The following is a 57,671-nucleotide window of genomic DNA, read 5'->3' on the forward strand; positions in this document are numbered from 1 at the left end:
GCCGCCGCCGGCTCCGGCGGGATGCTCAGCCCGCGGCTCGGTGCGGCGATGGGCGGACTTCTCAAGAATATTGCCCGCCGCCGCCTGCTGAGTGGCAGCCCGGACAGCGAGTTCGACATGGAATTCGGCGAGACCGACCGCCGCCGCCGCGCATTGGCCGAAAGCCGCCGTTTCGTACGGCTAGCAGGCGAGGCCGCCCGCCACGCGATTGAGGAATTCGGTGGACAGGGCGGCCACCGCGAAGCGCTCGGCGCCCTTGCGGCGGCGGCGGAGCTCTATGCGCCGGCCCTTGCAGCGGAACTCGAATCTGAAGGCGAATGGGAAAACGGACGGATGCCCTCGTTCGACCCTTTCGAATATGATCCGCAGATGGAGTACTTCCTTGGCGGCCTGGTGCGCAGCGTCGGCAAAGTGGTCAAGAAGGTATCCAACGTCGCCAGCGGCGTAGCCAAAACTGTCGGCCGCATCCCCGTGGTCGGCGATATCGCCCGCATGGGCGCCAATGCGGTCCGGCTCACGGCCGGCCCGGCAGCCATTGCGCTTGACGCCGGTGTGAGGCTGGCGAAGGGTCAGCGCCTCGACCGTGCCCTGACTGCAGCGGTCAAGGGCCAGATCAATGCGGCACGCGATCAGCTTAGACTCGCCGAGATGGTTGCCCCCTTCGTGCCAGGCATCGGCACCGGCGTTGCGGCCGCTCTTGGTGCTGCCAACGCACTTGCCGCCGGCAAGCCTATAACGCAGGTAGTATTAGCCGCGGCGCGCAGCGCTGTTCCCGGAGGGGCCATCGCCCAGGCCGCCTTCGACGTCGCGCTCAACCTCGCTGGCGGCAAGAACATTGAACAATCACTGCTGGCCGCAGCACGCGAGCGCCTGCCCGGCGGCCCCGCGGCAAAGGCTGCGTTTGACGGAGCCTTGGCTCTCGCGCAAGGCAAGAAGCTGCAGGACGCGGCTTTCGTTGCCGCCGGCCGCGTTTTGCCGCCATCGCCATATGCGGCCGATGCCCTTGCTTTCGTCAAGGGCGTTGCCAATGGCCAGAATATTCAGAACGCCGCCCTTTCGGTTGTTGGAAAGCGCGCGCTTGGCAGCATTCGGAGTCAGGCAGCACGTGTCAATCCCACTCTGAGACGCTTTGGCTAGATGGTCTGTTCGAATTGAGACAGTGGCGCGTCGAGGAAGCGTTGATCCTGCGGAAACTCTCTAAGCCGTGCGGTGCTAAACGCTTCTACGATTTCTTTCGCGCTGGTTGTCTTTACTGACGGTATATTGTGTTGGGCACTGTAAACTTAACGCTCTGAAAACAAGATCTGGGAGTGAGGCTTTGGTCATGCGGTGTGAAGACGTGTGATTTGGCACCAAGTATCCAAGGCTGCTGCTCGCAGTTCGCAATGGTGAGCGGATGGAATATCGTGGCGGGGAACGTGAAAGAGGTTGGCAATCGAGTCGTGGATGGAAACGAAACGCTGAAGCTGTCGCGCTGACTTGAAGCGCTTCATGATCCTCTCCTGTCGTCGGACGGGTTGATGAGAATTCTCCGCCCGATTGTTCAGGCCCTTGTGCGAGCGATGCTCGACACCTGGCATGATCTCCCGCTTCGCTGCGCCATAAGACCGGAGCTTGTCGGTGATCATCACACGCGGCGTGTGGCCTTGCCCTTTCAGAAGCTTTCGCATCAAGCGCTTGGCCGCCTTGGCATTGCGACGGCTTTGCACCAACACGTCGAGAACTAAGCCGTCCTGATCAACGGCGCGCCAAAGCCAGTGTTTCTTCCCACCGATGGTGATGCCGACCTCATCAAGGTGCCATTTGTCACCGAGCCTGCCGGCCGATCGCTTCCGAATATCGTTGGCAAAGTGTCTGCCGAATTTCTCAGCCCACAATCACACGGTCTGGTGAGAGACGATGACGCCACGAGCTGCCAGCATATCCTCGACCATCCGCAGGCTGAGCGGAAACCGGAAATAGAGCCAAACAGCATGGGCAATCACCTCCGCCGGAAATCGGTGGCGACGATAAAGAGGATCACGGGTAAATCTGGTCATCCCACCAGATCCCATATTTTGATCGATGCTCGGTTAACGTTACGGTGCCCTTGGACCTGCTGAGAGGCGTCCAACTGGACACGCTCGAAAGCCGTCGAGTGACAGATCATCTATTCCCGTGAACCGGCATGCGGTTAGGGTTGCGATCCATATTATAAGCCATTGAAATTTCAGTGGTGGTCACATAGCAACACCGATTTTTGCTTGGCTACCGCTGCCAAAATCGGGTCACAAAAATGGAGCCCGCTTCGTGCTTCAGCATCGAAACCCTCGGGTGACGGTCAGTCAGTTTTGCTTTGCGACAGCGATATCGGGCGCTGCCGGACAAACCACGGTATGATCTTAGAACGAGTCTTCACATACTCAGCGTAGTCTGGCCCCCACAGCTTGATGAGATTGCGCTCCAGGAAATAGATCCCGATCATGATGTAGATCGTGAGGCCGATGGCGAACACGAGATGTCCGACGGTCATGGCGGGCGTCACCCAGAAGGCGACGATGAAGCCGAGGAAATCGGGGTGACGGGAATAATACCAGAGCCCCTTGATGGTGATTGGCCAACCAACCTTGTAGTATTCCGGCGTCGTCTGAGGTGCCTTGGTATAGGGTCGGTCTTCGAGGAAATCGATCACCTGGTCGACTCCAAAAACCTTCCAATGGCCGACGAGGATCGTCGCATAGAGGACCGTCAACCAACCGCCAAACGAAATCCACGCCAGAGCGGGTCGCCAGAAGGGGTCCTCAACATTCCAGATAACGTTCGGTATCGGCCGCCATTGCCATTGCAGCAATGCGAGGGCGGCGATTGCGACGACGATGTAAGTGGATCTTTCCAGATGTTTCGGGACGATTTTCGTCCACCAGTTCTTGAACGTGGGCCTGGCCATTCCCGAATGCTGCAAACCGAGAATGAACAATAGGCCGACGTTGATCGCCAACGCGGTCCAGAAAGGCTCGACCGTTCCCATGTCGATCGATTTCCAGGGAAAGACATTCCCGAACCTGCTGTTGATAATCGGTCCGAAGTAGTTGCCAACGAAGCCGACAGTGTAAAGCAGGATACCCCAGACGCCGATGATGTAGATGAAGCTTCCATAGAGGAAGGCAAAAATCTTTCGGCGCCTAAGCTTGATGTCATCTACGCTTGGTTCCAGAAGCTGGCTCATTTCCCATTTCCCCCTGTGCGGTGAGACTAAAACTCCACAAATTGCAGGCCGACTCAAAACGCCGCGGCCTCAAGCCTCGAAGATCGCCCTGCCGGCGCTTTGGCCGAGCGATCGGTAACTTTCCCATTGATCGTCGTCGAAGAACTGGTCGATGGTCCCCTGGTTGGGAAAGCTTGGATGCGTCGCGGCGTAGTTCTGGACATCGGCAGGGATTGCCGGCGCCAGATTGGCCTTGATCAGCAGGACCCAGGTGTTCCTGTCAGGCTCGTCGCGATAGCGGATGCATGCCAGCGCCCCACAGGCCGGGCCATTTCTCTTGAGCTGATCGAGGCTGCCAAGCCTTTCCGGATGGGCAACAAGGCTTTTGATCCAGGCAGGGATGACCGTCGGCGCGGCGGCATCGTCCAAGCCTTGCCAGGGATTTGCCACAGATGCGCCAGCACCGGGATCGAGCCAGACAAGCTCGGCATCAAAGTCGAGGCGCACCTGCCGCATCAGAATGGCGAGCTCACCCATCTCATACTGCGCGTCTTCAGATGCATCGACGGCGATGATGAACGGCAGCCGTCGCCTGATGAGCTCATAAAGGCCTGTCGTATCAAAATGTCCGCCGTCGCTGAGGTACCAGCGTCTGGCGGACGGACCTTCGAAATAGGCGCGCCATTCGTTGAGCAGCATGGCCTGGACGGCGAGGATGGTTGATGGCAGCGACTTTATTCTTTGCCACAGATTGGGAGGATATCGCCCGGGACGCCCGCCGGCATTGATGCCGCTATTCCACCAGTATCCGAGGCGCACATTGAGCAATCCGAGCAGGAGCGACATCGACAGGCTGCTGCTGCGCCCGGCGCCGGTCGAGACTGCGGCAGCCGAGATCGCCAGCCAGCGCCCGAGCGTCAGCTGCTCGACGGTCGCCGTATCGGCAGACCATTGGCCAAGCACATGGAACTTGTGCGGATCCGGCGCCACGGGCAGTGCCCGGACAATGGCCTTGTTGGCTGCGAGACGATCGCCGCGGGCCTCCCAGACGGCATGGTATTGCTGGCCGACGCTGATGCCGCCCGGACCGAGGCACATGGGCAGGCCCTTGTTCTGACGGAGCTGTCGGCCCGAGATGTGATCGACCGTCTGATTGATACAGACATTGATGAGATGCAGCGGCCCGCCATTGTCCTCCGGGTGGTAATCATCAAGTGACAGGTCGTCATTGTCGTCGGACACCTGGATCGGAACCGGCGCATCCGTGCCAGTCGGGTGGACACGCCAGCCGTTCGATGCGCCGAGAAAGGTGCGTGTCAGCTTCTGCGTCAGCGACTGCTGCAGGGACGACAGATTGAGGAAATTGATCGCCCGTCCGGCCGCAACGGAAACGGCAAGCGCCGCAAGCGTCATCCATATGCCGGTCGAAAGCCCCGGCTTGAAGGCACTATGCGCCAGGATATCCGCCCCAAGAAACAACAAGGCCGCAAAGGAAAACGCCAGAACCCCGATCAGAAGCTTGCTGCCGGTCTTCCCCCCCAGTTGGGCATCATCGCGCGGAATGAGGCCGATGACGATCTTGCGCAGCAAGAGAAGCAGCGGCGAGGCGGCCAGCATCGATCCCGCCATGATCGGACTGTAGTCCTTCGCCGCAAGGCTGCGGGCAATGCTGTCGATGAATACGAAGCCCACCGTTGCAACGAATATCAAGAGAGCGCTGCCGAGCGCGCGCGACAACCTGTTGCGGTAGAGCGTGGCAAAGCCGCCGCCAGGCAGAACATTCCAGCGCACGCCTTCTTGCCAGAACCAAGCCAGCATCAGGACAGCCGTCGCGATGAGGGCTATGCCGCTAAGAGTGCCAACGTCGATCGCTGTGATCGCGCAGCCGAGAAGTACCGCCCAGCCGAGGACGCCGAATCGCGAATAGGGTCGTCTCGAGCCTTCATTGGGGGTTAGCCAGTAGCCGATGGATATCGGCAGTACGGCGAGAAGCAGCACTGCCGCCGACGCCAGCCACCAGGGCGAGACGGGGACGCCGGCGATGCGCCAGCCGCTGGCTGCGACGACCGGCGCCGCCACTTCCGATATCCATCTGAGCGCGCCAAGACCGCCGAGCAGCAGCACGCCGACGCAGAAGAGCACCGCCGCCAGGTTTCTGGCGATGATCGCAAGGTCCGTTTCAACGTCGGAACGGCCGCCACCGATGAGATAGTCGGCATGGCGGCGCAGCCACCAGATTTCCGAGGAATTGGGATCGGTCAGCGTCGCCTCGATGCGATCGACCTTGTCGGGAGTATCGTCAGTCATCCGCGTATAGAGCCGCCCGAGGAAACCGCCGATATAACCGCCGCCCGATGCCGAGGACATGAAATCGACGCGTCGCAGGATTTTCGCGGCAGCCAGCGCCTGCAGAACGCCAAGCGCATAGGTGGCGCTGCGGATACCGCCACCGGACAGAGCCAAGCCGATGGTGTCTTTCGGGAGCGAGGTCGGCGCCAGCACGTTTCGATCTCTTGTCTCATCGAGCTGGCCGCGGCGCCGATGGATTGCGGCAGCTTCACGCTGCTCCATTTCGCTGGGATAGGCCGAAGAGTCCGCCACAATCACGTCGGCGGCCTTCTCAGCGATCATGAATACCGGCGTGACGAGAAAATAGCCCGGAATTCGCGGAAACACCGACGCGTCGACAACGCGCAGGTTGCGAACACCATGAACCCGAAAGCTGCTGTCGAGCACCGCGCCCTTGTCACGCAGGGCCTTGACGCTCGGTTGCCAACGGTCCGAACCCATCCGGCAGGTGCCGCAGGCGTGATGTCCCCAGGCCTCGTCTTGCACCCATTGCCTAAGCGCCGATGGACTATCCGCCACCCCCCTGCCCGGCTGGATCTCTGCCTTCATGCCGGTAATCTTGCCGTTGATCTCGCGCACACGCCCCACGGTCTCGCTGACCGCATCGAGGTCTAAGCGATATCCGGAAGGTCCTTCGGAAAAGGAATGGAAATTGATGTCGGGCACGTCGAAGGCATTGCGCGTGCGAAGGCTGACCGTGCCGCCATTGTTGTTGGTATAGGCCTTCAAGATCACCCATGTCCAAAGATTGCGCTGGTCCCGCGGTGCGCCCTTGGTAGGCCGCAGGAGCTCCCTGGACCAATTCCAGTAGTAGCCACGGAAGGCGACCGGAACGCCGAAGACGAAAAAATCGGGGTCATCTCTGCTCTTGTTGACCGACGACGACATCATCATGGCAAGGGCGCCGCCATTGGTGCCGTAAAGTCCCGTCTTGTCGGCCAGCCATTGAGCCCGCAGCGGATCCTTGGCATCGCCGGGCCGAAAGGTCGCTCCCTTCAGCGTCGCAAATTCCCTGCGCATTTCGGAAACGACGCTCACCTCGTAGCGATCCTGAAGGTTCGATCCGACACCCGGCAGATTGATCACCGGGGCAACCGCGGCCCCGCCTTTGTCGCACGGTCCAGTGATGTCGAGCGCTTTGAGCCTCCTCGCATCGCCGATGCCGCTCAGCATCAGGAGTTGCGGGGTATTGAATGATCCTCCGCAGACGATGACTTCCCGGTTGGCGAAATATTGTACGGTTTCGCCGGCTGCCGCCTCGTTGTTGCGCTTGCTCGCCCGATAGAGATATTTGCCGAGCACCACCTCGACGCCAATAGCACGCGGGGTCGCACTGCTTGCGTCTTTTTCAAAAATGAGGCGCGTCGCATGGGCTCCGGTTTTCAGGATGAGCCGATCCGGATATCTGGAAGCGACATCAAGCAGCCATTCGCGCAAGCCATAGCGCGTCTTGCCATTGGTTCCGATTGAAATCAGCGAGAGGCGGGCGCGACTGTCAATGTCGGCCGCCCGCACGTTGGGGTCGAGGAATTGGATGATCTGCAAATGCGCGAGCGCACGCCTGAAGATCGATCGTTCGCCTTTGCCCGCAAGCGCGGACCATATGACATTGAAGATGAGACAGAGGAACGTGCGATCGCGGCGGGCGACGCCGGCAATCACCAGGGGATCGATGAAGCTCGTGGGTTGCCAGCCCCTGAAGCCGTGGCCGTTCGGATCGAGGTGGCGACGCGGATTGACGAAGGAGGCGAGTGCCTGCACCAGGCTTAGAAGACCGCCCAGAATGTTGCCGAGAAAGCCCTTGTAGACCTTGTAGTACAGACACTGCTCGATCTTCGGAAAATAACCCTGCATGTTTTCAGAGCGCCAGCTATCGTCGCCGGTCAGCCGCGCAATGTCGTCCCAGTCGGAATCGTTGGGACGAATGATGATCATGGCATGATGTGAAGTACAGCCGCCGAGCGCGGCGGCACGCGGATAGAAGATGCCGCCCTTGCCGGTCTCACCATGCTGCGAGGGATCCATGGCCGGATCGTATTTGCTATCGGCCCGCTGCTTGGCATCGCTGGCATAGTGGCGGACCGAAAAATCCCAGCTCGTCGCCTCGTCTTCCGTCGCCGCGCCGTTATAGGCGGGAACCTCGTAGACTTCTCTCGGCTTGCCGCTGTCGTCGATGGCGGAATCGGTGCCGGCTTCGATCACCAATACGCGCCGGCCGCTGAGCGCCAGGCGCGCGGCCAATGGGCCGCCGCCCGCTCCGGATCCGATAATGATGTAGTCGAACGGTGTGGCCGTGGCGTCGCTTGCTGCGGCGACGATTGTATCTCTTGCGGCTTGCTGCGATTCCGTTGCCATGGTCTGGATCGGTCTCCGCTTTTAAGGACATCAGAGTGTTTTCAGGAACGCCTTGAGCTGCTGCTTGTTTTCATCCGGCAATGCGTCGGCGAACCAGTGCCCACGATCGACCACGAAGTCCGGGCATTTGCTGACCCGCATCAAAGGCGCGGCGGCCTCTGTCCTGAAGGCGTCCCACGCGGGTCCGTCGGCAAGGGAATCCTTACGGATGCGCAGAATGCCGCGAGACAAGCCGAAGACCGCTTGCAGTAGATCGCCCGTCGAAGCCTCAGGGTTTATATTCATAAGGAGACTGACGGGCGTGCCGGTCGGGATCGGACCGATCCGTAGATCGCCCTTTCCACCGCTGACAAACGCGGTCGCTTGCTCGCTCGCAAACAGGCTGATCAGCGCAAGCGCGACGAAGATCGCTCTTGCGATCCAAAGGCGCCGCGTGACAAACCACAGGAGCGCGGCGATTGCGGCCGATACGGCCGGCACGAGCCACAGTATCGGATAGATCGTGTCGATGCGGCTCGCGCGCAGTGCTACCGCCACCAATATGGCAATCAGCGCGAAGACGAAACCCGCATGCCTCGGACGCCCGAAAAACGCCAGAACCAGGGCCACGGCCGCGAGCCCGACCCACACATAGGTCGTCAGGAAAGATATCCAGAAGGGGCCGATCACGCCGCTGATGAGCGGCCGGATGAAGCGGGAGGGAAAGTCGATCCATGTCGGCTGCGTCGTCCGGTAGATGAAGCCGCTGTCTCCATCGGCAAGCGCCATCTTGCCGCGCAGATCGCCAAGGTGGCGAACGCCGCTCGTCTGGCGTTTCGCGCTCCAGAGAACCTTGTCGATGCCATCGTCGAAAGCCTTCAGTCGACCTTTGACGGACGGGTCGCCCGTATATTCGCCCAGCGTGTTGTTGTGCAGGAAGGGAGCGGTCGCCCACAGGCTTATGAGCGAAGCCGGCCGGTAGTATCCGGGTCCTCTCGCGGGAGGGGCGTAGGTGTCATTGTTGCCCCAGCGGTCGACCGGCTTGCCTGAGAACGGGTTGAAGAAGTGGACCTCGCCAACGGCCGCAAGCGATTTATAGGTTTCCGAGGAGAAATTGTCCCAGACCTGGCCGCGCATCGCATTGGTGCCGACGGCGCGAGCCGAATTCGTGCCGACGAGCGTTATCGGCACCCGAATATCGGTCGAGAGATAATTGTCCTTCAAAAAAACATCCTGCTGACCCGCAGGCTCCCCGGCGAGAGTGCCGATTTGCTTGACGTATTCGCCATAGTCCTTGCTCTTGATGAAATCCTGCCAATCGGCGAAATCCATCGGTAGGGTCAGGGTCGCCGAGCTGTCGAAACTGGGTATGTCCTTCTTGGACCAGTCGCGCGAGAACTGCAGCGTGAAACCGGCGGGCTGCTTGCTCGAATGACAGACGGCGCAGTTTTCGACGAACACCTTGCGGCCATTGGCGGCATCATTGTGCTCGGCCTCGATAATCGGCTTGCCGTCGGGCGTATCGGCAAGATGCATCGGGCGAGTGACGCTTTCACCGTCCTGTTTGCTGCGATAGGTGAAGAAGGCGGCGAGATAGGGAATGCGATATTTGTCGGCTACCCGCCAATAGACCGAGTTCTTCAGCGCGGTCGCCACTGCAAAGGGGCGTTGAGCGGTAAAGCCGACGATCGTGTTCTGGACCCGTTTCCATTCCTCGGAATAGGCACCGATGTTCAGATAGACGCGCGATAGGGCGCCGAAGATGCCGACGCTATCGGAGCCGTCCAGGAGGACGCGCGGCGTGTGCCTGGGATTGGCGCCAGGTTGTGGGTCTTCGATCTGCGGAATGAGCAGATTAGCCGCATTCTGATTTTCAGGTGGGTTCTTTTGGGCGCGATCAAGCCGCGCCGGCACGTCGAAGATTGCAGTGATCGTATTGGGGTTGTTGATGTGATCGGTGCTGACGAGCGAGGTATCGATCGTGCCGGGCTGCTGACTGACGAGGAACTGATAGAGAAAACTATTCGGCTTCTTCAGGTTGGCAAAGGTCGACACCGGATTCCAGTATTGATCCCCGACTGTCGTGGACAGGTTGGACCATTGCGGCCTTTCGACATCGGCCGGCGGATTGAGCGGATGTGGGGAGATATGACAGAAGCCACAGGACATGCTGACGCGGAAGGGGCGAACCAGCGTCGGATCGGCATTGACCGAGGTATCCGTATAATACGGATCGCCCGGCGCATCTTCGACGCGTGATTTCCAGTATTGCCGGGCCTTCCGCGCGCTGTTGGTCTTGGCGAAGAAATCCGGATTCGGCATGAACCGCAGGCCGACGATACCGCTCGGATAGCCATATACGTTCGGATCGAGCCCGTCGTCGGGAAGCTCGGCCAATACCTTGCGGTACTGATCGCGATCCCACGGCTCGAAGGCTTCGCATTCCGTTCGTGATACGGGACGCGCCACCAGCGCCTGTGTCTTCGGATCGATATCGGTTCCCGGTTGTTTCAGTTTGACCAGGTCGCCATCGGGCTGGTCGATATAGAGACCGAGGAGCCGCTTGGTTCTGTCGGTTTGCGCCTTCATCCCCGGTTGATTGATGAGGCCGAACTTTGCAAATCTTGCGTCGCGATTTCTCGAATCCGTCAGCACGAGAAAATCGGTGAGCCCGTAGCCGTGCTGCTGTATCCAGTTCCAGAACACGTCATTGCCTTCTCCCCAAAGGATCCAGGTGTTCTTTCCCTTGATCGCGCTGCGTGCATCGGGCGTGATGACGCCATTGGCTTGATAGTCGAACGGACGCAGCTTGCCGTCAGCGCCGGCGACCATATCGACATCGCTGAAGAGATCGCGCTGTTCGGTCGCAAAGCATTCTTCGCCACGCTTGTTCACCGGCGTGCCGGCTTCTGTCGCGCCACCCTGCGGCTCATCGGCAGGCGCCGACGGATCGATGCCGTTCGGCGTTGCATCCCATCCCGGCTGCGATCGCGGCGTGAGGGACGCTGCGGGATAATCGCTCGGTTGCGACTGCGCCGCCTGAAGGGGAACCGCGAGCATGGCTGCGGCCAAGGCGACTGTCCGTAGTGTGCTTGCATAGCGTGTGAAATTGGATATCGCCAGACCGCCCACCATCGATCCCCCGTGTGGAAATTGCCTGCTTTGCGAATTATTGATTGGCAATGATGCCCTTCATCGCCGATTTCACGTCATGCTGAATGTGGTCATGTCATGCTGTACGGCAGGGCCATCCATGATCAGGTCCGGTCGCACGAGGGCAAATCTCTTCATACGATATCCGTCAGCCGCTCAATGCGCCGAGATGAATATCTTGCCCTGGAAAATTGCAATGTATGCGATCATTCTAAAGTATTGATTGTCCCCAGCCGTTTGGCAAGGGGATTCTTATTAAACCCCGATTTGATTTCGTGATTTCGTGGAACAATTTAAGGATGATGTTCCATTCTCGACCGGGCTTTATGATTGGGCGATGGAGGAGTGTGGGCTGTGCCTCGATCATTCCATGAGCCACCGCCGGGTCTTCCATTTCTTGCCGCGCTCTTGAGATCCCATCGGGGTGGATAGCTGCCTGTGTCATAGCAGAGTGAGTGCGGCAGCTCCACCGATCAAAGCGGATTTAGATGGTCTGTTCCGTCAGCTCACGTCGCCGATATGACCTTGACTTCCGTCAGATCGTTGCCGCAAAAGTGTGGCGAGTCCTCAATCAATCGCAGGAATCAACATAAGGCCATTGGCTGGACGATCTCGTCACTCTTACGCCGGACCGGAACAATCTTTTAGTTCGGTGGCGGATAGGCAGGAATTGCGGTTACGTGACATGCCTTCTGGTCAGGCTTCTGACAGCACGATCTGATCTGATCCACAGAGGACTTATAGATCGCATTCCAACTGGTCTGCGTGATGCCGATATCCGGCGGCATTGCATGTGAGCCCGGGAAACGGCGCGCCCAATCATCCGCCCCCTCGGGAAAACGCCCAGTCATCTCGTCCGTCAGCTGTCGGCACGTCTCCGCGATACCGATTCGGTGACAGCCGAGGCACGTATTGTCGGTCGGATTGAGTGCTTGGGTCGGCCAACTGCTGAAACCGATGCGATGAGGCGAAGGAAGATCCACGTGATAATATGGGCCGAAGGGGTTCACGGGCATGTGGTTCCAGACCTGGCCCACAAACGGCGAGAACATGAAGGGGTCGTTGTCGTGACAGGTTCCACAGCCGTTACTGAGCGTGGTCTCCGGTGTGTTCCAAAATTCGTTCGAAGGTTGGGATGTCGGGGACGGTACCTTCTCACCGCTCACAGGCTGGTTGGGTTTTCCTTCCGCCTGGAACCAGCAAGTCGCACCCGTCTTCGGGTTGTGAGCCACAATATCGATTTCATCGAACTCCATTTTGTCCGCCGGCCGGATGATCTTTTGCCGACACATGACGGCGATCTGCATGGTCTTCGTCGATAGGGACAAGATGCGGGAGTTCGGTACGCATTGCCCGTCAGACTCCGCGCCGTTTGGAAGCAAGGCGGGCCGATCGCACGTCATGTTCTTCGTTGCCGGTACGCTCTTCCCATCGACGGTAATCGGCACCGGGACCCCATCGCTGCAGGAGAATTCAGGAATGTCGCCCACCTGCTTGCGGCATTCCGCACCATAAAGTTCCCTGGTCGAACCCGCATCGATCTGATCGGCCCGCGCATGGCCTGCCAGCAACTGCCCGGCTGACACCAGCAATAGAAGGGCTAGACATTGGCGATTGAAAGGGTGGCTAGCCATTGTGCGATCCTTCCTTTGCGAACATCGCTTCGGCTGTCTTGCGGATGGCATCGTAGTAGCGGACATAGCCGGTGCAGCGACAGATATGGGAACCGACGGCCTGTTCGATCGCCGCGTCGAGATCGCTTGGCAGACTGCCCAACTGCCGCAGCCCATCCAGAAAGATTTGGGATGCTATGACAAAGCCAGGAGCGCAGTAGCCGCATTGAAACGAGAACTCCTGCAGAAAGGCTTCCTGGATTGGAAGCAATCCTTCGCTTGGCGTGACGCCTTCGATCGTGGTGATCTCCGTGCCATCGACCATCGCCAGTGCGGTGGAGCAGCTGATGACCGGTGCGGCCGTTTCGTTGGGCGAGCGGATGGAGGCGACTGTGCAGGCACGACAGATTCCGATCCCGCAACAGAATTTGGTTCCGGTTAGACCGAGATCATCGTGAAGGAAGTCGATCAGCCGATCGTCCGCGCGAGCAGAATCCACCTCGTGAGCGATGCCGTTGACTTTGAAGGAAATCGTCATGCTCGCAGTCCCTCCAGGATTTTCGCCGGCGTAATCGGCAGGGATGTGTAGCGACGGCCCAATGCATCGTGCAGAGCATTGGAAATCGCTGGCGCAACGGAGCACATCACTGCCTCGGCAATACCGCGGCCTGCCCCACGGTCACCTGCGCTTTCCGGCAATGTCACCAGCTCCTGCGCACGCTTGCCTGGTTGATAGGCGGTGTTCAACGGCACGTCGCTCCAACGGGGCACATGATAGCGGTTCAGGTTCCAGGTTCCGTCAGCGGGTCCCGCCATGCCGTTCGGCATGTCTTCCATCAAGGCATAGCCGATCGCCATCGCGATCCCCCCTTGGCTTTGTCCGGAAACAAGCTGCGGCACAAGCAATCTGCCGGCGTTGAGGATGGAAAGAACATTTTCGATCTTTACCGAGCCATTGCCCTTGTCCACCGTCAGCCCGATGACGTTTGCGCAGGGTGCCCAGACATAACGCGAGTAGCGTTGGGCTATCGCGGGCGGCGGCTTCGTGTTCGTTCGACCGACAAACGTCGGATCCTTGGCGTTTGGCAAATAGAAGGACAAGCCGTCGAGCTGCAAATGCATGTTGCCGTCCGGCCCTGCAAAGTCAGCCTCGACCCAACTTCCCTGAATGAACGCATGGCCGAGCGCTCCTTTCGGCAGTCCTTTGCTGTAGATCACTTTTGCAAGATCAGCCCACGTTATCGGCTCGGTCCCACCATTGACGAAAACCAACCGCCCATCGGTCCATTTGACATCGTCGAGACTAAGGTCCTGCAGCTCCCAGATTGCTGCAGCTGCCGGCAGAATACTGGCCTGCATCAAGGCAAGCGCCGTCTGTTGTACGGTATGAACCTGATGGAGACCCGTGAGACAGGCGGAAGAGGAGCCAACGCCCTTGGCCGTCCAGCGGGGATTATTCCAATCACTTCCATTGCCGCCAGTGGTCAATCCGGTTTGACCGAACAGCAGATAGCCGCCCATATCAACAGCAGACGCATTCGCGCCGAGAATTGGCCCGATGACCACGCCCAATGTAGTTGCCGAACCATTTCCCATGTCGACGGCATCGGACTGGACCGTCAACTTGCCGTCGGGATCGATCAGGACGGCTGCGACCATTCCGTCGCCGGAAGTTCCGTAAGCCTGCATGGACAGCGCTATACCGGTGCCGTAAGTCAACCCGCGAGCCGCATAATCGGCCTTGATTTTCTTCCGATCTGCCCAGAGGGCATGAGCCTCCGCTTGATCGAGTATTTCTCCGAGACGCAATTCCTGATCGATCGGACCGCCGACGACGGTTCGGCCTCCAGTGTCAGTGATATTAGCGCGCCGCAGCGCGATCGGATCCCAGCCTTTGGATGCCGCGATATCGTCGAGTGCCGTCTCGATCGCGAGAAAGGCCTCCGGTCCACCAAATCCGCGCTGAGACCCGCCGGTAATATCCTGAGTGTGCTTCGACTGTGCGAAAACATTTGCCATCGGCAGTTCATAAGATCCACCTACGCAGAGCGCCGCGAGATTAGCAACGTAAGGGGAGAGGTTGCGCAGTCCTCCTCCGTTGAAATTCATTGTCGCTTCGACCAAGCGCAACTTCATGTCGGGTCCGGCAACCAACTCGCCTTTGATCGCAGCGCCGGGGCGCTTCAAGCCGTAGCGAAACTGTTCGAACCGATCATGGGCGAGCTTAACGGGAGCTCCATCGGAAAATGCGGCGGTTAAAGCCAGCAGTTGGGAAAAGGGCGAGCTGTCCCGGCCGCCAAAACCACCGCCAGGGTAGCAACTGTGGAGTACGACCTCCTTGACGACAATGGGCGAGTCAGCGCCGCTGAACATGGATGCCGCGCTTGAGACATCGCCGTCCGGCGACTGTGTCCCGAGGACCAGAGACAGGCTTTGAGACTTGCTGTCATAATAGGCAAGCCCACTTTCCGGCTCCATAAACATCGGATCCATGGCTTGCGTGTCAACGCTAAACGGCTGGCGGATCAGATCCGGATTCTGTGCCAGATATTGGTTGATCTTGTCGCGATAAGAGGGAACGTTCTGCTGATAGGTTGTCGGATCGGCTGTGGCGTAGCTGAAGGCTTCGCTATTCTCGAAGTATTTTACATAGGTTGTTTGAGGCGACCACGGCGCGCCCATGCCCTGTGAGGAAGCATCATCCAACGCATACACCTGAAAGCTGGCGTCGTTGAATTGCATGTAGCGTTTTGCCGCCCGATAAGTCTCCCGCTTGTCGAACATGAGCAAAGCGACAGCCTGCCCGAGGTAATTCGGAACATTGCCGGGCTTAACAATGATATCGAATTCTACCGACGAGGATCCCTTTGAGGCAAAGGCCTGGGCAGACGCCGCAAGCGGCGTTTTGAACAGTTCCACGAACCCCTTTTCGTGTTGTTCGATCGCGTTCGCCTCGACTTCAAGATCGCGATATCGGGCCAACGGAGCAGCCCGGACTGCCGATTTCAGGTGATTGCCGAGCACGACCCGTTTTGGCTTTGCGTCATCAGGCAGGTAACTCAAATCCACATTCAGGAATTTGTGCTCGGTCGTCAGAGCCGGCAGATAGAGCGCGTACCACTGATCCCCACCCCACCCCATATCCGTGGAACTGAAGTCTCGGGCAAACACCTTCTGGCCAGTCACCTTCGCGCGGCCGTCGATCCGCTCAGTCGCCACGCCGGGGACGGGTGCCTGCACGCTTGTCGAATTGCCTGATGACTGGCTCGCGGATGACTGGTTCGCGTTGGCCCTCATTGGCGGCCCAAGGACGGTAACCGCGATCAAGCCTGCCGCACCTTGCAGGAAACAGCGCCGCTTGATGGATGAACTCGTATGAATGTTTTGGAAAGTCGTATCGTTCATCGCGCACCCCTCGCCAATAAAGTGAAGAGACTTTGAGCAACTCAGTCGATTGGAATGCACGAAGACGAGGTATCGAACCTACATATGCAGGCGACGAAGGCCACTCACATATGTCTCCCTTGGAAGCACTCAAACTGTAGGAATTTGTACCCGGCAGGCGTGCAATCGAACTCGCATCAACACCATAGTTGCACTTATTAGTAAGTCAAGATGAATTGCGACATAAGCTTTCAGACGAAACCGCGCACGTCATGCACATGTGAGTCCGCGCGGTACCCCCAGGACACGGGCTGGCTCAGCGCATTGACCGACGCGCCGATAAGCCGCGCACTCGAGGCTATTCGTGACGAGCCGTTCCGGCGTCGCAGCGTTGCCGAGCTCGCTGGCGTAGCGGGGTGTCGCGATCTAGCTTTGCAGAGTGCCTCTCGGCATAGGCATCACGGCGCGCGACGCCCTGTTCTTATCCGCCTGTTTGGAAGACCACTTTTCCAGTCATCCGACGTACGTTTGATGCAAATGCATTTCGCCACATGCCCGAAGACAAGCAGCAAAACGTTGGGCTTTCATCGTCCGGAAGACGCAATTTGCAATTCGGAATTTACCCTTGCCAAATTATCACCAAGATGCAAATTTATCTATAATTCCATCATGGAGCTTTATCATCGTGAAGAAATTGAATGCATCCCACCCATTTCTCGCCAAAGATGAATATAAACAGCCGCCAATTTCAATATTTGAAGCAAAAACTATCTATAATTTGCCATTCAATGATCTGCTCTTCCAGGCCCAGACCGTGCATCGCGCACATTTCGATCCGAACGCCGTGCAGATGAGCCGGCTTCTGTCGATCAAGACAGGCGGATGCGCAGAGGATTGCGGCTACTGCAGCCAGTCCGCACATTATCCGACCGGCCTGAAAGCCTCGAAGCTTATGGAAGTCGAACGCGTTCTGACAGAGGCGCGCAAGGCCAAGGATGCAGGTGCGACGCGCTATTGCATGGGCGCGGCATGGCGCAGCCCGAAAGACCGCGATATGGACACGCTGGTCGCCATGGTCGAGGGTGTAAAGGCGCTCGGCATGGAAACCTGCATGACGCTCGGCATGCTGACCGAGACACAGGCGGACGCGTTCGCGCAAGCTGGCCTCGACTACTACAACCACAATATCGACACGTCCGAGCGCTTCTATTCCGAAATCATCACCACGCGCAGATTCGAAGACCGGCTCGATACGCTGGAGACCGTGCGCATGGCCGGCATCAAGGTGTGCGCCGGCGGAATCCTCGGCATGGGTGAGACGGTCGATGACCGGATCTCGATGCTGTTGACGCTGGCGAACTTGCCCGTACCCCCGGAAAGCGTGCCGATCAACCAGCTCATCCCCATCCCCGGCTCGAAGCTGGCGGAGGCGGCATCTGTCGATCCGATCGATTTCGTCCGCACGATCGCGCTGGCGCGCATCCTGATGCCGACCTCGCATCTGCGCTTGTCGGCCGGACGCACCGAGATGAGCGACGAGATGCAGGCACTCTGTTTCTTCGCGGGCGCCAACTCCATCTTCGTCGGCGACACGCTGCTGACGGCAGACAATCCCGGTGAGGATCATGATACAACGCTCTTCCGCCGCCTCGGTCTTTCTCCCATGCCGCTGGAGCCGGCGGTGTGACGGCGGTACTTTCGGATTATGCCGCGACGCTTGAGGGCTTGCGGCGCAAAGCGCGGCTGCGCAGCCTTGTGCCGCAGCGTGGTGTAGACTTTACCTCCAACGATTTTCTCGCTCTTGCGGGCGCGCCGCGCATCAAGGCGGCGATCATGGCGGCGATGGAAAGCGGCGTTCCGGCAGGGGCGGGCGGCTCGCGCCTGCTGCGCGGCAACCATCCCGAACATGAGGCGCTGGAGGCGGAAGCCGCTCAATTTTTCGGCGCGGAACGCGTGCTCTATTTCGGTAGCGGCTATGCCGCCAATTCCGCGCTTTTCTCGACCTTGCCACGGCGAGACGATCTGATCGTCTCCGACGCGCTCATCCATGCCAGCGCGCATGAGGGCATTGCAGCCAGCAAGGCAGTGGCCGTCAGCGTCGGCCACAACGACCTGAACGCGTTCGAGGAGGCGATCGGAAACTGGCGCGGGAATGGCGGCAGAGGCCGCCCCTGGATTGCGGTCGAGAGCCTCTATTCCATGGACGGCGATAGAGCGCCGCTTGCCGCCCTCGTCGACATTGCCGACCGTCACGACGGCTTTCTGGTGATTGACGAAGCCCATGCCACCGGCGTTTTCGGCACAGGGGGGAGAGGCTTGGCCGCGGGGTTGGAAGGCCGCGAAAACGTCCTTGCCCTACATACTTGCGGCAAGGCGCTGGGCGTGTCGGGAGCTTTGCTTGCGGCCCCCCGTGTGCTCGCCGATTATCTGGTCAACCGTGCCCGCGCCTTCATCTATTCCACCGCACCTTCTCCTCTTATGGCGGCGGGCGTGCGCGAGGCCTTGCGCATGGTGGATGACGAGCCTGAGCGCCGCGAGGCCCTGGAACGTCTGGTCGCCTTTCTCGGTGACGAATTGAAGAGCCGGTTCGGCCTGGAGCCGAGCGGATCGCAGATCCAGCCGGTTGTCATCGGCAATAATGCCTGTGCGGTCCGAATTGCCGAGGCTCTTCAGGCACAAGGCTTCGATATCCGCGCGATCCGCCCACCGACCGTGCCGGAAGGCACCGCACGCCTACGGCTGTCCATCACACTCAACGTCGATTCAGAACAGATCGCTCGCATGCTGGATTGCCTTGCCGCCGCCATGGAGGAACACAGGAGATGACCGCCCGTTTCGTGGTGTCAGGCACGGATACCGGCATCGGCAAAACCGTATTTGCCGCGGCGCTGGCGGGCGCGCTTAACGCCCGATACTGGAAACCCGTGCAATCCGGATTGGAAGATGAGACAGACGGCGAAGCTGTCGCCCGACTGAGCGGGCTGCCGGCTGAGCATATCCTGCCTGAAGCCTATCGCCTTTCCGCTCCGCTCTCGCCGCATCTTTCGGCACATCTCGATGGCGTGGAAATTGACCCGACCCGGCTTGAACCGCCAGCCTGCGCCGGGCCGCTGGTCATCGAAGGAGCCGGCGGCCTGATGGTTCCGCTTACGAAAAGCATGGTCTTTGCCGATGTCTTCGCACGATGGCGGATTCCCGTCGTTCTCTGTGCCCGAACGTCGCTCGGCACCATCAATCACACGCTGCTGTCCATCGAGGCGCTGCGCCGTCGCGACATTCCCATCTGCGGCGTCGCCTTCATCGGCGCTGAAAATGCCGACACCCAGGCGACCATCGCCGCTATAGGGCGAGTGAAGGTATTGGGGCGGTTGCCCCTGCTGGAAAGCCTGACGAGTGAAACCCTACGCTGCGCCTTCCGCGAAAACTTCGACGCGGCTTCCCTGACGGAGGCACGCGCGTGACGCTCTCACCCGTTTGGCACCCCTTCACACAGCATGCCCTCGAACCGCCGATGAAGCGCATCGTTGCGACCGAAGGCGCATATCTGTTCGACGAGGATGGCAATCGCATCCTCGACGCAATCTCGTCATGGTGGGTAATCACCCATGGCCACCGCCATCCCGGCATCATGGCGGCAATCCGCGGGGCAACGGAGGCCTACGACCAGATCATCTTCGCCGAATTTACCCATGAACCCGCAGAAGTCCTCGCTGAACGCCTGCTCGCCTTTGCGCCCTCCGGACTGAAACACGTCTTCTATTCGGATAGCGGATCGACGGCGGTCGAGGTGGCGATCAAGATGGCGCTCGGCACCTTCCACAATCGCGGTGTCGCTCGTGACCGCATCGTCGTGATGGATCACGGCTATCATGGCGACACGATCGGCGCCATGTCCGTGGGCGCGCGTGGCGTGTTCAACGCGCCCTTCGAGCCGCTGCTCTTCGGCGTCGACCGCCTTCCCTTCCCCGAAACCGGTCGGGAGCAGAAGACACTCGATGTATTCGAAGCCATTTGCCGTTCAGGAAAGGTCGCCGCCATTCTAATCGAACCGCTGGTGCTTGGCGCCGGCGGCATGAAGTTCTACGGCAGCACGGTGCTTTCCGCTCTCAAGGAAATCGCCGGTCGATACGGCTGCCTGTTTATCGCCGATGAGGTGATGACCGGCTGGGGTCGCACCGGAACGCGCTTTGCCTGCGAACAGGCGGGCGTGGTGCCCGATATTCTCTGCACCTCGAAAGGCCTGACCGGGGGCGCCTTGCCGCTGGCGGCAACCCTTTGCACGGCAGAGATTTTCGAGGCCCATCTGTCTCGCGACCGGCGCACGACCTTTTTCCATTCGAGCTCCTATACCGCCAATGCAATGGCCTGCGCGGCGGCCGTCGCCAATCTGCAAATTTGGCAGGACGAACCGGTGGAGAGCCGGATTGCCGAACTTGCAGCGCGGCACACCCAGCATCTCCGGCGCTTCGAGGGCGATGCGAGGTTTGTAAACGTCAGGCAATGCGGGACGATCGCCGCCCTCGATCTTGCCGTGCCCTCCGGCGGCTACCTCGCTGAAGCGGGACCGCGCATGCGCAAGCTGTTTCGCGAACGCGGGCTGCTTGTGCGCCCACTCGGAAATGTCATCTACCTGATGCCACCCTATTGCACGAGCGCCGGGGACATCGCCGCCGCCTATGACGCGATCGACGAAGTTGCCTCACTCGTTCTGGAGGAGACTCCATCTTGACACCCCTCTCCTCCCGTCTCGCCGGTTTCGGTCATGCCGTTCCATCCCGCATCGTCCATAATGCGGAAATCGAAGGCCGGCTCGGCATCGAGGCGGGCTGGATCGAAAGGCGCACCGGCATCCGGTCCCGCCATTGGGCAACCGAGGGGGATACGTTGAGCGGCCTTGCGGCCGAGGCCGGGAAAATGGCCCTTGAGGATGCCGGGATTGCACCAGGCGAGATCGCCATGACATTGCTTGCCACCTCGACGCCGGATCATCTCCTGCCGCCCTCGGCACCGCTTCTGGCGCACAAGCTCGGCTTGCGAAATTCCGGAGCCATCGATCTTGCCGGAGCTTGCTCGGGCTTCCTCTATGCACTGACGCTGGCGGACGGTTTCGTGCGTGCGCATGGCCGATCCGTGCTCGTCGTTGCCGCCAATATTCTCAGCCGCCGCATCAACCCCGCCGAGCGTGCCAGCGCCGTTCTCTTTGCAGACGGCGCAGGCGCGGTCGTGCTTGCACCGTGCGGCGATGGTCAAAGCGGCCTCAAGGCAGCCGTGCTGGCTTCCGATGGGAGTGGCTACGATCTGATTGCCATCCCATCCGGCGGCAGCAATAGACCTTTCTCTCCCGAAACCGCGGCAGAGCAGGTACTGATGACGATGCGAGATGGGCGCGAGGTCTTCTCGCGCGCTGTCGATCTGATGACACGCACCTCGCGTCAGGCGATGGACGAGGCAACCGTAACGGTCTCCGCCATTGACCGCTTCGTTCCGCATCAGGCGAACCTCCGTCTTTGCGACGCGGTTCGCCACAATCTTGAATTGGAGGAAAGCAAGCTTGTCAGCACGATCGCGGAATTTGGCAATTCGTCGGCCGCGACCATTCCGCTGTCTCTTTCCGTCGAAAACCGCCTCAAGCCGTTCAAATCCGGAGAGCGCCTTCTCATGGCCGCAGCCGGTGCGGGGTTGGCGGGCGGGGCTGTCGTCATGACAATCTAAGCTAGTGCGATCGAACAGCTACAATTCTATGAAGAATATGGAGAATCAATGCAGAGGCAGTTAAGCTTAGGGCGTTGAGTCGATGCGCACCCATTCTCAAACCGATGATAATTCAATGAGCGTTGCAAAAGATGATCCTATCGCCGTGCGGATAAGCCGGACACTTGCGGATCGTATTATTTCAGGGGAGATCGACGCCGGCGCCAAGCTTAGGCAGGACCACATTGCCGAGGAGTTTGGCACCAGCCATGTGCCGGTGCGCGAGGCCTTCCGTCGCCTTGAATCCCAGGGACTGGTGATCAGCCAGCCGCGCAAGGGCGTGCGTGTGGCCGGCTTTAGCCTCGAAGAAGTTCGTGAAGTCGCTGAAATGCGTGCCGCCCTCGAGGTGTTGGCGCTCCGCAACGCCGCGCCTCATATGACCACGGCCATTCTAGACCAGGCCGAAGAGGCCACCCACGCCGGCGAGCGCGCGGTTGACGTGCAGGCGTGGGAGGAGGCGAACCGGACATTCCATCGCATCATTCTGTCTCCCTGCAACATGCCCCGCTTGCTGAAAACAATCGATGACCTGCACGCCGTCAGCGCGCGCTTCCTGTTTTCCGGCTGGCGAACCGAATGGGAGGCACCCACCGACCGCGATCATCGCGCGATCCTTGCGGCGTTGCGTGGCGGAAACCTGGAGGTCGCCACAGCTGTCCTTTCGCGCCATGTACAGTGGGTGGGCCAGAAACCCTCGTCACGGCCGGGCTAACGGAACGTTGGTAGAAATCAGGTTGCCGCGAAACTACCCGTCGTGACCCCGCGTAAAGCTAGACGGATGGGCCAGGGATCGCGGCAGAATGCGGCCATTGTCGAGAAATGAACACTGCCAGCCCACGGCCTCGCCAATGAGGCTTCTTTGCTCTTGAAGGGATTGGAACTGTTGCTCCGGTCCAATGAATATCTATAGGTTTCTAAGTATTCGAATTACCAGGAAATATCCAAACGATAGGTCCGATTAGGCCGCATGTTGCGCATAACCACCATTGGCGACGAAAAGTCGGTTTGCGTCATTTGCACGTTGGTTTGGGAGCGTTACCTTTTCAGGCAATAACAATCTCAAAATTTGTTGCGAGAGCAGGAGCGATATCTCCTTGAGAATTGCCCCGCTATTTCTGTTTGAAAGGCAGAACCAATCGTTTCTGCCCGAGCGGGTTAGCTGAGCGTTTCCATATGCCGATCGGCCACCTCAAGCAAAGGATGACTCCTTCAGCCATTTGCAGCGACAGATGCATTCTGGCGTAACGACAGTGACGCGGCCATTGTCTGCGGATCGATACGCACTGAGAAAACTATTTCTACAAATTCCATAGAAATAGACGTTATAGCTTTCACGCGTCACCACCCGATCCGTAGGCTATCCTCATATGTCAATTGGCAATGCCAAAGAGCTGGGGATCGTTATGGGCTTGTTTCGTTCGGCGATGATAGGTGTCGCCGTCGCCTTTGGGGTAGGATTGGCATCGGCCCAGGCGGCCGATCTTTCGGAGATCCGGATCGACTGGGCGACCTATAATCCGGTCGGCCTTCTTCTGAAGAAGGAAGGTCTCCTGGAAAAGGAATTCGCCAAGGATAAGATCGGCATTCGCTGGGTCCAGTCCACCGGCTCGAACAAGGCACTGGAATTTCTGAATGCCGGCTCGATCGATTTCGGCTCGACGGCGGGCGCGGCGGCGCTGATCGCTCGGGTCAACGGCAATCCGGTCAAGTCGATCTACGTTTATTCGCGGCCTGAATGGACGGCTCTGGTCACCCGCGCCGACAGCCCTATTTCCACCGTCCAGGATCTGAAGGGCAAGACGATCGCGGTCACGCGCGGCACCGATCCGCATATCTTTCTCGTCCGCGCACTGGCGGACGCCGGACTGAAACAGTCGGATGTGAAACTGGTTCTGTTGCAGCATGCCGACGGCAAGCTGGCGCTTCTGCGCGGCGATGTCGACGCCTGGGCCGGGCTCGATCCGCTGATGGCGGCGGCGGAAGTGGAAGACAAGGCGAAGCTCTTCTACCGCAAGCCTGAAAACAATACATGGGGCGTGCTCAACACCACCGAGACGTTCGTGACCGAGCATCCCGACATCGTCAAGCGCGTCATCGCTACCTACGAGAAGGCGCGCGCCGATGCGATCGCCAATCCCGCGGCGCTGAAGGCGGCCCTGGTGGACGCGGCCAAGTTGCCGGACGATGTCATCGCCAAGCAGCTGGAGCGCACGGACATCTCCCAACCCACTATCGGCGAGCAGCAGCGCGACACGATTTCCAAAGCAGGCCTTGCGCTGCAAAGCGCCGGCGTCCTGCCTGCCGACATTGATATCCGGAAAGTCACCAACGAGCTGATCGACGATCGTTTTGCGGTTAGCAAAACGCAGTAAGAAAGCACGTATCATCGCCATGACGGACTTGGCCGAGACCGGCATCAAGACGGAAACGGGAACGCCGCGCTCGGTCGCGGCGTCGACCTTTTATGGAGTGGCTGGCAAGGCTGTCGTGGCCATCTTGCTGCCGGCACTCGGACTGCTGTTCTGGGAAATCGCCGTTGCGGCGGGCTGGTTTTCCGGCCGTCTCATGCCGCCGCCATCCAAGGTTGCGGCGACACTTTGGTCGCTCTGGGAATCCGGCGAGTTGCCCAATCATATCGCCATCACCAGCTTGCGGGTCCTGCTCGGGTTTGTCCTCGGCGCCGGCACCGCGACGGTTGCCGGGGCCGTGACCGGATATTTCGGGCTCGCACGACGGCTGGTCGATCCCTCTCTGCAGGCGTTGCGTTCGATCCCGTCGATCGCCTGGGTGCCGCTCTTTATTCTCTGGTTCGGGATTTTCGAGGCTTCGAAAGTGGCTCTGATCGCGGTCGGCGTCTTCTTTCCGGTCTATCTCGGCGTGTCCAGCGCCATCCTGTCGGTCGATCGCAAGATCGTCGAGGTCGGGCGCATCTTCCGCCTGTCCGGCTTCGCGCTGGTGCGACGGGTCATGCTGCCCGCAGTCTTGCCGGCCTATGTGACCGCGTTGCGGTCCGGTCTCGGTCTTGGCTGGATGTTCGTCGTGGCGGCGGAATTCATGGGCGCTTCGGAAGGACTCGGTTATCTTCTTGTGGACGGCCAGCAGCTTGGCAAGCCGGACCAGATCATGGCCGCCATCATCACCTTCGCCGTCATCGGCAAGTTGACGGACAGCCTGCTGCTCGCGGCAACGACCCCTTTCCTGACCTGGCAGGACAGTTATAGGCGCGAGGGATGAGCCGATGCTGACGCTGCGAAACCTGGGAAAGACCTATGCAAACGGCGTGCGCGCGCTAGATGGCTTTTCGCTCGGCCTCGCTCCGGGCGAGATCGTTGCCGTGATCGGCGGGTCGGGCTGTGGCAAGAGCACGCTGCTGCGGCTGATCAGCGGCTTGGAACCGCCCACGCATGGAGCAGTCGAGCTCAACGGCGAGCCGGTCACCAAGCCGCATCCGTTGATCAATCTGATCTTTCAGGAGCCCCGCCTGCTTCCCTGGCTGAGCGTTGCCAACAATGTCGGCTTCGGCCTTGCCGAACTCGAAGGCGATGATCGTAGGCAGCGGGTAGAGGCGGCGCTGGAAAAGGTCGGCCTCGGAAAATTCGGTGGACGGTGGCCGAAGGAGTTGTCAGGAGGCCAGGCCCAGCGGGTAGCAATCGCTCGCGCGCTCGTCACCCGGCCGGCGGTGCTGCTGCTGGATGAACCTTTTTCGGCGCTCGATGCCTTCACGCGCGCCGATCTGCAGGATCACCTCCTCGACATCTGGTCGGAAACGCGTCCGACGCTCGTGCTGGTGACGCATGATATCGAAGAGGCGCTGGTGCTGGCGGACCGGATCGTCGTCATGCGGCCGTGGCCAGGCCGTGTTCTCGAGGAAATCAGGATCGACCTGCCAAGGAGACGTGACCGGGCGTCGGTATCATTCGAAACCGCCAAACGGCAGTTACTGTCGTTGCTCAATCGGTCGCTGCAGCCACCCTGACAGGACAAGGCAGATCGATTGCGGTCCCGGCTGGACCCAATCCGGCGCCGATCTCGACGAGACGATCCGCATCAGGATGGCTTTCCTGGGGATAGCCCGCCTCCAGGAAGTACCGGAATATTCCGAAATCGGTTCAGCATAGGAGTAGGTTGCCCATGGAAAAAGCTTGGTCATGCCCCATTGAAAACGTTCCGCCCCGCGGTCTTGAAGGGGCAAAAGGTTGGCTCACCGGCAATAGCAAGAGCTTAAACCAAATGGCCTCCGGCAAACGGCAACATCAAAGCCAAAGCGACTTACAAAGGCATGCCAAGTCACGCTCCCGCCGATCGCATGATTGATCGGCAGGCCAAACACAGCAATAAATGGCGGCGCGCTGTCTCAATCGAGACGGTGTTAGCTGGCAGCAGCTCTTTCAACATAGCGCAAAATTCTAATCACCGTCGATCGACTGACGCCAGCTTCTCTTGCGATATCATCGGCTGATCTGCCATCAGCCTTTAAACGCATTACGTTTTCGGATTTGTGTCTCGTCGCGACGGCGGATGGATGGTCTAAAGGGATAATACCAAAAGAGCCCGCATGTTTCCCGGCCGCCGTTTCGAAAAGCTCCCCATTAACAGGCATCGTGACACCCTCCTTTAGATCGCTATTGACGAAAAGAATGGCGTTCGCCTTGGAGTAAGTAAATTCCCATATAAGCAGTATGAGAGCTAAGCAATTTTACGACGCCAGACCGCCAATAGGCAGAACCATGCGCCAATTGTCGGCGGTTCTTTCTACGACTGCTTCCCCATTGGCATCTCGCATGCTCCCACGGACCATGACTGCCTGAGTAAACAAGCTCGATCAGGAGCTTTCCACCATTCACGAGATGCGATTCCACAGGCCTGTTCCGAGAACTGTCACCGCCACCTGTCGCCTAATGAAAGCCCGGCGCGCCGCGCAAAATCGTACATTTTTCGGGCATATTTTTGAATTGCTGAATTTTTCATCAACGGGGTTTTGCCTTCTACAAACAAAATCAACGACTTACAAAACTGGCACGCGCCTTGCGTATTAAAATCCGAGTTGGTGGCTAGGGTTCCGGCGCTTGGATAAGCGTGCTGGTCCGAGAGCTGCCGTCGGTGGGGGAGAAATCCCCACCGTATGCACGGCGGGATAAAAGCCCGGGAGACCTCGTAAGCCAAGGGATTGGCGGCGCGATGGTCTATGCCGATCCCTTTTTGAAAAAAGCAAAAGGGGAATTTCTATGCAGACTTTTTCGAAGATCCTTTCCGTAACGGCCCTTTCGGTATCGCTGGCTTTAGGGCTTGGCTCCGCTGCAAGCGCCGCGCCGAAAACCAGTTTCAAGGTCGCCTGGTCCATCTATGTCGGCTGGATGCCCTGGGGCTACGCCGCAGATCACGGCATCGTCAAGAAATGGGCCGACAAATACGGCATCAACATCGAAGTCACCCAGTTCAACGACTACGTCGAGTCGATGAACCAGTACACGGCCGGCGCCTTCGATGCCGTGACGCTCACCAACATGGACGGCCTTTCGATCCCCGCCGCCGGCGGCGTCGACACGACGGCCGTCATCGTCGGTGACTTTTCGAACGGCAATGACGCCGTCATTCTCAAGGACAAGGCGAACCTTGCCGACATCAAGGGCCAGAACGTCAATCTCGTCGAATATTCCGTTTCGCACTACTTGCTTGCCCGCGCGCTCGACAGCATCAAGCTCACCGAACGCGACGTGAAGGTGGTCAACACTTCCGACGCCGACATGGTCGCGGCCTACAAGACGCCCGACGTCTCAGCCGTCGTCACCTGGAATCCGCTGGTCTCGACCGTTCTCGAGGACCCCTCAGCCAAGAAGGTCTTCGACAGTTCGCAGGTGCCGGGCGAGATCATCGACCTGATGGTCGCCAACAGCAATGTGCTGAAGGACAACCCGAATTTCGGCAAGGCGCTGGCCGGCATCTGGTATGAAACAGCGGCACTGATGAAAGCCGATACGCCCGAAGGCAAGGCCGCCCGCGAGGCGATGGGGGCAGCCTCGGGCACGGACCTGAAGGGCTTCGAGGCGCAGCTCGCCGCAACCAAGCTCTTCGACAAGCCCGCCGATGCGGTTGCCTTCACCACCTCGCCGACCCTGCCGAAGACGATGGATCTGGTGCGCAGCTTCCTGTTCCAGAAAGGCCTGCTCGGCAATGGCGCGCCGTCCGCCGATGTCATCGGCATCGAAATGCCCGACGGCAAGGTTCTCGGTGACAGCGCGAACGTCAAGCTGCGCTTCACGGAAACCTACATGAAGGCAGCCGCCGACGCCGCGCTCTGAGCGAGACCTTCACCGGCGGCGCTGGAGCGCCGCCCGTTCCCTTCATCCGCGGAGGTCCCCATGCGTTGGATCAATACCAGGCCCAGCCCCGGCGCGCAGCTTGCCCTGACGCTCTTGCCTTTTGCTCTGCTGATCGTCGCCTATGGCGCCGGTTCGGCGGCGCGACTTGCCGAAAACGCCAATGACAAGCTGCTGCCCAGCCTTGCCGGCTTTGCCGACGCCATCAATCGCATGGCCTTCATCGCCGATCCGCGCACGGGAGAATATCTGCTCTGGTCGGATAGCTGGGCAAGCCTGATCCGGCTTTTTGCCGGCCTCGGCATCTCCACGATGACAGCGCTGCTGATTGGCATGCTGATCGGCATGCTGCCTTATCTGCGGGCGCTGCTCTCTCCCTTCGTCGCCGTTGTCTCGATGGTGCCGCCGCTGGCGCTGTTGCCGATCCTCTTCATCGTCATGGGTCTCGGCGAGACCTCGAAGATTGCTCTCATCGTGATCGGCGTTGCGCCGACAATGATCCGCGACCTGGCGCTGAAGGCGCTGGAATTGCCGCGCGAGCAGATCGTCAAGGCCGAGACGCTCGGCGGTTCCTCCTGGCAGATCGCGCTTCGCGTGGTGCTGCCGCAGATCCTGCCGCGGCTGATCACCTGCCTTCGATTGCAGCTCGGGCCGGCCTGGCTGTTCCTGATCGCGGCGGAAGCGATCTCGTCCGATTCAGGCCTCGGCTACCGCATTTTCCTCGTCCGCCGATATCTGTCGATGGATGTGATCTTTCCCTATGTCGTCTGGATCACGCTGCTTGCCGTGCTCATGAACTATCTTCTCGATCGTCTCCGCATCGCCGTCTTCCCCTGGTCCGAACTGGAGAAGCAGGCATGAGCGATCTCAAAATAGAAAAGGTCTGGAAAGAATACGGCGACCAGATCGTGCTCGAAGACGTCTCCCTGACGGTCGCCTCCCGCGCCTTTGTCGCACTCGTCGGCCCGTCCGGCTGCGGCAAGTCGACCTTCCTGCGCATGCTTTTGGGACAGGAACAGCCCACCAAAGGCACGATCTCTCTCGATGGCGCGGCGCTGCCCGCCGAGCCGGGCGCGGACCGCGGCGTGGTCTTCCAGCGCTATTCTGTCTTTCCGCATCTGACCGCGCTCGGCAACGTGCTGCTCGGCAAGGAACTCGCCGCCTCGCGCTACAAGGCCAAACTCTTCGGTGCGGCGCGCCGCGATGCGATCGAGGAGGCGCGCCAGCTCATCGCCGAAGTCGGCCTTGCCGGCGCCGAGGACAAATATCCGGCCCAGCTTTCCGGCGGCATGCAGCAGCGACTGGCGCTCGCCCAGGCGCTCATCATGCGCCCCAAGGTGCTGCTGCTCGACGAGCCCTTCGGCGCGCTCGACCCCGGCATCCGTGCCGAGATCCACACGCTGATGAAGCGGCTGTGGCATGAAACGCAGATGACCGTCGTCATGGTCACCCACGACATGCGCGAAGCCTTCACGCTCGCCACCCGCGTCGTCGCCTTCGAGCGTCGCCGCGACCGGCCGGAAGAGAAGGAACGCTACGGCGCGACCATCACCAAGGACATTTCCATCTGGCCGCCGCGCATCGCTGGCACGCCATCGATCTTCAGCTCCGACCGGGACGGCCCGGTCACTTCCCTGGGGCATCGCCGGGACGACCTGGCTTCGTCGGGAGAAATCAAGCCATGACACATGTCAGACGTCCGCCGGAAGAAATAGCCGCCAACCGCGCGCGCTACGAAGAGCATCAAAGAAAGGGCCTGGAATTCGCGCCAAAGGCCCTGCCTGGGGCAAGTCCCTTACCTGCGCCCGAAATCGCCTATGACAAGGTCGTCCACCGCGAGGTAATCCCCGGCGGCTGGTACTGGTCGACCCATCTCGGGAAGAACGAAACGTTGCGCATCAGCCTCGATCATGGCTTCTCGACGATCTCCCTCGTCGCCTGGAGCGCCGCCGACACCAGCGAGCGGCTGAACTTGCCCGATACCGTGAAGATGCAGTGGACGACGGCGCTCGGCAAAGGCCGGGTGATCTTCTCCGACATGGGCCGAGTAATGTTTTCCGTCACCGAGGATTCCTCTGGCGCACATGACTGCCTGATGGGCAGCTCAACCGCCGCCTCAAACCTGGCCAAATACGTGGAAGGCAAACGCAACACCCGTGACAACCTCGTCCTGCTCGCTACCAAGGCCGGGCTCGACAAGCGGGATATTCCCTCGGTGCTGGCGCTCTTCGCCCCCGTCCGTGTCGATGAGGACGGCGCGTTCCTATGGAAGCCGGACCTTTTGCGCGACGGCGATTATGTCGAGCTGCGCGCCGAGATGGACCTGATCGTCGGCTTTTCCAACTGCCCGCATCCGCTTAATCCCGATCCCAGCTACCAGCCGAACCCGGTGACTGTCACCCGCATCGCAGCAGTGGGGCCATCGGCCGACGACCTTTGCCGGACCGCGACCGCCGAGGCCATGCGCGGCTTTGAAAACAACACGCTGGCGGCGATCTGAGGAGGAGCGAAACCATGACCGATTTCATCCAGACAGCGCTGGGCCGCACGCTCGAAAACGTCGTGCAGGATCACTTCATTGCCGCGGAAGCTCCGTTCTCGACGGTGGTGCGAAAAGGCCAGACGTTGCGCATCGAGGATAGTTACGGCCAGCAGGCGATCGACACGCTGTTCTACAATGCCGCAGATTTCTCCGAGCGCTATTCCAACCAGGATACGATGCGCGAACAGGGTGCCGCCTATATCTCCACGAATACGAAGATTATCTCGAATGAAGGCCGGGTCATGCTGACCATGACGGCCGACAGTTGCGGTCGTCACGACACGTCGGCCGGCGCCTGCTCCTGCGAAAGCAACACGGTGCGCTTCGGCCACGGCACAAAATATCTCCATGCCTGCCGCGACAATTTCGTTCTGGAAGTCTCCAAGCACGGCATGAGCAAGCGCGATGTCGTTCCCAACATCAATTTCTTCATGAACGTGCCGATCGAGCCCGGCGGCGAGATGACGATCGTCGACGGGATCTCCGCCCCGGGCGATTATGTCGAATTGAGAGCGGAAATGGACGTGCTGCTCGTCATCTCCAATTGCCCGCAGATCAACAATCCCTGCAACGGTTTCGATCCGACACCGATCCGTGTGCTGGTCTGGGACAGCGAGGCCTGACATGTTCAACAAGGTTCTGATCGCAAACCGGGGCGAAATCGCCGTCCGGATTATCAAGACATTGCGGCGCATGGCGATTGCTTCCGTTGCCGTCTATTCCGATGCCGACCGCTTTTCCAAGGCGGTGCGGATGGCCGACGAGGCAATAAGGCTCGGCCCGGCGCCGGCATCCGAAAGCTATCTCGACATCGACGCCGTTATAGCCGCCTGCAAGGCGACCGGCGCCGAGGCCGTGCATCCGGGCTATGGCTTCCTTTCGGAAAATATCGGCTTTGCCGAACGGCTGGCCAGAGAAGGTATCGCCTTCATCGGACCGACGCCCGACAACATCGCCGCCTTCGGGCTGAAGCATAGGGCCCGCGAACTGGCGCGTGAAAGCGGCGTGCCGCTGCTGCCCGGCAGCGGCCTCTTGGAAACGAGTGATGAAGCACTGAAGGCTGCCACCGAGATCGGCTATCCGGTGATGCTGAAATCGACCGCCGGCGGCGGTGGCATCGGCATGCAGCTTTGCCATGACCCGGAAAGCCTGAGTGCTGCCTTCGAGAGCGTCCAGCGCACCGCGCGCGCAAGCTTCGGCGACGCGCGTGTCTACCTGGAGCGTTTCGTCGCCAAGGCCCGCCATGTCGAGGTGCAAATTTTCGGCGACGGCGATGGCTGGGTGATCGCGCTCGGCGAGCGCGACTGTTCCTTGCAGCGCCGGAACCAGAAGGTGATCGAGGAGACCCCGGCGCCGGGATTGTCCGATGCGGTTCGGATCCGCCTGCATGCGGCGGCCGTCGCGCTCGGTATGTCCGTCCGCTACCGATCGGCGGGAACGGTCGAATTCATCTACGACCCGGCACGCGAGGAATTCTATTTCCTCGAGGTCAACACCCGCCTGCAGGTCGAGCATCCCGTGACAGAAGCGGTCTTCGGCATCGATCTCGTCGAATGGATGATCCGTCAAGCGGCCGACGAAGACGTGCTGACCGGAAAGGAAAATCTCGTTCCCAAGGGTGCGGCGATCGAAGCGCGCATCTATGCCGAGATGCCGCATGCCGGGTTCAGGCCGAGCGCCGGGCTGCTGACCGAGGTCATCTTTCCGGACAAGATACGCGTCGACGGCTGGATAGAAACGGGCACGGAGGTCAGCTCCTATTATGATCCCATGCTCGCCAAGGTGATCGTGACGGCCGAGGATCGCGCAAGCGCGATTAAAGCGCTCGGCAAGGCGCTCGAAGACAGCACGATTTCCGGTATCGAGACCAATCTCGATTATCTGAAATCGATCGCGGCCTCCGATCTTCTGGCGAGCGGCCATGTGGCGACGACAGCGCTCAAGGATTTTATCTTCTTGCCCGATGTGGTCGAGGTGGTTTCGCCGGGCGCCCAGTCGAGCCTGCAGGAGCTACCGGGGCGGCTGGGTCTCTGGCATGTCGGCGTGCCGCCAAGCGGGCCGATGGACGAGCGATCCTTTCGCCATGCCAACCGGCTGGTCGGAAATGCCGACGAGACGGCGGCGCTGGAGCTGACCGTCTCCGGGCCGGTGCTGAAATTCTTCTCAGATGTCACGGTCGCGCTGGCCGGCGCGCAAATGCCGATGACGCTGAACGGCATGCCGGCTCAACATGATGCGGCAATCCTCGTCAAGGCGGGTCAGACGCTTTCGATCGGTGCGATCGCGGATGCCGGCCAGCGTGCCTATCTCGCCGTTGCCGGCGGTTTCGCGGCCCCGGAGGTGCTTGGTTCGCGCGCGACCTTTGGTCTCGGCCAGTTTGGAGGCCATGCGACTGGAACACTTCGCGCCGGCCATGTGCTGCGGCTCGCCCGCGCTTCGCAGCCTGCACCGAAGCCGGCCAATGAACCGGCCGAACTCACGCGCAGCTGGGAAGTCGGCGTGCTCTACGGCCCGCACGGCGCTCCCGACTTCTTCCTGGAGGAGGATATCGAAACGCTGTTTTCAACCGAATATGAAGTTCATTTCAACAGCGCCCGCACCGGCGTGCGCCTGATCGGCCCCGCGCCGAAATGGGCGCGCACGGACGGCGGCGAAGCCGGGCTTCATCCTTCCAACCTGCACGACAATGCCTATGCGGTCGGCGCAATCGACTTTACCGGCGACATGCCGATCATTCTCGGTCCAGATGGCCCGAGCCTCGGCGGCTTCGTTTGCCCGGCGGTGATCGCGCGCGACGAGCAGTGGAAGATGGGCCAGTTCAAACCGGGCGACAAGATCCGCTTCCATGCGGTGAAGCGCGCCGAGGACCCGATCGCCGGACCGGTCGTGAAGCGCATCGGCGTTGACGCCGGCGCCTCGATCATCGGAAGCAGTGAGGTGGGACCGGTTCCTGTGGTCTATCGCCGCCAAGGAGACGACAATCTGCTGGTCGAATATGGGCCGATGCAGCTCGACATCGCGCTGCGCCTGCGCGTGCATCTTCTGATGCAGGCGATCAAGGAGGCGAAGCTTCCGGGGCTCATCGACCTTACGCCCGGCATACGGTCGCTGCAGATCCACTATGACGGAACCGGCCTTGCCCGCACGCGCCTTCTCGGCCTCCTGACCGAGATAGAGGCCTCCCTGCCCCCGGCGCAAGCGGTGAAGGTCCCAAGCCGGATCGTGCATCTGCCGCTCTCCTGGAACGATCCCGATGCCGAACTTGCGATGCGCAAATATCAGGAGCTCGTCCGCCCGAATGCGCCCTGGTGCCCGTCGAATATCGAGTTCATCCGCCGCATTAATGGCCTCGCCGACGAACAGGCGGTGCGCGACATCGTCTTTGATGCCAGCTATCTCGTGCTAGGGCTTGGCGACGTCTATCTCGGCGCGCCGGTCGCCACGCCGATGGACCCGCGCCATCGGCTTGTCACGACGAAGTACAATCCCGCCCGGACTTGGACGCCGGAAAACGCCGTCGGCATCGGCGGCGCCTATATGTGCATCTACGGCATGGAAGGCCCCGGCGGCTATCAGCTCTTCGGCCGGACGATCCAGGTCTGGAACACCTGGCGCCAGACGAAGGTCTTTTCCAAAGAAAAGCCATGGCTGCTCGACTTCTTCGACCAGATCCGCTTCTTCCCGGTGAGTCATGAGGAACTGACCGAAGCGCGCGCCGCTTTCCCGCATGGCGGCTATCCGATCCGCATCGAGGAGAGCGAATTCTCCTATGCGGCCTATGAGGCGGAGCTTGCCGCCAATGCGCAGGCGATCGGCGCTTTCAAAGCTCGCCAGCAATCGGCCTTCGAGGCCGAACGGCAGCGCTGGAAAGATCTCGGCCTCGACAGTTTCTCCGTCGACGAGGGCAGCGGTCCCGGGCTCAGCGGCGATATTCCCACAGGCTGCTTCGGCGTCGAAAGTGCCGTGCCCGGCAACGTCTGGAAGGTCCTCGTCGAGGAGGGCCAGCCGGTCGTCGCCGGCGAGACGCTCGCCATCATCGAATCCATGAAAATGGAAATCAACGTCACCGCTCATGCCGCGGGCCGCGTCCGCGATCTGCGCGCAGGTCCCGGCCGCAACGTCAAAGCCGGCGATATCCTCGTCGTGCTGGAGGAAATCTGATGCTCCCCATCATTCTCGATCTCGCTTCGCTCAACTCCGCCTATGCAGCCGGATTATCGCCCGTTGATCTCGTCGAGGAGGTGATCCGCCGCCGCAAGGCGTCCGACGATCCGGCGATCTTCATCACGCCGACCCTGGACGATGACCTGCGCGCCGCCGCCAAGGTGCTGCTGGCCCGCGCGCCGAAACCGAACAGCCTGCCGCTCTGGGGCATTCCCTTCGCGGTCAAGGACAATATCGATGTGGCGGGTCTTCCGACCACGGCCGCCTGCCCAGCCTTCGCCTATCATCCTGACGAGGATGCGACGGTGGTTGCGCGGCTCCAGGCCGCCGGCGCGCTGGTGATCGGCAAGACCAATCTCGACCAGTTCGCGACCGGCCTCAACGGCACGCGCTCGCCGCATGGAGCGCCGCGCTCGGTCTTCGACAGAGATTATGTGTCCGGCGGCTCGAGCTCCGGTTCGGCGGTTGCCGTCGCCTCAGGCCTTGCCAGTTTCGCGCTCGGCACCGACACGGCTGGTTCCGGTCGTGTGCCGGCGGCCTTCAACAATCTCGTCGGCATCAAGCCGACGCCGGGGCTGCTGCCGAATGTCGGCGTGGTGCCGGCCTGCCGCAGCGTCGATGTCGTCACTATTTTTGCCGCGACGGTCGGCGACGGAGTTGCGATCCGCAAGGTAGTGGAGGGCTATGACGCCGCCGACCCCTTCTCGCGCAAGGCTGCATCCGCCAGCCTGCCCGTCTCCGGCCTGCGGATCGGCGTGCTCGACGGGGCGGAGCGGGAATTCTTCGGCAACAGAGATGTGGAGACCCTTTATGACGCTGCGATCGAGAGGGCGCGCACCCTCGGCGCGACCATCGTTCCCTTCGATTACGCCCCCTTCCGGCAGGCGGCCGAGCTGCTCTATAACGGACCCTGGGTCGCCGAGCGGCTGGCGGCGGTGAAAGATTTTCTCGCCAGCAATGCCGCCGATTTCGACCCGACGGTGCGCACCATCATCGAAGGTGCGAAAACCTACGACGCCGTTGCCGCATTCGAGGGCAGATACAAGCTCGAAGCGCTGCGCCAGAAGACCAGGCGGGAATGGGAGAAGGCGGATATCTTGATGCTGCCGACCTCGCCGACCACCTACACGGTTGAGGAGATGATGGCAGACCCGATCGTCAAGAATGGGCATTTCGGCCGATACACCAACTTCGTCAATCTGCTCGATTGCGCGGCGATCGCCATTCCGGCCGGCTTCGACGCCACCGGCCACCTGCCGGCCGGCGTGACCCTGATCGGCCCGGCCTTCACCGACGAGGCGCTGGCCCCCTTCGCCGACGCCATGCACCGGAGCTTGAGCGCAGGGATGGGCAGGGATCGCGCAGCAACAATCCCCGAGGCAAGCCGCGTGCCGCCGGCAAATGACGGCTCTGTGCCGATCGTCGTCGTCGGGGCACATTTGAGCGGCATGCCGCTCAACCACGAGCTCACCTCCGCCGGTGGCTATCGGCTGAAGACCTGCCGGACGGCCGGCGACTACCGTCTCTTCGCGCTGCCGGGAACCGTCCCGCCCAAGCCGGGGCTGGTGCGCGAACCCGGCTTTACAGGCGGCGGTATAGAGGTCGAGGTCTGGGCAGTGTCACCCGAAGCCTTCGGCTGTTTCGTCCAGAAAATCCCAGCACCGCTCGGCATCGGCAAGGTTACCCTCGACGACGGCACGGTGGTTTCTGGCTTTCTCTGCGAGAGCCACGCCACAACGGGAGCCAAAGACATCACCGCGTTTGGCGGCTGGCGAAATTTTATTCGCACCGCGGCTGCCACGGCTTGAATGACGGAGAAACGAGATGAGAAAGCTCCTCCTACGGACAATGCAGATCATTCTCGACGGCCTGATCGCCAGAACCCTTGCGATTGATAGTCGTGATTTAACGCAATCCTCCCGGGGTTTGCGGCGAGGCATCCCGCGAGAGTGATCGATCGTGCTAACCGGAGCCCGGTGAACGGCCTATAATCGCGATCGTGGTCTCGCCATCGCTGTCTCAGAAACGCAAGAAAGCGGTTTTTATGAGCAATGGCCGCAAAAATCGAAGGCACAACCTTCCGCATCTCGCTTTTCAGTCATGGCGCGGCCGGTGTCGAAACGTGCGGAGGGTGGCCGATGCATTTTTACATATGATTGCCGAGAACGCTTTGCTCTGATGGAATACGAACCGCCCAGTCGTCCAGACGGGCAAGTCGACCGACAGAAGAGCTTATTATGGAAACTATTTTTCCATTTGAACTTCTTCGTCGGTCATATCGATGACGGCTGACTTCGCGCTTTCGGATTGCCGGCTTGTTCTCAAATCATTCTCGTCGAAGGCGTATCGGCGCAAGAGAGCGAAAAGTGCTTCGTTCATATGAGCCCCATCCAAGAGCTCGGGATTATCACAGATAACGTTGATGGTCCGCCGCACAACGCGATCTGCCGCAGCCTCCGATTCGACGAATTTTTTTGCCCATTTCAGCAGGATGGGGCGAAGATCACGATTTAGCGACATTTCCGTCGATCTCGAAACGGGCATAGAGTCCCTCGTATTCCTGGGCGACCGGCTCACACATTGTCCTGCGATCACAAGTGCCTGAGGATTGATGGCGGTTGCTCATACTATCCGTTAAAAGGCAGGTGTCCACTTGAGAGCCGCATTTTGTTGCGGCATCCATCTGGCTTGGAATGCTCGACGGAACAATAGAGTTGCAGTCCGTCGACATGGAGGGCAGCCTGATCGGTGAGGCCGTGGAATGCGAGAGCTGAAGCAAGGCAGACAACGGCTTTCGGAACGCGCTTGGCGATCTCTGCCAGACTATGGTTGGCATCGAGCTCGGCATCGGGAAGTTGGTAGAGACCGCAAGCGAGGCGCGCCACCAGCATTCCGAAGCTCCGCCAGACGTGCTACGCCGCGCTCGATGAGCACGGTCCGGGCGATTTGGCGTTGAGTCGCGGAACCAGACATTGATACAAAAGCTCGGAATATAATAACTATTGTCCGAGGATTTGTGCCATCATCACGAGCTTGAGAAAGCCGCTGGTTAGCAAGGGTGGTTTCCACTTGCGCTGAGTCCAGACCGCTACTGGACCTCGTGCACATATCGATGGCTTCTGGTGGTTGCACGATGTTTTGCAACTAGTACCGGAACCGCAGACTGATCATAGGCGACTTCATCGATCGTCAGCACGGCACCGGGCAGATTCAATTGCAGCAAGCGGCCGTCCTCCTCCGTCGCCATGTCGGCCGCGATCTGCTCGCGCACAGCCGAAATACGAATGCTGTAGCGATCGAGCAGATAAAGATAAAGCAGCGCCGGCACATCCCCCTTCTCTTCCGGGAAACCGGGCAATAGATGCGCCGGCAGGGCCATGACTTCGTGCATGACAGGCTTGCCACCGACGCTGCGCAGACGATGGACGGCGATGATTTCCGCCGGGCTTTCTAGCCGCAGGCCCGCGCATTCTTCCTCACTTGCCTGACGCCGCTCCAATGAAAGAACTTCAGAAGTAGAATTCTGCAGCGATCCGTCCAACCCGTGCAGCCGGAAATAATGGAAAAAGAAGCGCAGGCTGTGCTGGGGCGTGCGCCCGGTGACAACTGTGCCGGTTTTGCGACGGCGACTGAGCAGGCCCTCATTGGTCAAATCCATAAGAGCGCGCCTGATCGTACCAACTGCAACGCCAAACATTTGCGACAATGCGATCTCGCTCGGCAACACAGTCCCAGCGGGCCATTTGCCCATCATGATCGCTTCCGTAACCTGCCGCTTCACGACCTCATAGAGAGGCGCGGAAAAATCCGTCGCACGGGACGTATCTGCTGAAAAATTGGGCATTTCACGCAATTAATTGCCTCTTATTTGGAGTTGACTCATGGAAAGCGTGGCAGCATCATTACTATATAGTTTATATGAATGAGAAAGCAGAGTCTTTCTTATTCTGTGCGTCCTTTTGCGGAACTCAACATGGCCGATCAAGACTTATCACTCCGCTCAGTACCGTTGGCAAACGCCATGGGCGCCATCGAGCGCAATGTCGAGATCGCAGTCGCCGATCTGGCGCGGATGATCGCCATTGACACGTCTTTTCCGCCGGGTCTGGGCTATCTCGCTTTCGCTGATCTGATGGAAGACCTGCTGACGCCTCTCGGCTTTCAAACCAGACGCGTGACCGTGCCGGACGCGCTGTGGCGTGTCGCCAATGGCCCGGCTTGCGGAGAGCGCGTCAATCTTGTCGCCGAGCGAGCAGCGAACAAACCGATCTGTGGCCTTTACTACCATGTGGATACCGTTCCCGTGTCACCCGGCTGGCAGCGCGACCCGCTTTGCCTGACGCAAGAAGGAGACCAGCTTTTCGGACTAGGCGCCGCCGACATGAAGGGAACGATCGCCGCAACCCTGCTTGCGCTTTCCGCCGCCCGCGACCATGGCGTCGAGCTTGCGTATGATCCGATGCTGCTCTTGTGCACGGACGAGGAAGGCGGACTTTACCCCGGAATCCGCTATCTCGCCGAACAAGGCATGCTGAAGGGACATATCGTCAATTTCAATGGCTCGGCCGCACCGCGCATATGGGCCGGCTGTTTCGGTGTCTTTAACCTGCAGATCAGCCTTAGAGGGCACGCCGTTCATGCCGGCGAAGGCAACCGCTCCGGCTCGGGCGTCAATGCCATCGAGGGCGCCCTTCCCCTCCTCAATGCGCTTCATGCGCTGAAGCCGAAGATCGCCGCTTTCGAGTCTAAACTGCAGCCGCCGCCGCATGCGAGCGGCCCGCTACGGCCGCAGCTGTCCATATCCGCAGTCAATGGCGGCACGTCGGGCGGGCAGGTCGCGGCCGAGGTCAAGATCCTCATCAGCCGCCGTTACGCTCCCGAGGAAAGCTATGATGCGGCGCGCGCCACACTCGAGGATCTGGTGCGCGTATGCGTGGCGCAAACGCCCGGCCTTGAGTTCGACATCGATCTCGTCGGCCATCTGATCCCGACGACGGACCCCGATGGTCCCCATTGGCCGCGCTGGCAGAGGGCATTGAGCCTCGGCTTCGGCTACCAGCCTTCTGACTTCAGCAAATGGGGTGCCGCGAGCTGCTCGGATTTCGGTTACGTACAACAGGCAGGCGTGATGCAGGAGATATTGCTCGGCGGGCTCGGACGCCCCGAAAGCTGCATCCACAGCCCGGAAGAACACACGACAACGACGGATATCATCGCCCTGGCGAAAAGCATTCTTGCTTATCTCGCGCATGATTTTTCCGCCGATCTCATTCCAGACAATTCCGCGTCAAAATAAGGGGAACACCAGATGCTGAAGTTGAACCGACGTCATTTTCTGGCCGGAACGGCAGCGCTCCTGACAGCGCCATCTTTCGGCCTTGCTCAGACTGCCGCGCCGGCAAAGGGCGGGATATTGCGGATCTCCGTCGATCAGGCGGCGAGCGTAATCCATCCGCTTCTGACCCGCGTCAATCCAGAATACATGGTCACAGAACTGCTCTATAGCAATTTGACGCGGCTGAAGGTCGACATGACAATCGAGCCGGACCTTGCCGAATCCTGGAGCGCCAACGATGCACTGACCGAATGGACGTTCAAGCTTCGCAGCGGCGTGAAATTTCATGACGGCTCGCCTTTCACCGCGACGGATGTCGTCGAGACCTTCAAGGCGATCCTCAATCCGAACAATGCGTCTCCGGCGCGCAACAACGTCGGTCCGATCGCCGATGTCACGGCTGCCGACTCCCTGACCGCCGTCTTCAAGCTCTCCGGCCCCTATGCCGACTTCCCGGTCGCCATGGCTTATACGGTGGCCCGCATTATCCCCGCCTCGATCGCGACCGGCGACTTCAAGAAGCTGTCGACGACGGCAAACGGCACCGGCCCCTTCAAGCTCGTATCCTATGAGCCCGACCGCCTAATCGTCTTCGAACGCAATCCGGACTATTACGATCCGAAGCGCCCTTATCTCGACCGCGTGGAAATCCAGGTTTTCCCGGATATCTCGGCACAAACCTCTGCCCTTCTGGCCGGTGACGTCGACATTGTCTCCACCGTCCAGCCCACCGAATACCTGCGCATGAAGGACGCTCAGGGCGTCAACGCATTGCGCATTCCGTCGGGCCAGTTCTGCAACATCAATTTCGGCTGCGATACCAAGCCGTTCAACGACCCCCGCGTCCGGCGCGCCCTGGCGCTGACCGTCGACCGTCAGGCCATGGTCGATTTCGTGACCGAAGGCTTCGGAACACCGGGGAACGACACGCCGCTGAATTCCTCCTATCACTTCTACACGGACCTGCCGCTGCGCCAGGCCAATATCGAGGAGGCGAAGAAGCTGCTCACCGAAGCGGGCTATCCCGACGGGTTCGAAGCCACTCTGATCGCTTCCGACAAGCCGAGCCAGCGGACACAGCTTGCCGTGGCGCTGCGTGAAATGGCCAAGGAAGCCGGCATCAGGATCAACGTCCAGACCATGCCGCACGCCACCTATCTCGATCAGGTCTGGAAGAAGGGCAGCTTCTATGTCGGCTTCTACAACATGCAGCCGACGGCCGACGCCATCTTCAAGCTTCTCTACACGTCCGACGCAGCCTGGAACGAAACGCGCTGGAACAACACGGCCTTCGACAAGGTCGTCAACGAAGCACGCGGGATCACCGATGAGACCAAGCGGTCGGCGCTCTATGCGGAGGCGCAAAAGCTGATGAACGAGGAAGTCCCCTCGATCATCCCGGTCTTCTTCGATGTCCTAGCGGCCAAGCGCGACTGGGTCTCGGGCTTCGAAGTCCATCCGCGCGCATCTGTCTTCCGTCTCGATTTCACCGCCTTGACCGACAAGGCACCGAAGCGGAGTTGATCTCGCCCAGGCTCGAAGCCGACATAGGCGTTGCGCGTCGCCCTTGAACGCGCAACGCAGCCCAAAGGCCGGTCGCGCGATCCGCAGCCGGCCACAGGAACGCCAGGGAACAAGCCCTTGTCACCGCACTATCTGATCAAGCGACTATTGATGATCGTCTACACGCTCTTCGTTGTGTCGCTCGTTGTCTTCGCCATTACCCAGATCCTGCCGGCCGATGCCGCGGTGATGATGCTGGGCGAAAACGCCACCTCCCAGGCGCTGGACGCCCTGCGCCAGCAGATGGGCCTCAACGACCCGGTCTGGCTGCAATATCTGCATTGGCTAGGCGGGCTCCTGCATGGCGATTTCGGCCAGTCGCTGCGCACCGGCCAGCCCATCGGTCCCGTCATGTTCGAAGCGCTGGGACGGTCCCTGCTGCTTGCCTGCCTGTCGATCGGCCTGATGCTGGTGCTCGCCATTCCGCTCGGTGTCATCGCCGCGATGCGGCGCGGCCGCCTGACCGATATGCTCGTCAGCCTTGTGTCCTACGCGGGCGTTTCCCTGCCTGAATTCGTGACGGCGACGGTTGCGGTACTGGTCGTCTCCGACTGGCTGAAATGGCTGCCCGCGACCGGCTACGTGCCACTCACCGAAAATTTCCTCGATGGCATCGCGCATCTGGCGCTGCCCGTCTGCGTCATCTCCATCATCCTGATTGCGCACGTCTCGCGCATGGTGCGCTCTGAACTCGTCGATGTCCTGCACACCGACTATATCCGCGCGGCGCGGCTGAAGGGCCTTTCCGCTTCGAGGATCCTGTTCGGCCACGCCTTGCGCAACGCGCTGTTGCCGACCATCACCGTCGTTGCGCTGGATGTCGGCTATCTGCTCGGCGGCATCATCGTCGTCGAAGAGATCTTCGCCATTCCCGGTATCGGCCGGCAGTTGATCGTCGCCATCCAGACACGCGACCTGCCCTCTATCCAGGCCGGCGTGCTGCTCATGGCGGCAACCTACTCCATCGTCAATTTCGCAGCCGACCTTCTCTATGCCTGGCTCGACAAGAGGATCCAATATGGTTGAGCTTCTCAAGCGGCTGTTGCGCACGCCGCAAGGCGCCGCTGGCCTGATCCTCATCATTCTGGTGTTCATCGTCGTCGCATTCGGGCCGTGGCTCGCCCCCCGCGATCCCGAAGCCATGTCGATCCTTGCCCGCTACAAGGGGCCGAGCATGACCTTCCTGCTCGGAACGGATCAATATGGCCGCGATATTTTGAGCCGGCTTCTGATCGGCGCCCGTGCGACGGTGATCACGGCGGTCGTCGCCACGCTGGCCGGAACCCTTGCCGGCGCCCTCATCGGTACGGTGTCGGCCTATCTGGGAGGTCGCGCCGATGAGATGATCATGCGAACGATCGATGCCATCATGTCGATCCCGAACCTTCTGTTTGCGCTCTTGATCGTCAATCTGCTCGGCTCCGGCAGCGTCAATGCGCTGGTGGCCGTCGCCGTCGCCTTTGCGCCCGGCATGGCGCGCATTACCCGTAGCGTCGCCCTTTCCATCCGCAAGCAGGACTATGTCAATGCCGCCATCGCCCGCGGCGAAAGCTCGTTCTACATCATCCTGCGCGAAATGCTGCCCAACGTCGTCGCCCCGATCATCGTTGAGACGACTATCCGCATTTCCTTCGCGGTGATGCTGTTTGCGACGCTGAGCTTTCTCGGGCTGGGCGCCCAGCCACCGGCGACGGAATGGGGACTGATGATCTCGGAAGCACGCCAGTACATGCATATCAGCGCCGGCATCCTGATCTGGCCAAGCCTTGCAATCGCGATCGTCGCCGTCGGCTTCAACCTGCTCGGCGACGGTCTGCGCGATGCTCTCAACCCGCGCACAGGAGGATGAGATGAGCGAACCCGTACAAAACAGCGTTCTTCAGATCCGCAATTATTCGCTCGACTATCTCACGACGAACGGCGTCTTCCATGCATTGAAGAATATCGATCTGGAGATCGGCGCCGGGGAAATTCTCGGCCTTGTCGGCGAATCCGGCTCCGGAAAGACGTCGCTTGCCTGGTCGATCATGCGCTACCTGCCGGACAATGCCCGCGAAGTCGGCGGCGCCATCCGGCTGCGGGGCGAAGATCTCGCGGCAAAATCACGGGCCGAAATCGGCCGCATGCGCGGCAAACACATCAGCATGGTCTTCCAGGACCCCGGCACCTCGCTCAACCCCACCCTTTCGCTCGGCACGCAGCTGACGGAGGCGCTGAGCCGTCATCGCGGACTTACGAAGAAGCAGGCATGGAGCGAGGGCGAGGCGATGCTTGCCCGCGTCGGCCTGAAGAGCCCGGCGCAGATGATGCAGCGCATGCCGCATGAGGCTTCGGGCGGCGAGAAACAGCGCGTCGTCATCGCGACGGCCTTTGCCTGTAATCCGCAATGCATCATCTTCGACGAACCGACGACGGCACTGGACGTGATCACCTCACGGCAGATCCTCGACCTGTTTCTCGATCTTCAAGCCGAGACTGGCGTCGCCTCGCTTTATATCTCGCACGATCTGGCGCTGCTCTCCCGCACGGCTAGGCGCGTGGCGGTCATGCGGCGCGGCGAGATCGTCGAGCAGGGCGCCATCGATGATATCTTCAAGGCGCCACGCCAGGATTACACGAGAGAGCTGCTTGCCGCTGTACCTCGGCCGGCCAATCGGCTGATCGAGACGCGCCCGTCCTATGAGAGCAAACCGCTGATGGAGGTCGAGAATGTCAGCGTGCATTATGGCCGCAAGCCGTTTCTCTCGGCGCTGACGGGCCGCGCCGTCAAGCGTTTCACCGGCAATCGCGCCATCAGCCTTAATGTGCAGCCGGGCGAAATCCTCGGCATCGTCGGGGAATCCGGTTCAGGCAAATCGACGCTCGCCAAGGCGATGACCGGACTCAATCCTTTCGAGGGAAGGATGACCTTCGCCGGACGGACGATCACCGGGCTTGCCGATATGAACAGGTCCTATCGCAAGGATGTCCAGCTGATCTTCCAGCATCCCGACGCCTCGCTCAATCCGCGGCAGAAGATCCATGAAATCCTGGCGCGACCATTGAAACTCTATGGCACGGGCGAAGGCGGTTCCCTGTTCCAGCAGATCCGCGATCTGCTGGAACAGGTTCGCCTGCCGCGCAGCCATGCCGATCGCTATCCGCACCAGCTTTCGGGCGGGGAGAAGCAGCGCGTCGCCATCGCCCGCGCCTTCGCGTCGAAACCGAAGCTCGTCATCTGCGACGAGATCACTTCGGCGCTGGACGTTTCAGTGCAGGCCTCAATCGTGCAGCTGCTGCTGGAACTGCACCGCAAGCACGACACGGCCTTTCTCTTCATCACCCATGACCTCAACCTCCTCCGCCAGATCGCTCATCGCATCGCCGTGATGTACCGCGGCGACCTTGTCGAGGTCGTACCGTCAGACGAAATCGTCAGCCCTGCCCGCGCCGACTATACCCGTCAGCTCATCGCGGCAGTTCCCGCGCTCGCGGGCACATCCATTTAGAATTGCAGATCAAGGAGCATACAATGGACCCGAAATCGCTCGTCGGCAAAATCGACGAGAAGAGCTGCCTCGACTTCCTGTCGAACATGGTACGCCAGAAGAGCCATTCCCAGACCGACGGCGAGCGCGAGCTTGCCCGCATCATGGGGCGCGAAATGGAAGCGCTCGGCCTCCAGTCTGAGTTGCAGCCTTTCGAGGACGGTCAGCGCTTCAATGCCATCGGGCGCCTGAAGGGATCGGGCGGCGGCAAGAGCCTGCTGTTCAACGGCCATCTCGATACCAATCCGGTGACCGAAGGCTGGACGGTTGACCCCTGGGGCGGCATCGTCGACGACAAGTTCATTTATGGCATCGGCGTGTCCAACATGAAGGCGGGCGACGCGGCCTATTTCTGCGCCGTCAAGACGCTGCTGGATGCCGGCGTGAAGCTCAAGGGCGATATCATCCTGACCTATGTGGTGGGTGAATTGCAGGGCGGCGTCGGCACGCTCGCGGCGATCCGCAGCGGCGTCAGAGCCGACTATTTCATCAACAGCGAGCCGAGCGATCTCGCGGCCGTGACAATGCACGCGGCGGCGCTGAGCTTCGTCATCGAGCTTACCGGCGATACCCGCCATCTTTCCAAGCGCGAACAATCCGTCGATGCCATCGCCGCCGCCTGCGACATCATCCCGCGCATCAATGCCATGACGTTCAGCGGCGCGAAAAGCGAAGTGCATCGCTCCATAAATCGCGGCCATGTCGGCGTCGTGCATGGCGCGCTCGGGCGCGACCTTGAGGAATGGCGGCCGCCGCAGGTCTCCGATTTCGTCCGCATCCGGGGCTCGGCGCGCTACGCACCCGGCCAGACACAGGAAGGCGTTCTCGCCGATCTCACCACCGAACTCGTCGAACTCGAAAAGCGCTTTCCGGGGCTCAAGGCCAAGCTGGTTCCCGAGATGATCGAGGGGCGTCCGCTGATGCCACCTTTCGAAGTATCGCCCACCTCGCGCATCGTCACATCGATCAATGCGGCCTATGAGGCCGTGCGCGGCGAGAAGCAGCCAACCGGCGCCATCACCCCGACCCGCTTTTACGGAACGGATGCCGGCCACCTCTATCACGAGCTTGGCATGGAAGGCATCGTCTGCGGTCCAGGTGGGCGCTACAACACCATGCCGGACGAGCGTGTCGATATCGTCGATTACCTCGACATGATCCGCGTCTACATGCTCACCATTCTCGACATCTGCGAGATCGCCTGAAGCCACATGTTTCCTCGTGACGAATATGACTGGCGGATTGCCAAGGCACATGCAGCAATGGACGCCGCCGCTGTCGATCTCCTTTTGATCGACAGCGGCGAGCTGCTGGCATGGCTGACGGGCTATACCGTTTCCGAAACCATGTACCGCGCCGCCCTGCTGCCACGCCATGGGCAGCCGTGGTTCATTCTTCGCGAACTCGACGAGGCGCCCTGCCGGGAGAAGACCTGGATCACCGATGTCATCGGCTTTGCCGATACCGACGATCCGCACAGGGTAATCGCGGACAGTATCCGCAACAGAGGCTTTGCCGGTGCTCGCATCGGTGTGGATGTTGCCGCATATAGCTTCAGTGCCGACACAGCGGCAAGGCTTCAAGCGCATTTGCCGAAGGCCCACCTTGTCGCTCTGCCAGGTATCAGCGACCGCTTGCGATGGATAAAGTCGGCGCGTGAAATTGCCGCTCTTGCAGAGGCAGCCGCGATTGCCGACAAGGCCATGCGGGCAATTTTGCAAAACGTCCGCGTCGGCTCTTCGACGCGCGCTGCCGCAGCGACCGCAGCCGCAACCTTCCTGCTTGAGGGCGCCGATACTGGCGAGACCGGCCCGATCGTCAAAGCTAGCGGCAACCATGAGTTTCTGCATGGCGCCTTCAAAGGCGAGCTGCTGGGTGCCGGTGACATTCTGCATGTGGAGCTTATCCCACGCGTTGGTGGCTATGGCGCCCGGCTGATGCGGCCCATCGCCATCGGCGACGCAACTCCAAAGCTTCATGAGATCGCCGCGCGCGTTGTTTCCGTACAAGACGAGCAGATCGAAGCCATGAGGCCCGGTATCGCGGCCCGTGAGGTGGATGCAATCGTCCGCGAAGGCCTCAAATCTTCGGGATTGAGACCAAACTACGACAACGTCACCGCCTATACCCTCGGTCTTTACACACGCACGCCACGCACAAGCGATTTCTCCCGCGTGTTCCTGCCAAATGCGGGTTGGCAGCTGGAAGAAGGTATGGTTTTCCATGTCTATGCGACTGCCGCCCGGCTTGGCTTCAGCGAGACGGTCGTGGTGACGCCGAAGGGTGGTAGGCGGCTGACTACCGCCACCCGTAGGCTTCTCATCGCCGGTAAGTTCTGATTCCCATCGCGAATGAAGCAACGCGACAACATTTTGCGCGGAGTTAGCGGCTTGAGTAATGGTCTTGAAGGGTCTCGAACCACCGACCTGTAAATTATTTGGCTTCTTTACGCGGTCGCGGACAAAAGGATGTTGCCATCGCATCGACAAGATGAAATTCACGACGATGAATTGGCGAGCTGTTTGGGCTAATGCCCACGGGGATACCCGATAAGTTAAAGCAGCATCGAGGCACCACGGTCGAGATAGGTATCGAGGAATTGCTCAAGACGCGAGTTCCTCGGCTTCTTGAAGACCTCCTGCGGCGGCCCGGTGAACTGCACCTTGCCGTGGTCGAGGAAGATGATCTGCTGGCCGACGGTTGCGGCGAAACCTATCTCATGTGAGACAACAACCATGGTCATGCCCTCGGCCGCCAGATCGCGCATGACGTTCAGGACTTCGCCCGTCAGCTCCGGATCGAGTGATGAGGTCGGCTCATCGAACAGCATGATCTTCGGCCTGAGCGCTAACGCGCGGGCGATTGCCACGCGCTGCTGTTGTCCGCCAGATAGCTGCGAGGGATAGTGCCCTGCTCGGGCTTCCAGCCCGACCTTAACGAGTTGCGCCATCGCCGCATCCTCGGCTTCCTTCCGGCTCATCTTGTGAACCATCTTCAGCGCCTCGCTGACATTGCCGAGCGCCGTCATGTGCGGCCAGAGATTGAACTGCTGGAATACCATGCCGATCTGGGCGCGGATCGCACGGTTCGCGGCGGCCGAAATGCGCTCTCGCCGTCCTTGAGAATCCTCGGTGAAGCCAAGCACTTCACCGTTGATGGAGATCGTCCCGCGCGTTGCCTCCTCGAGAGAAGCCATGCAGCGCAAAAGCGTGCTCTTGCCGGAACCCGATGGGCCGATGAGGCAGGAAACCTGCCCGGGCTCGATGGCAAGATCGATGCCATGAAGGACCGTGGTCTCTCCGAAAGACTTGACGAGATTTTTGACTGCGATCGCGGGGACGCTCATGCGTTGAAAAACCTGAATCTGGAAAGTTTCGTTTCGGCAAGATTGCCAAGCCAACCGGTGAGTTCGACGAGCACCCAATAGAAGAGCGCCAGCACGGACAATGCTTCGACGAAGGCATATTGCTGCGATCCGATAGCGCTCAGCGTTGCCGTCAACTCCGGCACGGTGATGATGGATAAGACCGCCGTCTCCTTCATCAGGATGACCACCATGTTCACGGATGGTGGCAGCACCAGCATCGTCATTTCCGGCAACAGAATGCGCCAGACGATCTGCCTCCGCGTCAAGCCGACGCATTCGCCGGCCTCGATATGGCCCTTCGGCACGGCCTGAAAGCCCGAACGGAAGATCTCGCTGAAATAGGCCGCGCCGTAGACCGAAATACCGATCAACCCGGCTGGCAATGGATCGAGATCAAGGCCGACGAAGGGACCGCCGTAATAGACCAGGAAGATCTGGATGAGAAACGGCGTGCCGCGCAGCACGGCCACAATGGCACCCAGCGCCTTATCAACAAGCATGCCGCCATATTGCCTGGCGACCGCCATTAGGAAACCAATGATGGCCGCAGCGATGGTGCCCAGGATCCAGATCATGATCGTCACGCCCGCACCGCTGACGATGGCTGGCCACTGTCCGATGATGACATTGATGTCGAAGGTCATCGCGGCACCCCGGGCAATCTGTTTTCGATCATGCCACCGGCAAGCGCGACCAACCAGTTGATCATCAGATAGATGAGGCCTGCAGATGCGAAAATCTGCAGCGGCAGGAAGGTGCTGCCTGCCAGGTCCTGCGCCATGCGCGTCAATTCGACGATGCCGACGACCGAGACCAGTGATGACGCCTTGAGGATCAGGATCGCCTCGTTGACGAGAGCTGGAAACGTGAGGCGCAGGGCGATCGGAACCTTGATGCGGCGGAAGACCTGGCGCGGCGTCAGACCGACCATTTCAGCCGACTCCACCAGGCCTAGAGGCACGCTGGCAAAGCCGCCGCGCAGATTCTCGGCCTGGTAGGCCGCTGTGCAAAGCGACAGGCCGATGATCGCGGCCACGACGCTCGGCACATTGATGCCGATGACTGGAAGCAGATTGTAGATCAGCAGCAATTGCACCAGCAGCGGCACGCCGCGGAAGAAGCTGATGAAAATCTGAGCAGGTCGCACGAAAAGGCTACGCCCCGATAGCAGCATTCCAGAAAGAAGGATCGCAATCGCAAAGCCGATGAGGATCGACACGACACTGATCGTCACCGTGTAGATCGATGCCTGCAGAAGCAACTCGAAGAGCTTGATGGACATGATTCAGATTTCGCCCGCTTGGCGGTCAGGAGGGTTCCGCTCGCATTCCTCGGCCATGCCCCGGCGCTACCGCAGGCACGGCCGATTTCCGGTCACCAATCAGAATGCCGGGTCCTTGACGGAATCCGGCGTATCGAAGCTCGCGCCGAACCACTTCTTCTGCAGCGTCGCCATACGGCCGTCAGCCTTGATCTTCAGCATGGCGGCATCGATTGCGTCCATCAGCGGCGCATGATCGGCATCCTTCAGGCCGATAAAGCCGAAATAGGATTTCTTGCCGAAGGGCGGCAGAACGACTTCGAACGTGCCTTCGCGCTGCTTGGCGACGAAAGCAATATTCGGAAGCGAGTTGGCAACGCCGGCGATGCGGCCGGCCGCGAGGTCCGCATAGGACTCCGTAAAGGCCGGATATTCGCGAATGTCGACCTTGGTCGGCAAGGTTTCGGAAAACTCCTTGAGCTGATCGAGCTGCGCGGTCGCCTTGCCAACGCCGATCTTCTTGCCGGCGATATCCTCAGGCTTGTTGATCGTCTTGTCGCCGGCCTTTTTCAGGATGGCGATGGTCGCCTCGGCAAGCGGCGGTGTGAAGCGATAGCGCTCCATGCGCTTCTTGGTGATCGTCGCCGGGCCTGCGACGACGTCGAACTTGCCGGCTTCGAGCGCCGGGAAGACACCATCCCAGGGCAGCGTGACCCATTCGATTTTCACGCCGAGTTCCTTGCCGATCTCGTTAAAAAGATCGACGTTCAAGCCGACATGTTCCCCAGCATCGATAAAATCGAACGGCGCGAAAGCCGTCTCGGTGCCGACCTTCAGGGTGCCGGCGGCCTTCACGGCGGCAAGCGTATCGGCCGCATGGGCAGAAATCGTCGCGCCAAACAAAAATACGGCGCCGACCAGCCCCTTCAGAAGCGAATTCTTTTTCATATTTCTCTCCAGTTTTTTGTCCTTCCGATGGAAGGTCCAGGTTCCCCAAGCATTGTCCCACAGAGCGGATTTCTATGACCCGCTTTTGTCTATACAAATAGATACAGGCTGGCCTACACTGTCAAACATTAAACTCGATGAACGCAAGATTTGTGCCGCATAGCGGCAGTGGACCCAGTAAAAGCGGCTTTCGCGGAAATTGAATGTCATCATTGGATCGAGGTGAGTGTTGGTCTCAATTCATCGGAGAATTTTCGAAGACCTCGAAGCCAGGATCGTGAGCGGTGCTTGGCCGCCCGGTTATCGCATCCCCTTCGAACACGAGCTCGTACAAGAGTATCAATGTTCCCGGATGACCGTAAACAAGGCGCTTTCGGCCTTGGCGGGACGCGGCATGATCATACGCCGCCGGAAGGTTGGTTCCTTCGTCGCCTCGCGACAGATCGACCGCACGGTGATGGATATTCAGGACATTTCCACGGAGGCCGAGCTGGCGGGGCATGACCACAGCTACAGGATACTGATGCGAAAGATCGAGACGCTGGATGCCGCAACCGCGGCACAGCTCAGCGAACCAATGGGGGCGGAAATCCTGCGGCTTCACTGCCTGCATGCGGTGGACGGCAAGCCCAATGCGCTGGAACGGCGCATCATCATGCTCGCCATGGTGCCGTCTGCCAGAACCGAAAACTTTGCTTCGGTTCCGCCCGGCAAATGGCTGCTGGACATGGTGCCCTGGTCGAAGGCAAGGCACGTCATTCGCGCCGTTTCGGCCGATGCCGCCACGGCACGCCTGCTTGAGACCGAGCGCGGCGAGGCCTGCCTGACGCTCATCCGCCAGACATGGCAGATGAGCCGCACGGTCACCTATGTCGAGATCATCCATCCCGGCGACCGTTTCCAGTTTGCCGGCGACTTTCACCCGACAGAGAGAAGCATCACGGATCAACTGCCACGGAGAAGCGCCTTTTGACCGAGAAACAGGCTATCAGGACAGTTCCGCTCAAGGGCTTGCAGGTCTTTGAAGCTGTGGGCCGTTGTGGCAGCGTGAGCGCCGCGGCCCTGGAGCTGAATGTTTCCCCCGGCGCGATCAGTCAGCAGATCCGCAAGATCGAGAGCTTTCTCGGCGTCACCTTGCTGGAGCGCAACGGCCGCACCGTGGAGCTCACCCAATGGGGGCGGCTCTATCATCAGGAAATATCGAAGGGCTTCGAGCAATTCGCGCTTGCGGAGCAGATACTGGAACGGGCGCGCAACGATAGCGCCCTCGTCCTGAGTGCCTTGTCTTCCGTCGTCAACAAGTGGATCGGGCGCCGGATCTTCGACTGGCAAGCCCTACATCCGAACGCGTATGTCAGGATCGTCGGCCGCGACAAGGAACCGCGCATGGGCTTTGACGATATCGATTTCCGCATCAGCTACGGATCGGATGTGCTGCAGCATGAACACTATACGGAGCTGTTCCGCGATTGGGTCGTCCCGGCCTGCTCGCCGGCACTGATCAAGGGCAAGGCTCCCTCCGCCGCGCGGCTTCTCGAATATCCACTCCTGCATGTCGAATGGGAGCGGCATTTCACGCCCTATCCGAGCTGGCGCGAATTCGCCGCCAAGACGGGCGCAGCACTTGAAGAGAGCAGCGCCGGTCTTTCCTTCACCCTGTCGAGCAGTGCCATCGATGCGGCCGTCAACAAGCGCGGCATCGTTCTCGCGCAGATGTCGATGATCGCGGATGAACTGGAAGCACAGACGCTCGTCATTCCCATCGATATCCGCATTCCGTTGCAAGAGAGCTATTTCCTCGCCTGGGACAGGGCAGCATTGCAAAAGCCCTTCGGTCCCGCATTTCGCGAGTGGCTTGTTTCGATCTCCCGTCAACAGGGGCGCATATCCGCACCGTCGACCTCGGCATAGACTTTTAGAAAAACTAAAACGGAAGACAGCGCTGCGATATTGATGAAAAAAATCGCAGGACGATAATCTGCGCAGACCTTGGGCTTGGCGAGCAGGAGAACGGCATGGCGCGCACCGACAAAATGAAGCTGGGCACTTTTGTCTACACCTTCGGCTTTCATCCAGCCTCCTGGCTTCATCCGGCCAGCGACGTCAACGGCGCCAATGATTTCAGTCATCTTCTCAGCGTCGCCAAGCGATCCGAAGAAGCCAAATTCGATTTCATGTTCATGGCGGATTCGCCCGCCGCAGCCGTCGGCGACCCGGATGCGCTTGCCCGCATGCCGACCAAGATGAACCGCTTCGAGCCGTTGTCGCTGCTAGCGGCACTGTCCGTCACCACCAGCAATCTCGGCCTCGTCGCCACCGTCTCGACAAGCTACTACGAGCCCTACAACGTTGCTCGCCTCTTCGCGTCGATCGACCACTTGAGCGGCGGCCGCGCCTGCTGGAACGTCGTGACCTCCGATCACGACGAGACCGGCTACAACTTCAACCGCGAAGGGCTGGATCCGCATGCGCTTCGCTATGAGCGCGGCAATGAATTCGTCGATATCGTGTTCGGCCTGTGGGACAGTTTCGAGGAGGATGCCCTACTTCTCGACCGGGAGAGTGGCGTCTACTATGACAGGACGAAGCATCACACGCTGAACCACAAGGGGAAGCACTTCCAGGTGCGCGGGCCGCTCAACATCGCGCGTTCGCCGCAGGGCCGGCCGGTGATCGCGCAAGCCGGCGGATCGGAACCTGGCATGGATATGGCGGCGCGCACTGCGGAGATCGTCTTCAGCCTCGCCTCCAACATCGACCGCAATCGCGACTTCTATGCCAATGTCAAAGGCCGTATGCCCGCCTATGGGCGCGACCCGCAAGATCTGAAAATCATGCCCGGCGTGGTCATCAATGTCGGGGAGACGCAGGCCGAAGCGGAAGCCAAGGTCAACTATCTCATCGACCGGATGCATCCGGATGTCGGCCGGCTGATGCTGTCGGAATTTCTCGAGGCCGATCTGCGCGGCGTACCGCTGGATCAGCCCTTCCCCATGGACAGGCTCCCCTCTGCACCCAAGGGCTCGCGCGCTTTATTCGACGAGCTCGTCGATTTCGTCAAAAGCGGACGCACGGTCGGTGAGCTTGTCCGCCATTATGCGGAAAAGCATACCGGCAACGGCATTACCGGCACACCGACGCAAATTGCCGACTTCATGGAGGAATGGTTCGAGACGCGCGCAGCCGACGGCTTCATCCTGATGTTCCCGACCTTGCCCTCCAGCCTCGACGACTTCGTCAAGCTTGTCCTGCCGGAATTGCGGCGCCGCGGTCTCTTCCGCGAGGAATACGAAGGACGGACACTACGCGAGAACCTCGGCCTTTCCAGGCCCATAAATCGCTTTGCGAAAGGTCCCGTTACCGCATGAAGAAGGAGTTGCTCCGATGATAAACGGATCCTCGATCGATCAGGACAGTTTCAAGCTTTCCATGCGTCATCTTGCGGGCGCGGTCAGCGTCATCACCGTTGGCGAAGGCGAGGAGCGTACCGGTTTCACCGCGACATCCGTCTCGTCGCTTTCGGCAGACGTTCCCTCGGTTATCGTCAGCCTGAACCGAGCATCCTCCTCATGGTCGATTCTCGAACGCCATCGTTGCTTTTGCGTCAACGTATTGGCCGAGGACCAGCAGCATATCGCACGGTCCTTTGCCGGCCTTGGCGGGCGCCGCGGCGCCGAGCGCTACCGCGATGCCGACTGGTATCACCTGAAAACCGGGGCAGCAGCGCTGGAAAACGCTTTGACGGTGTTGGATTGCGAGCTGGAGAAAGCGATACACCATCACTCCCATGTGATCCTGATCGGCCGGGTCTGCGCCATCGACGTGCGACCCCATACCAGTCCGCTCTTATACTGGGACGGTGGCTATCGAAGGCTCGGCGCTGCGGCTGATCTCGTTCATACCAACTAGCTTTGTTTCACCGAAGGCGATTGGACAGGAGCCCAATGGATGCCGCATCGGCATTGGCGAAGGCAAGCCGCAGATAGCGTTCCTGTCCCACGCCGAAATAGCTTCCGGGGATACTGACGATACCCGCCTGCTTTGCCAGCCTCTCGGCCACCTCGGCAGAAGATTGGTGGGCGAAGGGGTGGCGCACGAACGCGAAATAGGCACCGATCGCGGCGATGTCCCAACCAGGCAGATCAGATAGAACGGCTTTCAGCGCCTCCGCTCGGCGGGCGATCTCGAGCCGATTGCCTGCCCGCCAATCTGCAAGCACCGGCAAGGCGGCAGCTACCGCCACCTGGGCGGAGCGCGGGGCGCAAATCTGCATATTGTCCATGATCTTGGCGATCTCGCCCAAAAGCTTGGGCCCCGCCGTCACCGCCCCCAGCCTGTGACCGGGAATACAGAACGACTTCGAGAAACTGTAAAGCAGAACGAGCGTCTCCTCCCAGCCGGGCTCGGACAGAAGCGCATGCGGCCGGCCGTAATCGCCCGGAAGAAAGTCGCGATAGGTCTCGTCCAACACAAGCCAAGCGCCATATCTCCGGCACAGCGCAAAAAGATCATGCAGCAATGACGGCGGATAAACGGCCCCGGTCGGATTGTTCGGCGTCACGACAGCAAGCGCCCGCGCTCCGGCAGCAAGCGCCTGCTCGGCCGACGCAACATCCGGCAGGAAGCCGCTGGCCGCATCACACTCGACCAGCATGCGCTTGATGCCGAGCATGGACAATGTCGTCTCATGATTGAAATAGAAGGGATTTGTGAGTGCGATCGTGTCGCCGGCACCGGCAAGGGCGATGGCCGCACACATGAAGGCCTGATTGCAGCCGGAGGTGATGTGAACATTGGCGGCCTGGATCGACGCACCGTAGATGCCGCTCACATGCCGCGCATAGGCTTCGCGCAGTACCATTTCTCCCTCGATCGACCCATAGCCCGTCATGGCCTGCGATGCCGCGGCCTCGCCAAGGAGCCGCAACATTTCGGGATGGGCAGGATAGCCGGGAACGGCCTGCGACAGGTCGATCAGCGGCCCGTAAGCGCCGGCATAGTCGCGCGCCCACGCAAAGACCGAGGGAATAGGCGGCGGCGAAAGCCGCGTCACGAAAGGATTGGGAATTGCGGATGGCATGACGATGGGTTCCTTGGAGACCGATTGCTACACCGATATCGACAGCAATCTCAACTGCTTTTGTTAGATCATATTGCTCCTCCCAGCGTGGTCCCTCATCCTTCGCTCGATTGACACCAAGAAAAGATCGGCTCAAGGCCGAAGACTTTAGAGAGATAGACTTTTTCAGCGAACCGCCGGGTGATTGTCCCGGCCGCATCGGAGATATTGACGGCAGCGGCAACAGGCTTCTAAAGCTCATTCATAATGAGGCCGTCCGCTCGTGCGGTCTGTCCGGCGGCCGAAATCTAGCTTGGAGCGAATCGTGGCCACGCAAATCCGCCTTCTGCTGACAAACGATCCAGCGCTGCCGGCACTTGCGGCCCTCATGGAAGAAATGCAGGCGCATTATCAGGTGCCCTGTCCCTCGCGAGCCGAAATCATTGCCGGGCTCAAGGCAATGCCTCCGGGCGCCGAGATCCTGGTCGTGGAGGAGAGCGGCGCCATCCTGGGCTTCGCCGCCTTCTCCGGCATCTATCCCGGACCCGGCCTGAAACCGGGCATCTTTCTGAAGGAACTCTTCGTGAGCGTCGCGCAGCGCAGTCGCGGGTTAGGCCGGGAGTTGATGCGCTCGCTCGCGGAGCTGGCACGAGAGCGGGGACTTGCCCGGATCGACTGGACCGCAGACCCTGAAAACGCAAAGCTTCTCGATTTCTACGACGGGCTCGGCGGCGCGCGCAAACCCGATAAGCTGTTCTATCGTCTCGACGGAAAGGCGCTCGAAAAACTGATGCGCTGACAACATCTGTTTCAGTCGCGCGTGCTCTCGGCTTGCCCCATCAGCCACGCTTCGAAAGTCCGCATCGAGGCGCCTGGAGAGATGTCTTCAGGCTTGGCAAACCAGTATCCATATTCGCTTCGATATCCGAAGCCGTTGGGGTTGATCAGTCTGCCTGTCTCCAACTCATCGAGAATGAGCCCGCGCGGTATCAACGCCATTCCCTGCCCGGCAAGGGCCGCGCGGATCACCATGGTGTAATAGCCGAACCGCGTGATGTGATGTACGGTGACATCGGGCTTTCCATGACTTTCGACGAAATGCTGCCAATGCAGCGGCGTCTGCGGATGTTCCAGCATGACGCCATCGGCCAGTTCATCGATTGTGCCCGGAATCCCGTTTTTCTCCCAATAGGATGGCGCACTGACGATCAGGACCTCGTGCCCGAACAGATACTGCGCAGTCTCTCCTTTGTTCGGCGTAATGAGAAAACGGAATATGCCGTCCGCCGTTTCCGATTGCGTGGGTGACACGAAGGTGGTGAACTGCACATCTATCTCCGGATGCTGTTCAGCAAACTGCACGAAACGCGGCAGCAGCCAGCGATCGCCGAAAATCGGAAGCACCTGCAGGCGCAGGACACCGGGGCCGGGTTTGAGACGCGCGACGCGCAATGCAGCATCTTCCATCGCCTTCAGCGCGGTGCGCGCGTGTTCGATGTAAATCAGACCGATCTCCGTGGGGATCATGCCGCGCGGCGTTCGAGTAAAGACCGGACTGCCGATCAGGTCTTCCAATGCAAGCAACTGCTTGCTGACTGCGCTTTGCGACAGGGATGTGCTCTCCGCGGCAGCACTCGTCGAGCCCCTCTCCGCCACCGCAAGCAGAACCTGCAGGGCAGTCATCGAAGGCAAGTGCTGTCGGCCCGATACCATGAGTTCTCCGCACGAGTGCCGATCATTTGAGCCATGAGGACCATCATGGCTACAGTTCGTCGATCAGTTTCAATAGTCCACCGACGAAATTCGAGCTAGTCGGTTTT

44 protein-coding genes, 2 pseudogenes and 1 riboswitch (1 of these 47 cut by a window edge) are annotated in these 57,671 nt (G+C 60.2%); of the genes and pseudogenes, 30 read left to right on the plus strand and 16 right to left on the minus strand.

The window, feature by feature from the left end:
• Positions 1 to 1,137, plus strand: the 3' portion of a protein-coding gene (locus CCGE531_RS25090; protein ID WP_120668805.1) for a hypothetical protein. It extends 171 nt beyond the left edge of the window; 1,137 of the gene's 1,308 nt are visible here — the last part of the coding sequence; its start codon lies beyond the left edge, outside the window; it ends in the stop codon at positions 1,135 to 1,137.
• 185 nt (positions 1,138 to 1,322) lie between these two features.
• Here CCGE531_RS25090 and CCGE531_RS25095 read toward each other — a convergent pair.
• The 7 genes and pseudogenes from CCGE531_RS25095 to CCGE531_RS25125 form a co-directional block, all read right to left on the minus strand.
• A pseudogene (locus CCGE531_RS25095) lies at positions 1,323 to 2,039 on the minus strand (IS6 family transposase).
• Positions 2,040 to 2,320: 281 nt separating this feature from the next.
• Entirely contained in the window at positions 2,321 to 3,205 is an 885-nt protein-coding gene (locus CCGE531_RS25100) for a DUF1295 domain-containing protein (RefSeq protein WP_120668807.1), read from the minus strand.
• A 69-nt stretch (positions 3,206 to 3,274) separates the two neighbouring features.
• Positions 3,275 to 7,888, minus strand: a complete 4,614-nt coding sequence (locus CCGE531_RS25105; protein ID WP_120668809.1) for a GMC oxidoreductase — start codon at positions 7,886 to 7,888, stop codon at positions 3,275 to 3,277.
• Positions 7,889 to 7,918: 30 nt separating this feature from the next.
• The gene (locus CCGE531_RS25110) at positions 7,919 to 10,939 is read right to left on the minus strand and encodes a Yip1 family protein (protein ID WP_162944001.1); all 3,021 of its coding nucleotides are present in this window, start codon (positions 10,937 to 10,939) and stop codon (positions 7,919 to 7,921) included.
• A gap of 725 nt (positions 10,940 to 11,664) precedes the next feature.
• Positions 11,665 to 12,654: a hypothetical protein gene (locus CCGE531_RS25115; RefSeq protein WP_120668813.1), complete on the minus strand. Its 990-nt coding sequence runs from the start codon at positions 12,652 to 12,654 to the stop codon at positions 11,665 to 11,667.
• The gene (locus CCGE531_RS25120; protein WP_120668815.1) at positions 12,647 to 13,171 is read right to left on the minus strand and encodes a (2Fe-2S)-binding protein; all 525 of its coding nucleotides are present in this window, start codon (positions 13,169 to 13,171) and stop codon (positions 12,647 to 12,649) included. Before CCGE531_RS25120 ends, CCGE531_RS25115 begins: the two co-directional genes overlap by 8 nt.
• Positions 13,168 to 16,038 carry a molybdopterin cofactor-binding domain-containing protein gene (locus CCGE531_RS25125; RefSeq protein WP_120668817.1) on the minus strand — a complete coding sequence of 957 codons (2,871 nt, stop codon included), beginning with the start codon at positions 16,036 to 16,038 and terminating at the stop codon, positions 13,168 to 13,170. The genes CCGE531_RS25120 and CCGE531_RS25125 overlap by 4 nt, the downstream gene beginning before the upstream one ends.
• Before the next feature lie 282 nt (positions 16,039 to 16,320).
• On the opposite strand from CCGE531_RS25125, the pseudogene CCGE531_RS34905 reads away from it, so the two are divergent.
• The 17 genes and pseudogenes from CCGE531_RS34905 to atzF form a co-directional block, all read left to right on the plus strand.
• Positions 16,321 to 16,454 (plus strand): annotated as a pseudogene (locus tag CCGE531_RS34905) (AraC family transcriptional regulator); the annotation flags it as partial.
• A gap of 308 nt (positions 16,455 to 16,762) precedes the next feature.
• Positions 16,763 to 17,704: a biotin synthase BioB gene (bioB, locus tag CCGE531_RS25135; protein WP_245459394.1), complete on the plus strand. Its 942-nt coding sequence runs from the start codon at positions 16,763 to 16,765 to the stop codon at positions 17,702 to 17,704.
• Entirely contained in the window at positions 17,701 to 18,843 is a 1,143-nt protein-coding gene (locus CCGE531_RS25140) for an 8-amino-7-oxononanoate synthase (RefSeq protein ID WP_120668819.1), read from the plus strand. The genes bioB and CCGE531_RS25140 overlap by 4 nt, the downstream gene beginning before the upstream one ends.
• A complete protein-coding gene (gene bioD, locus CCGE531_RS25145) occupies positions 18,840 to 19,478 on the plus strand; it encodes a dethiobiotin synthase (RefSeq protein WP_120668821.1) in 639 nt (212 codons plus the stop codon). The genes CCGE531_RS25140 and bioD overlap by 4 nt, the downstream gene beginning before the upstream one ends.
• Entirely contained in the window at positions 19,475 to 20,746 is a 1,272-nt protein-coding gene (locus tag CCGE531_RS25150) for an adenosylmethionine--8-amino-7-oxononanoate transaminase (RefSeq protein ID WP_120668823.1), read from the plus strand. The genes bioD and CCGE531_RS25150 overlap by 4 nt, the downstream gene beginning before the upstream one ends.
• Positions 20,743 to 21,729: a beta-ketoacyl-ACP synthase III gene (locus tag CCGE531_RS25155; RefSeq protein WP_120668825.1), complete on the plus strand. Its 987-nt coding sequence runs from the start codon at positions 20,743 to 20,745 to the stop codon at positions 21,727 to 21,729. Before CCGE531_RS25150 ends, CCGE531_RS25155 begins: the two co-directional genes overlap by 4 nt.
• A gap of 115 nt (positions 21,730 to 21,844) precedes the next feature.
• Positions 21,845 to 22,480, plus strand: coding sequence for a GntR family transcriptional regulator (locus CCGE531_RS25160; RefSeq protein ID WP_120668827.1), 636 nt, complete (start codon positions 21,845 to 21,847; stop codon positions 22,478 to 22,480).
• Positions 22,481 to 23,171: 691 nt separating this feature from the next.
• On the plus strand, positions 23,172 to 24,140 hold the full coding sequence (locus CCGE531_RS25165; RefSeq protein ID WP_120669420.1) for an aliphatic sulfonate ABC transporter substrate-binding protein: 969 nt from the start codon (positions 23,172 to 23,174) through the stop codon (positions 24,138 to 24,140).
• A 19-nt stretch (positions 24,141 to 24,159) separates the two neighbouring features.
• Positions 24,160 to 25,002 (plus strand): ABC transporter permease, encoded by an 843-nt coding sequence (locus tag CCGE531_RS25170; RefSeq protein ID WP_120668829.1) that lies wholly within the window; start codon positions 24,160 to 24,162, stop codon positions 25,000 to 25,002.
• A gap of 4 nt (positions 25,003 to 25,006) precedes the next feature.
• Positions 25,007 to 25,744, plus strand: coding sequence for an ABC transporter ATP-binding protein (locus tag CCGE531_RS25175; RefSeq protein WP_120668831.1), 738 nt, complete (start codon positions 25,007 to 25,009; stop codon positions 25,742 to 25,744).
• A gap of 1,064 nt (positions 25,745 to 26,808) precedes the next feature.
• Positions 26,809 to 26,919: riboswitch (guanidine-I (ykkC/yxkD leader) on the plus strand.
• Between the two features lie 74 nt (positions 26,920 to 26,993).
• The gene (locus tag CCGE531_RS25190) at positions 26,994 to 28,067 is read left to right on the plus strand and encodes a putative urea ABC transporter substrate-binding protein (protein WP_120668837.1); all 1,074 of its coding nucleotides are present in this window, start codon (positions 26,994 to 26,996) and stop codon (positions 28,065 to 28,067) included.
• 60 nt (positions 28,068 to 28,127) lie between these two features.
• The gene (locus CCGE531_RS25195) at positions 28,128 to 28,946 is read left to right on the plus strand and encodes an ABC transporter permease (RefSeq protein ID WP_120668839.1); all 819 of its coding nucleotides are present in this window, start codon (positions 28,128 to 28,130) and stop codon (positions 28,944 to 28,946) included.
• Positions 28,943 to 29,770 carry an ABC transporter ATP-binding protein gene (locus tag CCGE531_RS25200; RefSeq protein ID WP_120668841.1) on the plus strand — a complete coding sequence of 276 codons (828 nt, stop codon included), beginning with the start codon at positions 28,943 to 28,945 and terminating at the stop codon, positions 29,768 to 29,770. Before CCGE531_RS25195 ends, CCGE531_RS25200 begins: the two co-directional genes overlap by 4 nt.
• Positions 29,767 to 30,585: an urea amidolyase associated protein UAAP1 gene (locus CCGE531_RS25205; RefSeq protein ID WP_120668843.1), complete on the plus strand. Its 819-nt coding sequence runs from the start codon at positions 29,767 to 29,769 to the stop codon at positions 30,583 to 30,585. Before CCGE531_RS25200 ends, CCGE531_RS25205 begins: the two co-directional genes overlap by 4 nt.
• Positions 30,586 to 30,599: 14 nt before the next feature.
• Complete coding sequence (locus CCGE531_RS25210) at positions 30,600 to 31,250, plus strand: urea amidolyase associated protein UAAP2 (protein WP_120668845.1); 651 nt, start codon at positions 30,600 to 30,602, stop codon at positions 31,248 to 31,250.
• Between the two features lies 1 nt (position 31,251).
• Entirely contained in the window at positions 31,252 to 34,788 is a 3,537-nt protein-coding gene (uca, locus tag CCGE531_RS25215; RefSeq protein ID WP_120668847.1) for an urea carboxylase, read from the plus strand.
• Positions 34,788 to 36,599 (plus strand): allophanate hydrolase, encoded by a 1,812-nt coding sequence (atzF, locus tag CCGE531_RS25220; RefSeq protein ID WP_120668849.1) that lies wholly within the window; start codon positions 34,788 to 34,790, stop codon positions 36,597 to 36,599. The genes uca and atzF overlap by 1 nt, the downstream gene beginning before the upstream one ends.
• Before the next feature lie 436 nt (positions 36,600 to 37,035).
• On the opposite strand, the gene CCGE531_RS25225 is transcribed toward atzF, so the two are convergent.
• The 3 genes from CCGE531_RS25225 to CCGE531_RS25235 all read right to left on the minus strand — a co-directional run bounded on the left by CCGE531_RS25225 (position 37,036) and on the right by CCGE531_RS25235 (position 38,635).
• The gene (locus CCGE531_RS25225) at positions 37,036 to 37,335 is read right to left on the minus strand and encodes a hypothetical protein (RefSeq protein WP_120668851.1); all 300 of its coding nucleotides are present in this window, start codon (positions 37,333 to 37,335) and stop codon (positions 37,036 to 37,038) included.
• 83 nt (positions 37,336 to 37,418) lie between these two features.
• A complete protein-coding gene (locus tag CCGE531_RS34910; protein WP_245459298.1) occupies positions 37,419 to 37,682 on the minus strand; it encodes a hypothetical protein in 264 nt (87 codons plus the stop codon).
• 197 nt (positions 37,683 to 37,879) lie between these two features.
• Positions 37,880 to 38,635 carry a GntR family transcriptional regulator gene (locus CCGE531_RS25235; RefSeq protein WP_120668852.1) on the minus strand — a complete coding sequence of 252 codons (756 nt, stop codon included), beginning with the start codon at positions 38,633 to 38,635 and terminating at the stop codon, positions 37,880 to 37,882.
• Between the two features lie 129 nt (positions 38,636 to 38,764).
• On the opposite strand from CCGE531_RS25235, the gene CCGE531_RS25240 reads away from it, so the two are divergent.
• From CCGE531_RS25240 to CCGE531_RS25270, 7 genes are all read left to right on the plus strand, one after another.
• Positions 38,765 to 40,087 (plus strand): M20/M25/M40 family metallo-hydrolase, encoded by a 1,323-nt coding sequence (locus CCGE531_RS25240; RefSeq protein ID WP_120668854.1) that lies wholly within the window; start codon positions 38,765 to 38,767, stop codon positions 40,085 to 40,087.
• Positions 40,088 to 40,099: 12 nt separating this feature from the next.
• Positions 40,100 to 41,650: an ABC transporter substrate-binding protein gene (locus CCGE531_RS25245; RefSeq protein ID WP_120668856.1), complete on the plus strand. Its 1,551-nt coding sequence runs from the start codon at positions 40,100 to 40,102 to the stop codon at positions 41,648 to 41,650.
• 117 nt (positions 41,651 to 41,767) lie between these two features.
• Positions 41,768 to 42,715, plus strand: coding sequence for an ABC transporter permease (locus CCGE531_RS25250; protein ID WP_120669421.1), 948 nt, complete (start codon positions 41,768 to 41,770; stop codon positions 42,713 to 42,715).
• A complete protein-coding gene (locus CCGE531_RS25255) occupies positions 42,708 to 43,538 on the plus strand; it encodes an ABC transporter permease (RefSeq protein ID WP_120668858.1) in 831 nt (276 codons plus the stop codon). The genes CCGE531_RS25250 and CCGE531_RS25255 overlap by 8 nt, the downstream gene beginning before the upstream one ends.
• A gap of 1 nt (position 43,539) precedes the next feature.
• Positions 43,540 to 45,177: an ABC transporter ATP-binding protein gene (locus CCGE531_RS25260; RefSeq protein ID WP_120668860.1), complete on the plus strand. Its 1,638-nt coding sequence runs from the start codon at positions 43,540 to 43,542 to the stop codon at positions 45,175 to 45,177.
• A 23-nt stretch (positions 45,178 to 45,200) separates the two neighbouring features.
• The gene (locus CCGE531_RS25265) at positions 45,201 to 46,421 is read left to right on the plus strand and encodes a M20/M25/M40 family metallo-hydrolase (protein ID WP_120668862.1); all 1,221 of its coding nucleotides are present in this window, start codon (positions 45,201 to 45,203) and stop codon (positions 46,419 to 46,421) included.
• A 6-nt stretch (positions 46,422 to 46,427) separates the two neighbouring features.
• Positions 46,428 to 47,555 (plus strand): Xaa-Pro peptidase family protein, encoded by a 1,128-nt coding sequence (locus CCGE531_RS25270; RefSeq protein ID WP_120668864.1) that lies wholly within the window; start codon positions 46,428 to 46,430, stop codon positions 47,553 to 47,555.
• A gap of 215 nt (positions 47,556 to 47,770) precedes the next feature.
• Here the strand turns inward: CCGE531_RS25270 and CCGE531_RS25275 are convergent, their stop codons facing one another.
• The 4 genes from CCGE531_RS25275 to CCGE531_RS25290 form a co-directional block, all read right to left on the minus strand.
• A complete protein-coding gene (locus CCGE531_RS25275) occupies positions 47,771 to 48,562 on the minus strand; it encodes an amino acid ABC transporter ATP-binding protein (RefSeq protein WP_120668866.1) in 792 nt (263 codons plus the stop codon).
• On the minus strand, positions 48,559 to 49,227 hold the full coding sequence (locus tag CCGE531_RS25280; protein ID WP_120668868.1) for an amino acid ABC transporter permease: 669 nt from the start codon (positions 49,225 to 49,227) through the stop codon (positions 48,559 to 48,561). Before CCGE531_RS25280 ends, CCGE531_RS25275 begins: the two co-directional genes overlap by 4 nt.
• Positions 49,224 to 49,865 carry an amino acid ABC transporter permease gene (locus CCGE531_RS25285; RefSeq protein WP_120668870.1) on the minus strand — a complete coding sequence of 214 codons (642 nt, stop codon included), beginning with the start codon at positions 49,863 to 49,865 and terminating at the stop codon, positions 49,224 to 49,226. Before CCGE531_RS25285 ends, CCGE531_RS25280 begins: the two co-directional genes overlap by 4 nt.
• Positions 49,866 to 49,964: 99 nt before the next feature.
• Positions 49,965 to 50,792 carry a transporter substrate-binding domain-containing protein gene (locus CCGE531_RS25290; protein WP_120668872.1) on the minus strand — a complete coding sequence of 276 codons (828 nt, stop codon included), beginning with the start codon at positions 50,790 to 50,792 and terminating at the stop codon, positions 49,965 to 49,967.
• Between the two features lie 229 nt (positions 50,793 to 51,021).
• Between CCGE531_RS25290 and CCGE531_RS25295 the strand changes: the two genes are divergently transcribed.
• From CCGE531_RS25295 to CCGE531_RS25310, 4 genes are all read left to right on the plus strand, one after another.
• Positions 51,022 to 51,765, plus strand: a complete 744-nt coding sequence (locus tag CCGE531_RS25295; RefSeq protein WP_120668874.1) for a UTRA domain-containing protein — start codon at positions 51,022 to 51,024, stop codon at positions 51,763 to 51,765.
• Positions 51,762 to 52,703 carry a LysR family transcriptional regulator gene (locus CCGE531_RS25300; RefSeq protein WP_120668876.1) on the plus strand — a complete coding sequence of 314 codons (942 nt, stop codon included), beginning with the start codon at positions 51,762 to 51,764 and terminating at the stop codon, positions 52,701 to 52,703. The genes CCGE531_RS25295 and CCGE531_RS25300 overlap by 4 nt, the downstream gene beginning before the upstream one ends.
• Positions 52,704 to 52,807: 104 nt before the next feature.
• Positions 52,808 to 54,160 carry an LLM class flavin-dependent oxidoreductase gene (locus tag CCGE531_RS25305; protein WP_120668878.1) on the plus strand — a complete coding sequence of 451 codons (1,353 nt, stop codon included), beginning with the start codon at positions 52,808 to 52,810 and terminating at the stop codon, positions 54,158 to 54,160.
• 16 nt (positions 54,161 to 54,176) lie between these two features.
• On the plus strand, positions 54,177 to 54,701 hold the full coding sequence (locus CCGE531_RS25310; protein ID WP_120668880.1) for a flavin reductase family protein: 525 nt from the start codon (positions 54,177 to 54,179) through the stop codon (positions 54,699 to 54,701).
• 7 nt (positions 54,702 to 54,708) lie between these two features.
• On the opposite strand, the gene CCGE531_RS25315 is transcribed toward CCGE531_RS25310, so the two are convergent.
• Positions 54,709 to 55,872, minus strand: coding sequence for an aminotransferase (locus CCGE531_RS25315; protein ID WP_120668882.1), 1,164 nt, complete (start codon positions 55,870 to 55,872; stop codon positions 54,709 to 54,711).
• Between the two features lie 301 nt (positions 55,873 to 56,173).
• On the opposite strand from CCGE531_RS25315, the gene CCGE531_RS25320 reads away from it, so the two are divergent.
• On the plus strand, positions 56,174 to 56,650 hold the full coding sequence (locus tag CCGE531_RS25320) for a GNAT family N-acetyltransferase (RefSeq protein ID WP_162944025.1): 477 nt from the start codon (positions 56,174 to 56,176) through the stop codon (positions 56,648 to 56,650).
• Between the two features lie 11 nt (positions 56,651 to 56,661).
• Here the strand turns inward: CCGE531_RS25320 and CCGE531_RS25325 are convergent, their stop codons facing one another.
• Positions 56,662 to 57,564, minus strand: coding sequence for a LysR substrate-binding domain-containing protein (locus CCGE531_RS25325; RefSeq protein ID WP_120668884.1), 903 nt, complete (start codon positions 57,562 to 57,564; stop codon positions 56,662 to 56,664).
• Positions 57,565 to 57,671: the final 107 nt, after the last annotated feature.

It is taken from the genome of Rhizobium sp. CCGE531 (assembly GCF_003627795.1).
GTDB lineage: Bacteria > Pseudomonadota > Alphaproteobacteria > Rhizobiales > Rhizobiaceae > Rhizobium.

Bases quoted from the DNA above. Each gene is read 5' to 3' on its own strand.
- CCGE531_RS25100 (WP_120668807.1), bottom strand. From the start codon at position 3,205: ATGAGCCAGCTTCTGGAACCAAGCGTAGATGACATCAAGCTTAGGCGC.
- CCGE531_RS25105 (WP_120668809.1), bottom strand. From the start codon at position 7,888: ATGGCAACGGAATCGCAGCAAGCCGCAAGAGATACAATCGTCGCCGCA.
- CCGE531_RS25115 (WP_120668813.1), bottom strand. From the start codon at position 12,654: ATGGCTAGCCACCCTTTCAATCGCCAATGTCTAGCCCTTCTATTGCTG.
- CCGE531_RS25120 (WP_120668815.1), bottom strand. From the start codon at position 13,171: ATGACGATTTCCTTCAAAGTCAACGGCATCGCTCACGAGGTGGATTCT.
- CCGE531_RS25125 (WP_120668817.1), bottom strand. From the start codon at position 16,038: ATGAACGATACGACTTTCCAAAACATTCATACGAGTTCATCCATCAAG.
- bioD (WP_120668821.1), top strand. From the start codon at position 18,840: ATGACCGCCCGTTTCGTGGTGTCAGGCACGGATACCGGCATCGGCAAA.
- CCGE531_RS25160 (WP_120668827.1), top strand. From the start codon at position 21,845: ATGAGCGTTGCAAAAGATGATCCTATCGCCGTGCGGATAAGCCGGACA.
- CCGE531_RS25165 (WP_120669420.1), top strand. From the start codon at position 23,172: ATGGGCTTGTTTCGTTCGGCGATGATAGGTGTCGCCGTCGCCTTTGGG.
- CCGE531_RS25170 (WP_120668829.1), top strand. From the start codon at position 24,160: ATGACGGACTTGGCCGAGACCGGCATCAAGACGGAAACGGGAACGCCG.
- CCGE531_RS25175 (WP_120668831.1), top strand. From the start codon at position 25,007: ATGCTGACGCTGCGAAACCTGGGAAAGACCTATGCAAACGGCGTGCGC.
- CCGE531_RS25190 (WP_120668837.1), top strand. From the start codon at position 26,994: ATGCAGACTTTTTCGAAGATCCTTTCCGTAACGGCCCTTTCGGTATCG.
- CCGE531_RS25195 (WP_120668839.1), top strand. From the start codon at position 28,128: ATGCGTTGGATCAATACCAGGCCCAGCCCCGGCGCGCAGCTTGCCCTG.
- CCGE531_RS25200 (WP_120668841.1), top strand. From the start codon at position 28,943: ATGAGCGATCTCAAAATAGAAAAGGTCTGGAAAGAATACGGCGACCAG.
- CCGE531_RS25205 (WP_120668843.1), top strand. From the start codon at position 29,767: ATGACACATGTCAGACGTCCGCCGGAAGAAATAGCCGCCAACCGCGCG.
- CCGE531_RS25210 (WP_120668845.1), top strand. From the start codon at position 30,600: ATGACCGATTTCATCCAGACAGCGCTGGGCCGCACGCTCGAAAACGTC.
- uca (WP_120668847.1), top strand. From the start codon at position 31,252: ATGTTCAACAAGGTTCTGATCGCAAACCGGGGCGAAATCGCCGTCCGG.
- atzF (WP_120668849.1), top strand. From the start codon at position 34,788: ATGCTCCCCATCATTCTCGATCTCGCTTCGCTCAACTCCGCCTATGCA.
- CCGE531_RS25225 (WP_120668851.1), bottom strand. From the start codon at position 37,335: ATGCCCGTTTCGAGATCGACGGAAATGTCGCTAAATCGTGATCTTCGC.
- CCGE531_RS34910 (WP_245459298.1), bottom strand. From the start codon at position 37,682: ATGCTGGTGGCGCGCCTCGCTTGCGGTCTCTACCAACTTCCCGATGCC.
- CCGE531_RS25235 (WP_120668852.1), bottom strand. From the start codon at position 38,635: ATGCCCAATTTTTCAGCAGATACGTCCCGTGCGACGGATTTTTCCGCG.
- CCGE531_RS25240 (WP_120668854.1), top strand. From the start codon at position 38,765: ATGGCCGATCAAGACTTATCACTCCGCTCAGTACCGTTGGCAAACGCC.
- CCGE531_RS25245 (WP_120668856.1), top strand. From the start codon at position 40,100: ATGCTGAAGTTGAACCGACGTCATTTTCTGGCCGGAACGGCAGCGCTC.
- CCGE531_RS25255 (WP_120668858.1), top strand. From the start codon at position 42,708: ATGGTTGAGCTTCTCAAGCGGCTGTTGCGCACGCCGCAAGGCGCCGCT.
- CCGE531_RS25260 (WP_120668860.1), top strand. From the start codon at position 43,540: ATGAGCGAACCCGTACAAAACAGCGTTCTTCAGATCCGCAATTATTCG.
- CCGE531_RS25265 (WP_120668862.1), top strand. From the start codon at position 45,201: ATGGACCCGAAATCGCTCGTCGGCAAAATCGACGAGAAGAGCTGCCTC.
- CCGE531_RS25270 (WP_120668864.1), top strand. From the start codon at position 46,428: ATGTTTCCTCGTGACGAATATGACTGGCGGATTGCCAAGGCACATGCA.
- CCGE531_RS25275 (WP_120668866.1), bottom strand. From the start codon at position 48,562: ATGAGCGTCCCCGCGATCGCAGTCAAAAATCTCGTCAAGTCTTTCGGA.
- CCGE531_RS25280 (WP_120668868.1), bottom strand. From the start codon at position 49,227: ATGACCTTCGACATCAATGTCATCATCGGACAGTGGCCAGCCATCGTC.
- CCGE531_RS25285 (WP_120668870.1), bottom strand. From the start codon at position 49,865: ATGTCCATCAAGCTCTTCGAGTTGCTTCTGCAGGCATCGATCTACACG.
- CCGE531_RS25290 (WP_120668872.1), bottom strand. From the start codon at position 50,792: ATGAAAAAGAATTCGCTTCTGAAGGGGCTGGTCGGCGCCGTATTTTTG.
- CCGE531_RS25305 (WP_120668878.1), top strand. From the start codon at position 52,808: ATGGCGCGCACCGACAAAATGAAGCTGGGCACTTTTGTCTACACCTTC.
- CCGE531_RS25310 (WP_120668880.1), top strand. From the start codon at position 54,177: ATGATAAACGGATCCTCGATCGATCAGGACAGTTTCAAGCTTTCCATG.
- CCGE531_RS25315 (WP_120668882.1), bottom strand. From the start codon at position 55,872: ATGCCATCCGCAATTCCCAATCCTTTCGTGACGCGGCTTTCGCCGCCG.
- CCGE531_RS25325 (WP_120668884.1), bottom strand. From the start codon at position 57,564: ATGGTATCGGGCCGACAGCACTTGCCTTCGATGACTGCCCTGCAGGTT.